Origin of the sequence: Streptomyces sp. NPDC093260, from assembly GCF_040683715.1 — a bacterium.
Classification (GTDB): Bacteria; Actinomycetota; Actinomycetes; order Streptomycetales; family Streptomycetaceae; genus Streptomyces; species Streptomyces sennicomposti.
Genome location: NZ_JBFBEK010000007.1, coordinates 225,417 through 281,100, shown reverse-complemented (window position 1 = coordinate 281,100; position 55,684 = coordinate 225,417). Strand labels below are relative to the sequence as shown.

Sequence of the window (55,684 nt, the reverse complement as noted above, 5' to 3'; positions counted from 1 at the left end):
GGCACTGTCCGGACTGCGGTTCACGAGTCTGCGGCTGCGGCTCGTCGTCGTCTTCGCCCTGGTGGCGCTGACCGCGGCGGTGTCGGCGTCGGGGATCGCGTACTGGCTCAACCGCGAGGCGGTCCTCACCCGCACCCAGGACGCGGTGCTGCGGGACTTCCAGCAGGAGATGCGCAACCGGGCGGGCACGCTGCCGGTGCACCCGACGCAGGACCAGTTGCAGCACATCGCCGGGCAGATGGCCAACAGCAGCCAGCGGTTCAGCGTGCTGCTGGTGGGCGAGGACGCCGGCGGCCGTGCGGTGTACGGCACATCGGGCGGCCTGAGCGGCTTCGCGCTGGAGGACGTGCCCCTGTCGCTGCGCACCGCGGTGAACAAGCAGCAGCCCGTGGACTCGGGCAACAAGTCGCCGTACCACCTGTACTGGCAGCGGGTGACCGAGCACGGCACCCCGTATCTGGTGGCCGGCACCCGGATCATCGGCGGCGGGCCGACCGGTTACATGCTCAAGTCGCTGGAGCCGGAGGCCAAGGACCTCAACTCCCTGGCCTGGTCGCTGGGGGTGGCCACCGCGCTGGCGCTGGTCGGCGCGGCGCTGCTGGCGCAGGCCGCGGCCACCACGGTGCTGAAGCCGGTGCACCGGCTAGGGATCGCCGCGCGCCGGCTCGGCGAGGGCCGGCTCGACACCCGGCTGCGGGTCTCCGGCACGGACGAACTGGCCGATCTGTCGCGGACGTTCAACAAGGCGGCCGAGGCACTGGAGAAACGTGTCGCCGACATGGCCGCCCGGGACGAGGCGTCCCGGCGGTTCGTCGCCGACATGAGCCATGAGCTGCGCACACCGCTGACCGCCATCACCGCCGTGACGGAGGTGCTGGAGGAGGAGCTGGAGTTCGAGGGCGGCGGCTTCGACCCGATGATCGAGCCCGCGGTGCGGCTGGTGGTCAGCGAGACACGGCGGCTGAACGACCTGGTCGAGAATCTCATGGAGGTCACCCGCTTCGACGCGGGCACGGCCCGGCTGGTCCTGGACGACGTGGACATCGCCGACCAGATCACCGCCTGCATCGACGCCCGGGCCTGGCTGGACGCGGTGGAGCTGGACGCCGAGCGCGGCCTCCACGCCCGCCTCGACCCGCGCCGCCTGGACGTCATCCTCGCCAACCTCATCGGCAACGCCCTCAAGCACGGCGGCTCGCCGGTCCGGGTCTCGGTGCGCGAGGAGGGCGGCGCGGGAAGCGGCGACAGCGTCGAGAGCGGTGGGGGCAGCGAGTCGCCGGAGCCGGGGTGGATCGTCATCCAGGTGCGCGACCACGGCCCCGGCATCCCCGAGGACGTGCTGCCGCACGTCTTCGACCGGTTCTACAAGGCGAGCGCGTCCCGGCCGCGCTCCGAGGGCAGCGGTCTGGGTCTGTCCATCGCCCTGAACAACGCGCACATCCACGGCGGCGACATCACCGCCGCCAACTCGCCCGAGGGCGGCGCGGTGTTCACCCTGCGGCTGCCCAGGGACGCCTCGACGCTCACCGAACGGCCCGCCGAGGACGACGGCGACGACAGCACGAGCGGCGGCAGGGCGAAGAGCGGCGGTACGGACCAGGGGCCGAAGGGAGGCGCCCGATGACGGCACGGAACGAGCGCCGGCGCGGACTCCCGTGCGGGCGCGCGCTGCTGGCGCTGCCCGCGCTGGCCCTGCTGCTGGCCGGGTGCGGCATCCGGCCCACCGAGGTGCCCACCGACTTCGGCGGCGCGCCCTCGCGGGTGCCCTGTTCGCTGACCCAGCCCGACCGGGCCACACAGGCCGAGCGCGGGGTGCCCGTACAGGTGTTCCTGCTGTGCGGCTCGTCGCTGGCCACCGTGGACCGCGTGGTGCGGGTGCCGGAGGGCACGGCGGACGCGCGGCGGCGGGTGATCGTGGCGCAGGGGCTGCTGGAGCAGTTGGCCGCGCGGCCCTCGGCGAGCGAGCAGGCCGCCGGGTACACGACGCACGTCCCGCGCGGTCTGTCCGTCGCCGGGCCGCGTCCCAAGGACCCCGAGGACACGCTCCGGCTGGGCGTCGCCCCGGCCGCGCTGTCCGCGTACGCGCTCGCGCAGATCGTGTGCACGCTGTCGGACTCGGCGGCGGCCGAGGGCGACGGCTCGGTGGTCCTCGGCGGCCCCGACGGCGCCGCGCCGCGCCGCTACGCGTGCACGGACGATCTGCGCTCGCGCCCCGGTGCCATGAAGCCGCCGTCCACGGAGGCGACCGCCGGGTAGGCGCGGCGGCGCGGGGCGGCCCGCCCGGGTGGGGTGGGGGCCCGGCACACCCGGAGTCGTGTGCGGCCCGCGCGTGCCGCGGTGGTCGCGCGGTGCGCTCCACGCACGGTGCGGTGTGGGCCGGTGTGGTGTGCGCCTCATCGTCCGGGGCGTGGTCTCGGAACCGGGCGAGCGGATGGCTGCGTCTTGGGTGGCGTGCAGCGTCAAGGCTCCATCGGCGGCAGCGCCGCGACCCGCGTCCGCGTGACAGGAGGTGTCCTCCTCGTCGCCCATCTCGCGTTCGTCGCCTGGCTGATGCTGCGTCCGCTGGACGTCCCCTGGGTGATGCCCGCCAATCTGCGTCCGTTCACCACCATCCGCGCCGATCTGGCGCTGGGCGGCCACCAGGCGGTCCGGCGGATCGGGGAGGGACTGGGGCTGCTGGCGCCGCTCGGCGTGCTGCTGCCGCTGGCGCACGGCCGGCTCGGTGTCTCGGCCTTCGGCTCGCTCGTCCGCACGGTCGCCGCGGGCGCCATGGTCTCGCTGGGCATCGCCCTGTTGCAGACCGGGGTGCCGGGCCGGGTGGTGGACGTCGACACACTGCTGCTGAACACACTCGGGGTCGCCCTGGTCCATCTCGCGGCCGTCCCCGCGCTCCGCTCCCGGCTCCGCCGCAGGGCCGAGCGGCTGGACGGTCCCGCCGTGCGCCAGGAGGACGCGGCTCAGGGTCGGACCCCGACGATTCCCAGGGTCGGCATCGCCCCATGGAGTGACGCTTTGCCCCCTTCGTCTCCGTAGCGTGGATGTCAGACGGGGCGCCGACAGAAAGCCCCGCACCACGACGGTCCACGGAGGCATCACGATGAACGCCCTTGTCCGCCCCACCCACGGCCGCGTCATCGGCGGAGTGTGCGCCGCCCTGGCCCGGCGCTTCGGCACCTCCGCGACGACGATGCGGGTGATCTTCCTGGTCTCGTGCCTGCTGCCGGGACCGCAGTTCCTGGTCTACCTGGCGCTGTGGATCCTGCTGCCCTCGGAGGACAAGGCCGCCCGCACGGCCTGGTAGTCGGCCTCCCGCACGGCCTGACAGACACCGGGCGCGTACGCCGCCGGGGCGCACCCTGAAGCGAAGGGCGCGCCCCGGCGGCGTGTCGGCGCCTACGACGGCTCGGCGCCGGCAGGGGCACCGGCGCCGACGACGGTTCAGCCGAGGGGGAAGCCGTTCACCTGCACGCCGTTGGTGGGCATGCTCTGCACCGGCATGCCGCCGAGCAGCCCGGTGACCGGCTCGACCGGGCCGTGCTGGAGGTTGCGGGCGGCCGGCTGGGCGGCGGAGAGACCCGAGCCGAGCACGGGCTCGGCCTGGTCCAGCGCGCGGCCGGCCCCGGGCAGCTGGGCGACGTTCCCCGTCGGCAGCTCCTTGGCGACGGCGCCCAGCGCCTGACCGGCGTCCGGCACGGCCGGCGCGGCGTTCGCGGCGCCCGCGCCGACGGCGGCGAAAGCGGCGCCGAGAGCGGCGACACCGAGGGTCTTGGCAGCAGACTGCTTCATGAAAACGCGTCCTTGACTGAGACGGGGGACTGAGCGGTTCTCGACCGTAAGCACGGCCGCCCGTCGCCCGCAAACAGCGGAATGCGGACGGACGGTGAAGGCGGCCGGCCGTCCCCGTTTCCCGGTCATCCCCCGAATGGCGAGGAACCGCTGGTGGGCGCGGTCTGCTTAAACAGCCATTCGGATTTCAGCGCCGCGTATCCCGGCTTGATCACATCATTGATCATCGCCAGACGTTCATCGAAAGGAATGAAGGCGGACTTCATTCCGTTGACGGTGAACCATTGCAGGTCGTCGAGTGTGTAGCCGAAGGCCTCGACAAGATGCTCGAATTCCTGACTCATACTCGTGTGGGACATAAGCCGATTGTCCGTATTTACGGTGGCCCGGAAATGCAGTCGGCGCAGCAGCCCGATCGGATGTTCGGCGTACGAGGCCGCCGCGCCGGTCTGGAGGTTGGAGCTGGGGCACAGCTCCAACGGGATGCGCTTGTCGCGGACGTAGGAGGCCAGCCGCCCGAGCTCGACCGTGCCGTCCTCGCCGACGGTGATGTCGTCGATGATGCGCACCCCGTGCCCGAGCCGGTCCGCGCCGCACCACTGGAGCGCCTGCCAGATGGACGGCAGCCCGAAGGCCTCCCCGGCATGGATGGTGAAGTGGTTGTTGGCCCGCTTCAGGAACTCGAAGGCGTCCAGGTGCCGGGTGGGCGGGTAACCGGCCTCGGCGCCCGCGATGTCGAAGCCGACGACGCCCGAGTCCCGGTGGCGGTCGGCGAGTTCGGCGATCTCCAGGGAGCGCGCCGCGTGCCGCATCGCGGTGAGCAGGGCGCCGATCCGGATGCGCCGCCCGTCGGCGAGGGCGGCCCGCTCCCCTTCCCGGAACCCCTCGTTGACGGCCTCCACGACCTCCTCCAGGCTCAGCCCGCCCTCCAGGTGCTGTTCGGGGGCGTAGCGGACCTCGGCGTAGACGACGCCGTCGGCGGCGAGGTCCTCGGCGCACTCGCGGGCGACCCGGACCAGGGCGTCGCGGGTCTGCATCACGGCGACGGTGTGCGAGAAGGTCTCCAGATAGCGCTCCAGGGAACCGGAGTCGGCGGCCTCGCGGAACCACAGGCCGAGTTTGTCCGGTTCGGTGTCGGGGAGTCCGGAGTACCCGCAGTCACGGGCGAGTTCGACGACGGTGCCCGGGCGCAGGCCGCCGTCCAGGTGATCGTGCAGCAGGACTTTGGGCGCCCGGAGGATCTGGTCCCGGCTCGGTGTGTTTCCCGCGGGGGCAGTCTGGCTCGTCATTGGCGCACTCTAACTCCTACGCGCGTAGAAAGCGCCGTGCCCGAGCCGTGCGGAACGCGGTCCGTTCACACCCCGACTTCTCCCGGGCGGAATTGTCGATACGCAACGGTGACCGCCCGGACGGGTGGCGTACACCGGCCTTTCTGACACTGTTCTGTCATGGCACAGCAAGCGACGCCGGTTCGCACGGCCCGGCTGGGGAGGACGCTCGGCCCGGGGCCGACGACGGTGAGCGGGGCGGTGCTGCTGCTCCCCGGCGGACAGGAGGTGTCCGACCGAAGACCGTCCCCGCTGCTGGCGACCGCCTCGGTGCACGCGCTGGGACGCCGGCTGGTGCGGGCCGGCCGCGCGGAGGGCCTGGCCGCCCATGTGGTGCACTACCGCTACCGCGGCTGGAACGGCAGCGAGGAGCATCTCGCCCGCGACGCCGCCTGGGCGGTGGACGAGGTCGTACGGCGCTACGGAGACGTCCCGGTGTGTCTGGCCGGCGTGGACATGGGCGGCCGGGCCGCGCTGCGCGCGGGCGGCCACGAGGCCGTCAGCTCGGTGGTGGCGATCGCCCCCTGGCTGCCCGAGGACGACGTCGCCGCCTCCCCCGAACCGGTGAAGCAGCTCGTCAGGCGCCAGGTGCTCATCGTGCACGGCACCAACGACGCGCGCACCGACCCCGAACTGTCCTTCCGGTTCGCGGCGCGGGCGAAGAAGGCCAACCGTGAGGTGTGCCGGTTCGAGGTGCACGCGGACGGGCACGGGCTGCGCCAGTACCGCGACGAAGTCGCCGCGCTCGCCACCGACTTCATGATGGGGACGCTGTTCGGGCGGGCGCTGTCCCGCCCGGTGCAGGACGCGCTGGCCGCGCCGCCGCCACTGGGCCTCCGGATGCCGCTGGCGGCGGGGTTCGGTAAGTCGCTGAGCTGGTAGGGACGTCCGGGCCGGCCGAGGCGCCCGGCCGGTCGTGCCGGGCCGGCACGACCGGTCGCGGTGGCGGCCCCGCCCCGGCACGACGGTCACGGCAGCAGGCGGCCCCGGCGGGAGAGCAGGAACTTCTTGAAGGCGGCCACCGGGGGCGTGTCCGGGTGGCCCTCCAGCCAGGCCACGCCGATCTCGCGCACCGCGCGCGGGGCGGTGACCGTCAGTTCGGCGACACCCGGGCGGGGCACGGCGGGCGGCGGCAGCAGGGCCACCCCGAGACCGGCCGCCACCAGTCCGCGCAGCGTCTCCGCCTCCTCGCCCTCGAAGGCGATCCGGGGCGTGAACCCGGCCGCGCGGCACAGGTCGTCGGTGATCCGGCGCAGCCCGTAGCCGGGCTCCAGGGTCACGAACACCTCGTCGGCGGCCTCGGCGAGACGGATGCGGCGGCGGGTCGCCAGACGGTGGTCGGCCGGCACGACCAGGCGCAGCTTCTGCTCGTCCAGCCGCCGCGCGACCAGGTCGGGGGCGTCCGGGACGGGCGAGGTGAGGCAGAGGTCCAGCTCGCCGGCGCGCAGCCGCTCCAGCATGGCCTCGCCGTAGTTCTGGACCAGGCTGAAGCGGACGCGGGGATGGTCGGCGCGGAAGGCGTGGATGAGCCCGGGTACGGTCTCGGCGCCCATGGTGTGCAGGAAGCCGAAGGCGACCTTGCCGGTGGCCGGGTCGGCGTCCGCGCGCACCTCCTCGGCGGCGCGTTCGATCTCGGCGAGGGCGCGCTCCACGGAAGCGAGGAAGGTGCGGCCGGCGGGGGTGAGGGCGACGGTGCGGCCCCGGCGGGCGAAGAGGTCGACACCGAGGTCCTGTTCGAGCCGGACCATGGCGCGCGACAGGGTCGACTGCGGGACCCGCATCTCCTGCGCGGCCCGGGTGACGTGCTCGGTGCGGGCGACGCCGGCGAAGTGGGCGAGACGCGGCGCGAGCAGCAGCGCGATCTCCTCGCCGCCGTCTTCGATGACTTCTGTGTCACCGGACGGTGACAGACGAGACCGTGACCTGTGCTGATGCGCCATGGGAACGATTATGACGAGTTCGTGCATTGGACGGATGACGAGCGCCGTCCCTACGGTCGATGCATGTCTCCCGCCGATACCGGGGCGTCCGCCGTCGTGGGCGCCGCACCGCAGCCCCTCGCCGAGCCCCAGTCCCCCGCCGAGTCCCCTGCCGAGCAGCGGACCGCCGACTCCCGGATGACGCCGGGCGGCCCCGGCTACCGCCGGATGAGCCTCGCCCTGTTCCTCGCCGGGGTCGCGACCTTCGCGCTGCTGTACTCCACGCAGGCGCTGCTGCCGCTGATCTCCGCCGAGTACGGGGTGGCGGCGAGCGAGGCGAGCTGGACCGTGGCGGCGGCGACCGGGGGGCTGGCGCTGTTCGTGCTGCCGATGAGCGCCCTGTCGGAACGTTTCGGCCGCCGTACGGTGATGACGGCCTCGCTGGCGGTCGCGGTGGCCGTCGGGCTGCTGGTGCCGTTCGCGCCGTCGCTCGGCGCTCTGGTGGTGCTGCGGGCCTTGCAGGGCGCCGCGCTGGCGGGTGTGCCGGCCTCGGCGCAGGCGTACCTCGCGGAGGAGGTCCGGCCCAAGGCCCTGGTCACGGCGATCGGTCTGTTCGTGGCCGGCAACAGCGTGGGCGGGATGAGCGGCCGGGTCGTCACCGGCTGGGTGGCGCAGGAGTGGGGCTGGCGGCCCGCCGTCGCAGTGGTCGGCGTGGTGGCGGTGCTGTGCGCGGTGGCGTTCAGGATGCTGCTGCCGGCGCCGCGGCACTTCACGCCGGGATCGCTGCGGCCGCGGGTGCTGGCGGGCACGGTCCGCGACCATCTGTCGGACCCGCTGCTGCGGCGGCTGTACGCGATCGGCGCGCTGTTCATGACGGTGTTCGGCGGCGTCTACACGGTGATCGGCTACCGCCTGACCGAGGCGCCCTTCTCGCTGCCGCAGGGCATCGTCGGCTCGATCTTCCTGGTGTACCTGGTGGGCACGGTGTCGGCCTCGGCCGCGGGGCGGCTGGTGAGCCGGCTGGGCCGCCGGGGCGCCCTGTACCTGGCGGGCGCGACGACGGCCGCGGGGCTGCTGCTGTCACTGCCGGACTCGGTGGTGCCGGTGCTGCTCGGCCTGGTGCTGATCACGGCGGGCTTCTTCGCCGGTCACGCGGTGGCCTCCTCGGCGGTCAGCCGGACGGCCGTCCACGGCCGGGCGCAGGCCTCGGCGCTGTACCAGTCGGCGTACTACATCGGCTCCAGCGTGGGCAGCACGGTCGGGGCGACCGCCTTCCACGCCGAGGGCTGGTCGGGGACGGTCGGTGTGGGGCTGCTGGCGGTGCTGGGCGTGGCGGCGATCACCGTCCTCGGCTCGCGGGCGGCCCGGGTCGCGGCGCGCCGCACGCCGGCGTCCGCGTGAGTCGTATCCTCCGCTGACCTGCTGGTTCGTCCGCTCCGGGGGCCGTTGTCAGTGGCCTGCGCTAGCTTTTCGAACTGCCGGGCGCGACGACGTGCCCGGAACGCAACGGCCACAGGGGCGGGTGGACGACGATGGGCGACGGCACGGCGACGGTGACCGACCTCGGGATGGAACTGGAGAAGTACCGGGTCGAGCTGACCGGCTACTGCTACCGCATGCTCGGCTCGTCCTTCGAGGCGGAGGACGCGGTCCAGGACACCCTGGTGCGGGCCTGGCGCAGCCACGACCGGTTCGAGGGCCGGTCGAGTCTGCGGTCCTGGCTGTACCGGATCGCGACCAATGTGTGCCTGGACCTGCTGTCGGCGGGCAACAAGCGGGCACGGCCGATGGACCTGACCGAGTCGACGCCGCTGGCACAGGCCGCGCTGGCGCCCCGCCCGGACAGCACCTGGCTGGAGCCGATGCCGGACGGCCGGGTGCTGCCGTCGGCGGAGGACCCGGCGCAGGCGGCGGTCGCCAAGGAGTCGGTGCGGCTCGCCTTCATGGCCGCGCTCCAGCAGCTGCCGCCCAAGCAGCGGGCGGTGCTGATCCTGCGCGAGGTGCTGGCCTGGAGGGCGAGCGAGGTCGCCGAACTGCTCGGCACGACGGTCGCCTCCGTCAACAGCGCCCTCCAGCGGGCGCGGGCCACACTCGCCGAGCGCGAGGACCAGGGCGTGCGGGCCGAGGTGTCCGATCCGCTGGACGAGGAGCAGCAGCGGCTCCTGGAGCGCTATGTACGGGCTTTCGAGGGGTACGACATGACGGCGCTGACCGCGCTGCTGCACGAGGACGCGGTGATGACGATGCCGCCGTTCGACCTGTGGCTGACCGGCTCCGCCGACATCACCGGCTTCATGTCTACCCTGGGCGCCTCCTGCGCGAACTCCCGGCTGCTGCCGGTGCGGGCCAACGGGCTGCCCGGCTTCGCCCACTACAAGCCGGACCCGGACAAGGGCGGCTTCACGCCGTGGGCGGTGCAGGTGCTGGAGATATCACAGGGGCGGATCACCGGGTTCCACTGCTTCCTGGACACGAGCCGGTGGTTCCCGCTGTTCGGGCTGCCGCTCCACCTCGAAGGGGAGGCCGACCAGGTCGAGCAGGCCCAGTAGCGCGGGGTCGGGGTCACGCAGGCGTATCCCTCCCCCGGCGCGCAGGGCGGCGAGCCGCAGCCGCGCCAGCAGCTCCACGGCGCCGAGACCGGGCGGCCCCAGCCCGCCCACGTCGCACACCACGACCCGGGCGCGGCTCGCGGCCAGCAACCGCCCCACGTCGCCGCACAGCCCCCGCACGTCTTCCCGGGGGACGGGGCCGGCGAGCACGAGCACAGGCGGGGGCACGGGGAGGGCTGCGGGTACGGCGGGTGTCTTGGCGTCCACGGTCTACAGACCGCGCACCGAAGCACAACTCATCGGGCGCGCGGGGAGAGCGACGGGGTGGAGATCACGTTGACCTGCCGCCCGCGCCGACCCGAGGGTGACTGCATGACCCATGGATCAGCACCGCCCCGGATACCCGACGGCATCCGTCCCCTCCGGAAGGGGGCCGAGTGCGGGGGGTGCTGACCGGGTTCGCGGTCATCGCGGTGGTGATCGGCGTCGGCTACGCGATCGGACGGCGCGGCTCCCTCGGCGCGCAGGGCGGGGAGGTGCTGACCAGGCTGGCGTTCCATGTGGCGACCCCGGCGCTGCTGTTCACCACGCTGGCCCGCGCGGACCTCGCGGTGGTCTTCTCCAGTCGGCTGCTGGTGACGGCGCTGAGCACGGCGGCGGCAGCGGGCGTCTTCGTGGCGGTGGGCGTCGCACGGCACTGGGGCGTGGGCCGCACCACGATCGGCGCCCTGTGCTCCAGCTACGTCAACTCGGGCAACCTCGGCATCCCGATCGCCGCGTACGTCCTCGGGGACGCCTCGCTGGTGGCGCCGGTGCTGCTGTTCCAGCAGATCGTGGTGACGCCCGTCGCGCTGACGGTGCTGGACCTGACCGGCGCGGGCGAGAAGGGCGGCCCGCTGTGGCGGCAGCTGCTCATCCCGCTGCGCAACCCGATCGCGGTGGGCGCGCTGAGCGGAGTGCTGGTCTCAGCGACGGGCTGGACGGTGCCCGGACCGGTGCTGGAGCCGCTGACCCTGATCGCGGGCATGTCCGTCCCGGCGGTCCTGCTGGCCTTCGGCATCGCCCTGCACGGCAGCGCGGCCCCCGGCCGGGGCCGGGACCGGCAGCCGGTGCTGCTGTCCGTCGCCCTGAAGTCGGTGGGCCAGCCGCTGGCCGCGTGGGCGCTGGCGGCCGGTGTCTTCGGCCTGCACGGCGCGCCCCTGCTGGACGTGGTGGTCACCTCGGCCCTCCCCGCCGCACAGAACCTCTTCACCTACGCCAGCCGCTACCGGGTCGGCGAGACCCTGGCCCGCGAGTCGATCCTCCTGTCCACCCTGCTCTCGGTCCCGGTCCTGGTGGCGGTCGCGGCGCTGCTGGGGTGAGGGGCGGCGGCCGAAAGCCGGACGGGGCCGGTGGCGGACCACCGGCCCCGTCCGAGGCGGAAGGCGACGCTCCTGGTCAGGCGATGCGTTCCAGGACGACCGGGTTCGCCGTGAAGGGCGTGCCCGTGGGGGCGATGTCGTAGGAGCCTTCCGTGGCCTGGAGGGCGTAGTCGAAGCGGTCCGGGGTGTCGGTGTGGAGGGTCATCAGGGGCTGGCCGGCCGTGACCGTGTCCCCGGGCTTGGCGTGGAGTTCGACGCCCGCGCCCGCCTGCACCGGGTCCTCCTTGCGGGCCCGGCCCGCGCCGAGGCGCCAGGCGGCGACGCCGATGTCGTAGGCGTCCAGGCGGGTCAGGACCCCGGTGGACGGGGCCGTGATCACGTGCTGTTCCCTCGCGGTGGGCAGGACCGCGTCCGGGTCGCCGCCCTGGGCCGCGATCATCCGGCGCCAGACGTCCATGGCCGAGCCGTCGGCCAGGGCCTTGGCCGGGTCGGCGTCCTTGAGACCGGCCGCATCGAGCATCTCGCGGGCCAGGGCCAGGGTCAGTTCGACCACGTCGGCCGGGCCGCCGCCGGCCAGGACCTCGACCGACTCGCGGACCTCCAGGGCGTTGCCCGCCGTCAGGCCCAGCGGGGTGGACATGTCGGTCAGCAGCGCGACCGTCTTCACGCCGTGGTCGGTGCCGAGGCCGACCATCGTGGAGGCCAGCTCCCGGGCGTCCTCGACGGTCTTCATGAAGGCGCCGGAGCCGACCTTGACGTCCAGGACCAGCGAACCGGTGCCCTCCGCGATCTTCTTGGACATGATGGAGGAGGCGATCAGCGGGATCGCCTCGACCGTTCCGGTCACGTCGCGCAGGGCGTAGAGCTTCTTGTCGGCGGGGGCGAGGCCGTCGCCCGCCGCGCAGATCACCGCGCCGACGCCGTCGAGCACCGACAGCATCTCCTCGTTGGACAGCAGGGCGCGCCAGCCGTGGATCGACTCCAGCTTGTCGAGGGTGCCGCCGGTGTGGCCGAGGCCGCGGCCGGACAGCTGCGGGACGGCCGCGCCGCAGGCGGCGACCAGCGGGGCCAGCGGCAGGGTGATCTTGTCCCCGACGCCGCCGGTGGAGTGCTTGTCGGCAGTCGGGCGGGACAGCGCGGAGAAGTCCATGCGCTCGCCGGAGGCGATCATCGCGGCGGTCCAGCGGGCGATCTCCCGGCGGTCCATGCCGTTGAGCAGGATGGCCATGGCGAGCGCGGACATCTGCTCGTCGGCGACCTCCCCGCGGGTGTACGCGTCGATGACCCAGTCGATCTGCTCGTCGCTGAGCGCGCCGCGGTCCCGCTTGGTGCGGATGACGGAGATGGCGTCCATGGCCATGGGTTCGGTTCCTTCCGGTGGTGCGAAGGGGGGAGAGAAGGGTGAGGCCGGGAAACGAGTGCGGCCCCTCCGGCCGGGACGGGCGCGGAGGGGCCGCACGGTCTCACTTGGCGAGGTGGTCCGGGCCGAAGGCCTGCGGCAGCATCGCGGACAGCGGCAGGACGCCCTCGGGGGTCTCCAGCAGCAGGTCCGGCCCGCCGAACTCGTAGAGCAGCTGGCGGCAGCGCCCGCACGGCACCAGGATCTCGCCGCGGCCGTCCACGCAGGTGAAGTGGGTCAGCCGGCCACCGCCGCCGTTCTGCAACTGGGAGACGAGACCGCACTCGGCGCACAGGCCGACCCCGTAGGAGGCGTTCTCGACGTTGCAGCCGGTGACGGTGCGGCCGTCGTCGACGAGGGCGGCGACGCCGACCGGGTAGCCCGAGTAGGGGGCGTAGGCGCGGGACATCGCCGCGCGCGCCTCCTCGCGCAGTGCCGCCCAGTCGACCGTCGTCTCCTGTGTCACTTGCCCTGTCCCTTCCGGTAGCGCAGTCCGTCCGCCTTGGGCATCCGCAGCCGCTGCGCGGACAGCGACAGCACCAGCAGGGTGACGACGTACGGGGTGGCGCCCACGAAGTCGCTGGGGACCTCGTCGGTGAACAGGTACCAGACCAGGACGAGCACGGCCATGACGGCGCTGATGACACCCTGCCACAACGCCTTCCGGTAGAGCTTCCAGCCGGCCAGCGCGGCCAGCAGCACGACCAGCAGAAGCAGCAGCGCGTGCACGGTCTCGCCGCCGTTGCGCAGCTGGAGCGCGTCGGAGAAGCCGAACAGGCCCGCGCCCATCGCCAGGCCGCCCGGACGCCAGTTGCCGAAGATCATCGCCGCGAGGCCGATGTAGCCGCGGCCGCCGGTCTGGCCCTCCAGGTAGGTGTGCGAGGTGACCAGGGCGAGGAAGGCGCCGCCGAGTCCGGCCAGACCGCCGGAGACGGCCACGGCCGCGTACTTGTACGTGTAGACGTTGACGCCGAGGGACTCGGCGGCGACCGGGTTCTCGCCGCAGGAACGCAGCCGCAGTCCGAACGGGGTGCGCCACAGCAGCCACCAGCTGCCGGCGAACAGCACCACGGCGAGGATCGTCACCACGGACAGGTTGGTGACCAGGCCGCCGAGGATGCCGGCGAGGTCGGAGACCAGGAACCAGTGGTGCTTCTCCAGCGACGCGAGGCCGTCGGAGAGGCCGGGCACGGTGACGTGCGGCAGGGTGTCCGCGGGCGGCGACTGCTTGGGGTTGCCACCCGCCTCGGCCGCCTTGCCGTCGGCGAAGAACAGCTTGGCGAGGTACTGGGTGGCGCCGAGGGCGAGCAGGTTGATGGCGACACCGGAGACGATGTGGTCGACGCCGAAGGTGACGGTGGCGACGGCGTGCACGAGGCCGCCGAGGACGCCGAAGCCGATGCCGCACAGCAGACCGAGCCAGGGGCTGGACTGCCAGCCGATCCAGCCGGCGCCGAAGGTGCCGAGGATCATCATGCCTTCGAGGCCGATGTTGACCACGCCGGACCGCTCGGACCACAGGCCGGCGAGGCCGGCGAGGCCGATCGGGACGGCGAGGCCGAGCGCGGCGCTGATCTGGCCGGCCGAGTCGAGCTGGTCGGCGCCGGTGATCACGCGGACGGCGGCGACGAGCAGCAGGGCGCCGGCGACGATCATCAGGATCTGGCCGGACGAGCGCCCCGAACGCTGCTTTCCGGCGCCGGCCGTGGGGGCGGCGGGCGGCGGCGCGTCGGTCATCGTGGCAGTCATCCCGCCACCTCCTGCTTCGTCTGAGGAGCAAGGGCCTGGGCGGCGAGTTCGGCGCCGACCCGCTGCTGCTGGCGCTTGAGGCCGTAGCGGCGCACGACCTCGTAGGCGATCACGACGCACAGGACGATGACGCCCTGGATCACGCCGAGGATCTCCTTGTCGTAGCCCTGGAACTCCAGGTGGTTCGTGGTGCGCTCCAGGAATCCCCACAGCAGGGCGCCGAGCGCGATGCCGATCGGGTGGTTGCGGCCGAGCAGCGCGATGGCGATGCCGGTGAAGCCGATGCCCGCCGGGAAGTCGTTGCTGAACTGGTGGCTGTCGTTGAGCAGGGTCGGCATGCCGATCAGACCGGCGACCGCGCCCGAGATGACCATGCTGGTGGCGATCATCTTCTTCACCGACACACCGCTGGCGGCGGCCGCGCTCTCGGACTGACCCACGGTGCGCAGGTCGAAGCCGAAGCGGGTGCGGCCGAGCAGGAACCAGTAGGCGACGCCGACGATCGCGGCGACCACGATGAAGCCCCACAGCTCACCGGCCGGGCCGGCGTCGATGGTGAAGAAGTACGACGACGTGGGCAGCGGCTTGGTGGAGACCAGCGTGCCGCCCTGCTGGAGCTCGCCGAGCTTCCCGGGCTGGAGCAGGTAGGCGATGATCGCGGTGGCGATCGAGTTCAGCATGATGGTCGCGATGACCTCGCTGACGCCGCGGGTCACCTTCAGGACGCCGGCGACGGCGGCCCACAGGGCGCCGGTGGCCATGGCGCACAGGATGATCAGCGGGACGGCGATCCAGCCGGGTGCGCTGAGCGCCCCGCCGAGGACGGCGGCCACGAACGCGGCGAGCCGGTACTGGCCGTCGACGCCGATGTTGAACAGGTTCATCCGGAAGCCGATGGCGACGGCGACGCCGGCGAGGTAGTACGTCGTCGCCTTGTTCAGGATGTAGACCTGGCTGTCGCTGGCGGAGCCGTAGGTCACCATGTCGCTGAAGGCGTCGAACGGGTTCTTGCCGGTCGCGAGGATCACCAGCGTGGTGACGACGAGCGCGGCCACGACCGCCAGCAGCGGCGCCGCGATCCCGAGGAGCAGCCGCTCCTTGTCGATGCGTGAGGTCAGCTTCTTCATCGCTCGTCGTCCTCTGTCTGCTCCAGGTGGCCGGTCGCGGCGCCCGTCATGGCGGAGCCCAGCGCCTCGGGGGTGACCGTGGCGGGGTCGGCGTCGGCGACCAGACGCCCGCGGTACATCACCCGCAGGGTGTCGGACAGCCCGATCAGCTCGTCCAGGTCCGCGGAGATCAGCAGCACGGCCAGGCCCTCGCGGCGGGCCTCGCGGATGTGGTCCCAGATCGCGGCCTGCGCGCCGACGTCCACACCGCGGGTGGGGTGGGCGGCGATGAGCAGCTTGGGGTGGTGGCTCATCTCGCGGCCGACGATCAGCTTCTGCTGGTTGCCGCCGGACAGCGAGGCCGCGGTGACGTCGATGCCCGGGGTGCGGACGTCGTACGCCTCGACGATCCGCTGGGTGTCGGCGCGGGCTCCCTTGATGTCCAGCAGGGGACCGCGCGAGTTGGGCCGCTCGGCGACGTGGCCGAGGATGCGGTTCTCCCACAGCGGCGCCTCCAGGAGGAGGCCGTGGCGGTGGCGGTCCTCGGGGATGTAGCCGATGCCGGCCTGGCGGCGGTCGCGGGTGGAGACGTGGGCGATGTCGGCGGCGTCCAGCGTGACGGTGCCGGACTCGGGCCGCCGGATGCCCATGATGGCCTCGACCAGTTCGGACTGGCCGTTGCCCTCCACGCCGGCGATGCCGAGGACCTCGCCCTTGCGGATGGTGAAGGAGACGTCGTCCAGGATGATGCGCTCGACGCCGTCCAGGTCGCTCTGGGTCAGGCGCAGGCCGTCCACCGTGAGCATCGGGACGTCCGTGACGGTGGACTCCTCGGTCTCCGGGGTGGGCAGTTCGCTGCCGACCATCAGCTCGGCGAGCTGGCGGGGGGTGGTGCCGCGGGGCTCGACGGTGGCGACGGTGGTGCCGCGCCGTATGACGGTGATGTCGTCGGCGACGGAGAGGACCTCGCCCAGCTTGTGGGAGATGAAGATGACGGTGAGGCCTTCGGCCTTCAGCTCGCGCAGGTTGTCGAAGAGGGCCTCGACCTCCTGCGGCACGAGGACGGCGGTCGGCTCGTCCAGGATGAGCGTCTTGGCGCCGCGGTAGAGGACCTTGAGGATCTCCACGCGCTGGCGGTCGGCGACGCCCAGCTCCTCCACCAGGACGTCCGGTCGGACGTTCAGGCCGTAGGCGTCGGAGATCTCCTTGATCCGGGCGCGGGCCCTGCCGCCGATGCCGTACGCCTTCTCCGCGCCGAGGACGACGTTCTCCAGGACGGTGAGGTTGTCGGCGAGCATGAAGTGCTGGTGGACCATGCCGATGCCGCGGGCGATGGCGTCACCGGGGTTGTTCAGGACGACCTGTTCGCCGTTGACCGTGATGGTGCCCTCGTCCGGCTGCTGCATGCCGTAGAGGATCTTCATCAGGGTGGACTTGCCGGCGCCGTTCTCACCGCACAGCGCGTGGACGGTGCCGGTGCGGACGGTGATGTCGATGTCGCGGTTGGCGACGACGCCGGGGAAACGCTTGGTGATGCCGCGCAGTTCGACGGCAGCGGGAGGGCTGGACGCGTTGATGGCGCACTCTCCTCGGGGAAAAGGGGCTGCGTGGGGAGGGCAGGCGTCGGCGACGCTAGCGCGGCAACTCGATGCTACACGCGTAGAGTTGACACATTGTTATGGCTCGGCGAGGGGGGTGCCTGAGCGGGCGCCCCCCGCGCCGAGCCTGGGTCCGACGACCGTCCGGGACCGTCAGGTCACGGGGTGGTCTTGACCTTGGTCGAGCCGTCGACGATCTTCTTCTTCGCCGCGTCCAGCTTGGGCTGGATGTCGGTGAGGAAGCCGCCGCTGGTGGACAGCGAGACGCCCTCCTTGGCCAGCGAGTACACACTGTTGCCGGTCACCGGCTTGCCGTCGTGCACGGACTTGATGAGGTCGTAGACGCCGACGTCGACGTTCTTGACCACCGAGGTCAGGATCGAGTTCTTGTACTTCGCCAGACCCGGGATGTTGTACTGGTCCGAGTCCACGCCGATGGCCCAGGCGCCCTTGACGCCGCTGACGGCCTCGATCGCGCCGTTGCCGGAGGAGCCGGCCGCCGTGTAGATGACGTCGGCGCCCTTGTCGAGCATGCCCTGCGCGGCTTCCTTGCCCTTGTCGGGGCTGGCGAAGCCGGAGGTGTCCGAGCCGTGGGACAGGTACTGGGTGTCGACCTTGATCTTCGGGTTGGTGTCCTTGACGCCCTGGACGTAACCCGCCTCGAACTTCTTGATCAGCGGGACGTCCACACCGCCGATGAAGCCGACGTGGTCCTTCTTGGTCTTCAGCGCCGCCGCGACACCGGCGAGGTAGGAGCCCTGCTCCTCGGTGAAGGTGATGCTGTCGACGTTCTTGCCGTTCACGACCGAGTCGACGATGCCGAAGGTGGTCTTCGGGTACTTCGCGGCGACCTTGGTCAGCGAGGGGGCGTAGGCGTAACCGATGGCGACGATCGGGTTGTAACCCGCGTCCGCCAGGTCCGACAGCCGCTGCTCGCGGTCGGCCTCGGTGTCGGAGGTCTTCGCGGTCAGCTCCTTGACGGAACCGCCGAACTCCTTCTCGGCCTTGTCGGCGCCGCGCGCGGCGGAGTCGTTGAAGGACCGGTCCCCACGGCCGCCGACGTCGTAGGCGAGACCGATCTTGACACCCTTGCCGCCGTCGGAGGACGACGAGCTCGAGGCATTGTCGGAGGAGGTGCTGCCACAGGCGGTGGCAGTCAGTGCGAGTGCTGCGGAGGCGATACACGCAGCGGAAAGCTTGGCAACCCGGCGCACGGGAAGGCTCCTTCACCTGACCTGAGCGCCGTTTCGGCGCTTGATGTGAGCACCGAAAAAGTGCTCTGACCGAGTCGCCCTGGCGGCGTCGGCCTCGGCATCGTAACGCGCGTAGATGTCAGAAAAAGACCTCTTCCAAAGCCGTTATCGATTCGAGGCAAACGGCGTCTGAACGCGAGGTCCGGCGCTTGTGGGGCACGGGTTCCGCCCCCTGTGCGAAGCGCTCGCACCCGGCCTGCGGGGGCGGTGCGGCTTGGCCGGAAACGGACCGTTTCGGGGGGCGGGCGCGCTGTGGACGCAGGGCGGGTGCGCTCTGGATCCGACACCGCGTGCGCTCCGGGTCAGGGCGGGTGTGCTCCGGGTCCGGGGCGGGTGCGCCCGGGCCCCGCCGGTTCGGGGGGCGGGGCCGGCGCGGGGTGGGCGGGGCCGCCCGGTGCGGCGGGCCGGGGGTGGTGGTCAGCCGCTTCGCGGGCCGGCCCGGCGCAGGGCGCCCCGCTCGATCCGGGGGCGCCCCTGCGGCCGGGGCGGCAGTGGGCCGCGGGGGCGTCCTTCAGTGGGTCGGGTGGAGGAGGGCCGCGGCCGTGAAGAGTTCCACGCCCACCCTGATCGCGGACTCGTCCGCGTCGAAGTCGCCCTGGTGGAGGTCGCGCAGGGTGCGCTCGCCGGGGGTGCGCACGCCGAGGCGGGCCATCGCGCCGGGCACGCGTTCGAGGTACCAGGAGAAGTCCTCGCCGCCGAGGCTCTGCTCGGTGCCCTCGACGGAGGCCGCGCCACGCCGGACCGTCATGGCCGCGCGGAGCAGTTCGGTGGCCTCCGGCTCGTTGACGACCGGCGGCACCCCGCGCACGTAGTTGATCTCGGACTTGGCCTTGTGCAGGTTGGCGACCTCGTCGATGGCGGCGACCACGATGTCCGGCGCGTGCCGCCAGGCGTTGATGTCCAGGCAGCGCACCGTGCCGGCCAGTTCGGCGTGCTGCGGGATGACGTTCGGGGCGTGTCCGGACTCGATCCGGCCCCAGGTGACGGCGAGCCCGGCGCGGGTGTCGACCCGGCGGCCGACCAGGGCGGGCACGTCGGTGACGACGCGGGCGGCGGCGGTGACGAGGTCGGTCGTCAGGTGCGGGCGGGCGCTGTGCCCGCCGGGGCCGTCCAGCGAGACCTCCAGCCGGTCGCAGGCGGAGGTGATCGCGCCCTGCCGCAGCCCGATCATCCCGGCGTCCACCCGCGGGTCGCAGTGCACGGCGAGGATGCGGCCCACGCCCTTCAGCACGCCCGCCTTGATCGCCTCGGCCGCGCCGCCGGGCAGCACCTCCTCGGCCGGCTGGAACACCAGCCGCACCGGCCGGGGCAGCAGGCCCTCGCGGTGCAGGTCGGCCAGGACGAGGCCGGCGCCGAGCACCACGGTGGTGTGCACGTCGTGGCCGCAGGCGTGCGCCCGGTCGGGGACCGTGGAGCGGTACGGGCACTCGGTCTTGCTGTCCGGGATGGGCAGCGCGTCGATGTCGGCGCGCAGGGCGAGGACGCCGAGCGGGGCGGAGGCGTCCACGGCCGTGCCGTCGGCTCCCGCACCGGTCACGGCCGCCACGGCGGACCCGCCGGAGCCGTCCGCGCCGGCCGTCCCGGCGGCGGGACCGGCCGTCTCGTCGATGTCACCGATGTCGCAGACGAGTCCCGTCCCGGACGGAAGCACCCGCGGCGCCAGCCCGGCCTTCTCCAGGCGCGCCTTGATCGCGGCGGTGGTGCGGAACTCCTGGTTGCCGAGTTCCGGATGCATGTGCAGGTCGCGACGGAACGCGACGAGTTCGGCGAACAGCGCCTCCGGCAGCGTGCCGGGAAGGACGGTTTCCGCGGGGAGATCGACCTCGGACTCTGGGGACATCAGTTGCTTCACCCTCTGAAGGGTATGACGCCGGGGCGGTCAACTGACCCTCGATCAAGAAAAGTTCAGCCCGTTAGGGGAAGAAAAACCGGCCGCGGACGCATGGCGGTCTACGGGGCTGGGTACACTCGCCCGCCTTGCGCGGCCGAGCGGATCTCGGGATCCCCGGACCGGCGCACCCGCCTCGTCCCTGGCACCCGCCCCACTGTTCTTTTCTCCACGCATACCACGCTTCGCCACCGCCACGCGCGCCATGTCCGGCAACCGGGCCATCCGCGACCCAGCTCACGCCGGGGTCACCACCGCCAGGCGGTGGACGTCCCGGGCCGTGCCCGTCACCCCGGACAGGAAGCCCTGGGCGCGGGACGAGGCGGTGGCCGTGAGCCAGCTCGGGTCGATGTCGCAGACGGCGACACGCACCGGGGTGCCGGCCAGGGCGCGGGGCAGCGTGTGGACGACCGTGGAGGGGAAGCTGAGGACGGTACGGCCGATCGGGCCACGCCGGGCGATCAGCTCCAGCGGGAGGTCGGGGCGTACCACCTCCAGGCCGGTCTCCACGGCCAGCCGGTGCAGTTTGTCCGCGCTCTCGCGGCGGTGGGCGAAGTACCGGGTCGCGCCGTACGCCCCGGCGAGGGCGCGGACGGCGTCGAGGTAGCGGTCGCCGTCCACCACGCCCGTCTCGACCAGGGAGGTGCCGACCAGGTCGGCGCCGGAGGTGAGGCGGGGCGGGCCGAAGCGGGCGCGGGTCCAGGCGAAGTCGTTGCCGCCGACGAGCACGCCCTCCGGGACCTCGTCGATCGGCATGGCGGTGAACACCTCCACCCGGCGGCCCCGGTCGCTCCCGCTCCCCTGCGGGGTGAGCCGACGGCGGGCGGCGGCCGAGACGGGGGCGAACAGCAGGTCCCGGAGGCCGAGGCGGCGGCCCTTGCGGTGCCAGCGCACCAGGCGCTCGCCGCGGGCGAGCTGGGCGACGAACTCCATCGTGGCCGTGCCGTCGTCCACGACCACCAGGTCGCGGGCACGGGTGATGGTCAGCAGGAGCTGCACGTAGCGGGAGAACGGGTCGCCCATCACCACCCTCTCGGCCCGCCGCAGCAGGCGGCGCAGCCCGCCGACGGTCTTGAACGGCGCGGTGGCCCCGCCGCGCGCCTCCTCCCAGCGGACCTCGTGGCCCTCCTCCCGGGCCAGCTCGGCCATCCGCCGCAGCTGCCCGCGGGTCATCGGATCGGTCGGGGAGAGCACGACGAAGGTGATGCCCGGTACGGGGGCCGCCGCGTCGTCCGGGTCCGCGACGCCCGGCGCCCGGCGTCGCGACTGGGCCGGGATCAGCCCGCCGGGACGCCCCGCCCCACCGCCCGGTGCGGCCGCTCCGACGGGATCGGCGCCGGCATGGCGTGTCCCCCTGAGGCCCCCCGTGTCCCCCGCATCCGGGTCCCGGGCGTCACGTGGCGCGCGGTCGTCGCACGACAGGTCCTGGGTGTGGGCCCACTCCAGGACGTTGAGGAGCTGGACGGGGCTCTCGACGAAGGCGAGGGTGTGGGGGCTCATCGACGCACGACCGTTCCGTCGTAAGGGGATGTGGGGGTGCCGGCCGGGCCGGGCTCAGACCGCGACCGGCTCGCCCGCCGCGGCGGCGATCTCCGCCTCGGCGACGGCCCCGGCCACCCGGCGCAGCTTCTTCATCGGGGCCAGCTCGGAGTCGTAGACCTTCTTCACGCCGTCGCCGAGGGAGGCCTCGATCACCCGGATGTCGCGGACCAGGCGCTCCAGGCCCTGCGGCTCGACGGAGGCGGCCTGGTCGGAGCCCCACATCGCGCGGTCGAGGGTGATGTGCCGCTCGACGAAGACCGCGCCGAGGGCGACGGCGGCCAGCGTGGTCTGCAGGCCGGTCTCGTGGCCGGAGTAGCCGATCGGGACGTTCGGGTACTCCTTCTCCAGCGTGTTGATCACCCGCAGGTTCAGCTCCTCGGCCCTGGCCGGATAGGTGGACGTGGCGTGGCAGAGCAGGATGTTGTCGCTGCCGAGGACCTCCACCGCGTGACGGATCTGCCGCGGGGTGGACATGCCGGTGGAGAGGATGACCGTGCGGCCGGTGGCGCGCAGCGCGCGCAGCAGCTCGTCGTCGGTGAGGGAGGCGGAGGCCACCTTGTGGGCGGGCACGTCGAACTTCTCCAGGAAGGCGACGGCCTCGGTGTCCCACGGCGAGGCGAACCAGGCGATGCCCTTCTCCTTGCAGTGGGCGTCGATCCGGCGGTACTCCTCCTCGCCGAACTCCACGCGGTGGCGGTAGTCGATGTACGTCATCCGGCCCCAGGGAGTGTCGCGCTCGACGTTCCACTGGTCGCGCGGGGTGCAGATCTCGGGGGTGCGCTTCTGGAACTTCACGGCGTCGCAGCCGGCCGCGGCGGCCGCGTCGATCAGCTTGAGGGCGTTGTCGACGTCGCCGTTGTGGTTGATGCCGATCTCGCCGGTGATGTAGACGGGGCGTCCGGGGCCGGCCTCGCGGGCGCCGAGGGTGCGGATGCGGGAGTCGGTGCTCATGGCGGGGTCCTTACTTGCTGGTGAGGGATGCGGCGGTGGGATGGGGTCCGGTGGTGGGGCGGGGTCCGGCCGGGGTCAGCGAGGGGCCGAGGAGCCAGCCGGCGATCTCCCGGACGGCTCCCTCGCCGCCGGGGACGGTGGTGACGGCGCGGGCGGCGCCGCGTACGGCGTCGTGGGCACTGGCGACGGCCACGGGCCAGCCGACGAGGGCGAAGCAGGGCAGGTCGTTGACGTCGTTGCCGACGTAGAGCACGCGTTCGGGCGCGATGCCCTGTTCCTCGCACCACTGCTTGAGCGCGAGGTCCTTGCGGTCGATGCCGTGCAGCACGGGCAGCTTCAGCTTGCGGGCGCGGGCGGCGACGACCGGGTTCTGCTCGGTGGACAGGATCAGCAGCGGCAGGCCGCTTCTGCGCAGGGCGGCGATGCCCAGGCCGTCGCCGCGGTGCACGGAGACGAACTCGCGCCCGTCGGAGTCGATCAGCACCCGGTCGTCGGTCTGGGTGCCGTCGAAGTCGAGGACGACCGCGTCGACGTCGGCGAGCGTCGGCAGGGCGCCCCGCCGGCCGGCGTCGAGGAGGGGGGCGAGGGCGCGGGCGCGGGCCAGGTCGTGCGGATCGTCGATCTCCAGGACGCGGGCCGGGTCGGTGCGCACGAGTTCGGTGCGGCCGAAGAAGCGGTGGCGGTGCGCGCGGAAGCCGTCGGCGGTCATCGCGTAGGCGGCGCCGGTCTCCAGCAGGTCCTGGGGGCGGTCCTGGCGACGGGGGCGGACGGACTTGTCGTGGTTGACGCCGTAGCCGCCGCCGACGGCCGCGGCATCGCCCGCGAGGACATCGTCGGCGTCGCGCCAGACGAAGCCGTGGAAGGGGGCGACGGTGACGGCGGTGTCGGCGCCGTTCCCGACGATCGCGCGGGCGACCCCGTCGATGTCCTCGCGGGCGAGGAACGGGCTGGTGCACTGGACGAGGAGGACGACGTCCACGCGGGCCCCGTGCAGCGCCTCGTGGGCGTCCATGGCGTGCAGTACGGCCGCCTCGGAGGTGGCCGTGTCGCCGGCCATCGCCGCCGGACGCGTCACCACGTCGGCGCCGGCCTCGCGGGCCGCGGCGGCGATGGCGGCGTCGTCGGTGGAGACGACCACGTCCGTCACCAGGCGGGCCGCACGGCACTCGCGCACGGCCCGGGCGACCAGCGGCACGCCGCCCACGGGCGCGAGGTTCTTGGCGGGCACGCCCTTGGAGCCACCACGCGCGGGTATGACGACGAGCACCCGCGGCACGGAGGCCGCCGCCCCGGCCCCCTGGCCGACCGGCTCCGGCCGCGCCGCCGGGTCGGAGGGCACCGCGGCGCGGCGGCTGCCCGCCGGGGCGCCCGCCGCCGGGACACCTGTGGAGGGGGCGCCCGCCGAAGGGGTGTCCGCCTCCCGTCGCGCTGCGGCGGAGGGCGGCTCGGCCGGGGGACCCTCCGCCGGGATGCCCGTCTCCGGGGCGTCCGACGTGGTGCGGGCCGCTGCGGGCCCGGTCGTCGCCGAGCGGTGCGGTTCGGAGTGGGGCATGCGGGCTGCTCCTTGTCGTGGGGCCTGGGTGGCGTGCGCGGTGCGCCGCGGGGCCGGGGAGCCGGTCACAGCTCGCCCATGCGCCGGATGACGGGCGCGACGCGCTGGACGCCGTGCCGGTAGGCGCCGCGGGCGGCCCGGCGCACGATCTGCCGCACCGGGCCGGGCTCCCGCCCGGCCGCCGGGGCGCCCGGCAGCGGGGCGCCGTCGGGGCCGAGGTGGTGGCGGGCGAGGATGCCGGGCAGATAGCCGGGCGCGGTCGCCGCCGTGTAGTACGGGTCGAGGGGCGGCAGCCCGCCGGGGGCCTCGAGCAGCTCCGCGATGCGTTCGCGGGCCGCGTCGAAGGCGGTGGCGTACGCCCCTCCCCCGCCGCCGGAGGCGGCATCGGCGCAAGCACGGCCGCCCACCGCCGCGCCCCCGGCGGAGCCGCCCGCGGCCACCCCCTGTCGGGCCAGCCACTCCTCGTCGGGGACCGGGCGGTGTCCGGCGTCCAGCTGCTCCCAGGAGGCGAGGCAGCCGGAGCCGGTGAAGTGGTGGTTGCCGAGCGCCTCGCGCACCCCGAGGTCGGTGAGTACGGCGGTGGGGACACGGCGGTGCAGCGCCTCCAGCGCGGCCGTGGAGCTGACCGTGACCAGCAGGTCGGTGCGGTCCAGGACGCTGCCCATGTGACCGTAGACGAGGTGGAGGTTGGGGGGCAGGACGGTCTTCTGCGCCAGCTTCTGGTACGGCAGTTCCTCGATGTGGGTGGTGTGCTCGCCGGGCCGGGAGCGCAGCTTGAGCAGCACCTCGCGCTCGGGATGCAGCCGGGCGTGCCGGATCAGCCGCTCCAGCAGGTAGGCGCGGTCCGCGCGGCCGGCCGGGACGGAGGGCTGCGCCGCGAACACCACCGTGTACGGGTCGTTCGGCCCGGCGTAGGGCGCGCCGCCGAGAAACGGCAGCGCCACCTCGGTGACCGCCGAGGCATCCGCGCCCACCCCCTCGTACACGGCCCGGAACCGCTCCGCGTCCTGGCGGGAGTTGGCGAGGACGAGGTCCGCCCCGTGCCGCAGCAGCAGACCGTCGGCGAGCTTCTCGTAGACGACGCCGACGTAGCCGGTGACGACGACGGGCCGCCGCGCGCGCTCCCCCCACACCCGCTTCAGCCCGTGCAGCATCGCCTGCACACCGCCGCCCACCAGGGCGAGCACGAGGACGTCGTACGGCTCCTCGCCGTCGGCGTCGGCCGCCATGGCGTGCAGGAACTCGACGGCGGTCACCTCGCGCAGCGAGTCGGCGCGGACGCCGACCTCCGTCAGCTGGCGGGGGGTGGGGGTGGCTCGGCCCCGCAGGAGGTATCCGTCGAGGCGGAGGTCCGCTTCACCCGGTCCGGACGGTCCGGCCGGGTCCGCCGGGCCCTCCGGCGGGGCGGAAGCGACGCGGGACGCGGTGAGCGCGCCCCATTTCCACCGGGTGTCGGAATCCGCGAGAACGGCGACCCGCGGGGTCTTCTGCGTTCTTGCTGGCACGTCGAGAACCGTAGGAAGGCATTTCTAGGTCCGGCCCAACCCGACGGCAACAAACAGTTAACAGCACACCGCCGGACGGCGAATCAGGTCCGTTCCGGCGGTGCGCGAAACCTGGTTCACGGCATCGTCACATTCCGTTCACCCCTGGTCAAACCGCGGGTCAAGACGCGTGCGGGGACCACGCCCTAACGTCCCTCACGTGGTGAAACTCTCCGTCGTCGTGCCCTGCTACAACGTGCAGCAATATGCGCCCGACACTTTGCGCAGCCTGCGGGCGAACGCGCGCGACGATTTCGAATTCATTCTCGTCGACGACTGCTCGCGTGACGAGACACCGGACATTCTCGCGCGCGCGGCACGCGAACTGCCGGGCGCGGTGTACGTCCGCCACGAACGGAACGGAGGGCTGGCGACCGCGCGCAACACCGGGATCGACCGGGCGCGCGGCGAGTACCTGACCTTCCTGGACGGCGACGACTGGCTCGCCCCGGGCTACTACGCCCGTCTCCTCGCCGCGATCGAGGGACTGGGCTGCGACTTCGTGCGCAGCGACCACGTGCAGTGCACCGGCCGGACGCGCACGGTGCACCGGGTGCCGCACGGCCGGCGCTCGGTGGTGCTGGACCCGCGCTCGGCGATCCTGCCCGCCGACCGCTCCACCTCCGTCGACTACCCCTACGCCTGGGCCGGGATCTACCACCGCCGTCTGGTCGACCGGGGCCTGCTGCACTTCACGGACGGCCTGCGCACGGCCGAGGACCGGCCGTGGATCTGGCGGCTGCACCGGCGGGCGGAGTCCTTCGCCGTGGTGGGACTGCTCGGCGTGCACTACCGGCGCGGTGTCGCCTCCTCGCTCACGCAGATCGGCGACGTGCGCCAGCTGGACTTCCTGCGCGCCTTCGACCAGGTCGTCCGGGAGACCGCCGAGGACGCGGACGCGGACCAGCTGCTGCCCAAGGCGGTGCGCACGTACTGCGCGATCATCTCCCATCACCTGGGCACCATCGAGAGGTTCGAACCGGCAGTGGCACGGAAACTGAAGTCGCTGAGCGCGGCCGCCCTGCGGCGCATGCCGCAGGACGTCCTGGACGCGGCGCTGGACTCCATGGACGTGCAGCGCGCGACCCGGCTGCGCCGACTGCGCCGCCGCCCGGTCGCGACGGGGGCCGCCGCGTGAGGACGCAGATCTTCCTTGCCTCGACGCTGTACGGCGCCGCCACGCTCGCCGCCGCCCTCGACTCCGACCGCTTCGCGGCGGCCGGCCGGCGGATCCTGCTCGTCTGCAACAACGCGGCGACGCCCGAGACCACGGCCCCGCTGGACGAACTGCCCGGCTTCGAGCGGCTGCGGGACCGGTTCGACGAGGTGCTGTCGTGGAACGAGACCATCTCGCCCTTCCACCCCTCCGGCTGGGCGCCCCGCCCGGACGACGTACCGCTGTGGGAGCGGTATCTGCGGCTGCTGTGGGGTCTCGGCGACGACCAGGTCGAGCTGGCCGTCGAGTCGATCCAGGTCAACCCGGCCCTCGCCGTCTGCCAGATCTTCACCGGCGCCCCCGTCACCGTCTACGCCGACGGCCTGATGAGCTACGGCCCCACCCGCAACAAGATCGACCCGCTGGTCGGCACCCGGATCGACCGTCTGCTGCACCTGGACCTGGTGCCGGGACTCACGCCGGTGCTGCTCGCCGAGTTCGGCGTCGAGCCCGAACTCGTCCCCACCGACGCCTTCTCGAAGGTGCTGGCAGAACTCGGCGACACCGCACCCGGGTTGCCGGCCCTGCCGGAGGAACCGGCGCTGCTGCTCGGGCAGTACCTGGCCGCGCTCGACATCCTGACCGCCGAGGAGGAAGAGGCCCTGCACGTGCGGATGCTGCGGGGCGTGGTCGGGCTCGGGCACACCCGGGTGGTGTTCAAGCCGCACCCGTCCGCACCGGCCCGCTGGTCGCGGGCGCTGGAGCGGGAGGCCGAGCGGCTCGGCGCCGAACTGACGGTGCTCGACGCCCCGGTCCTGGCCGAGGTGCTGTACCAGCGCCTCCGTCCGGCGCTGGTCGCCGGCTGCTTCTCCACCGGGCTGTTCACCGCCGCCGCGCTGTACGGGCTGCCGGTCGCCCGTACCGGCACCGGCGCGCTGCTGGAGCGGCTGACACCGTACGAGAACAGCAACCGCGTCCCGGTGACGATCGTGGACGCGCTGCTGCCCGACCTGGACGACGGCGAGGCGGTGACCGGGCAGCGGCGGGGCATGACCGCCGGGGAGCTGACGGAGCTGGTGGAAGCGGTGTCGTTCGCGATGCAGCCGAAGATCCGCCCGGATCTGCGCCCGGCCGCCGAACGGTACCTGGCCGCACACCTCGACGGGCACACCCGCCGCTACTTCAAGCGCCGCCGCCTCACCTCGCTGGCGCTGCCCGGCGGGGTCCCGGCGCAACTGGCCTTCATACCGCGCAACGCGACGGTACGGCGGATGGCGCGGCGCGCCCGCGCACTGGGGCGCGCGGTGGGACGCTGACGGCGGCGGCGCCGGACGCGAGAGCCCCCGGGGCCGGCGCGCGGGAGGCGCGGGCCGGCCCGCGCCGCTGTCCGTTACGCGCTGGCCAGCGACAGCTTGACCGCGAACCCGAGGAACAGCGCGCCGGCCGCCGAGGTCGCCCACGCCGACAGGCGCTTGCGGCGGCGGAAGGCGGCGGCGAGCTTGGTGCCGCCGAAGATCAGGGCGCTGAGGTTCGACTCACAGCTGGGTTGTTCGCGAGCATGAATCGGTAGGCGTTAATTCAGACTTTTCTCAATGGCCTCGAAGATGCCTGAGTCCGTCTCCCTCTGCCAGTCCGGCAGATCAGGCCAATCGGCCACGTACCCCGGCTTCGGGTCCTCGAAGTGCTTGAACATCTGCGCCGTCCAACACGTCGCGACGAATCGTCCCTTCTGCTCGCGCGACAGGCGGGAGGCATGCCCGGCGCTCAGTTCGAGGAACTGACGCACCTGCTCATACACGGCGCCCGCAGCCTCACGCTCCCATTCAGGCGTCTCTTCCCACGGAGTTACGTAGCTTGGCTTCGGCTCACCAGGGAAATGCTTCCGCACTCCAGCGATCCACGCCTCGCGAAAGACTCGCGCGCCCTCGGTCGTCATGCCATCCCCTCTCGTCATGCCGTCAGGGTGCCGATCTCGGCCTTCAACTCGGCGATGTGCCGGTCGCACCCCAAGGTGCCCAGCTCGGCAGTCAGCGTCTGGAGTCTACGGGCGACGTAGCCGGACCCGGAGGCTCGCGCCAGGCGCAGGGCTTCGAATCCGTACTGCATGACCTGCTCCGAATCCTTTCGCTTGGCGCCGATGGCGGCCAGGTCGACGAGCACCGCGCCCCGCCGCCGGAAGGAATGGCCAGCGGCCAAGGGAGCGAGCTTCAGCGCGTCCTTCAGGGCGGTCTCGGCCAAGCCGAGCCGGTTGAGCTGCAAGTACCGGGCGCCCCGCTCCTCCGCCAAGCGCGAGCCATCGAAGCGCAGCCATCCGCCGTTCGCTACCTGGCCGCTCAGGCTGGCCACCTTCTCGGCCTCGTCCAAAGCCTCCTCGCAGGCGTCGAAGTCGCCGAGCCAGGCGAACGCCTCAGCCTGCACGGCTGCGGCCCAGTGCTTGGTCGCCAGGCTGCTGTCTCCGCGCAGCGCGACGCGCCGCGCGGCCCCGAGAGCGTCCGCGGCCTGCCGGTAACGGCGCTCGGAGAGGTCTACGTATGCGCTGCGGATCAGGGCGCACGCCCACAGGTCGTAGGCGCGGGCCTCCTTGCTCGCGCTGGCCGCGAGCGCGTACGAGGCGGCGGCATCGTGGTACCGGTTGGCGTCGAAGGCCAGCTCGCCCGCCAACTGGAACAGGTCGCCGGCCGCGATGCAGAGCGAGCCCGTCTGCGCCCGCCCATCGCGCAGGGCATCGTTCAAGGCGGTGAGCTGGGACTGCACCACGGGGTACACCGAGTGCTTGGCGCGGGCGAGCTGGTAGACCTGCCACAGGTGGCCATTCATGCGCCCGAAGTCGTCGGCGCCATCCGCCAGGGCCTCCACTTCGCCCGCAGGTATGGCAGCGACCGCACCGGACACCGTCAAGAGGCGCAGAAACTCGCGTCGGATCATCTCGTCTGGGTCCCCTGGGCCGTGGTGGACACCCGACGCTAACTGCGCGGGCTTCGGCAGCACCTCGGCCGGGGCGAGCAAGGCGTCGAGTTCGTCGAGGTCCATCTGTAGCACCTCGGCGACCTTGGGCCGCTGGGGAGGCTGGGGCCTGGATTTGCCCGTCTCCCACCGGCCTACTGTGCGCCGGTCGACGCCTACCGCTTCGGCGAACCCCTCTTGGGTGAGGCCCAGAGCCCTACGCCTGTTGGCGATGCTCATGCAGGCCCCCTTCCCCGGGACTTGCAGCTCTCAATCATGGCGCCTGTCCCATGTCCCAGAGATGTCCCAACACTGACCCATGAACGCCGTGGTCCGCACGCCTTTCGCGCGGAACGCTGGTCTCCGTCCGGTGAAACCGCCGTCAGCCAGCGAGGGACACGCCGTGAAGACCGAGACGAGCAGATTCGAAGTGACGAGGGCGACCGAAGACGGCGTACCGATCGACGTCGAGCTGATCACGGACAGCACCGACGCGGCCCTCGCCATGAGGCTAGGCACCTCGACCCGCGAGGACATCAACGCCAGGACACCGGCCCTGATCGGGCACCTGCAACTCCTCCTCGGCGAGGAGCTGGGCGCCGACGAGGACGAGCTGGTGATGGCCCAGTTTCGCAAGGCGTACAAGGTGCTCGACCTGAAGAACCGCCCCAGTGCGGAGGCACCGGTCTTCACGGCCTACGTCTTCATGCGCGAGGTCGCCGACCTGACGCGCCGACTGCTGTGTATCTACACCCATAGGAGCGGGACCGGTGCAGCGTGAGCTCCAAGGTGCAGCAGGTCATGTACGTGATCGCCCTGCTCGGACTCATGGCCGCTCTGGCGGCCGGGATCTTCACCGATCGCAAGGTAGGCACAGGCGCCCGCTCGGCTGGCGTCAGCGGATCTTCCAGGGGCTCATGATCCTCGCCTCTGTATCGGTCATGGCCGGCTACTGGCGACTGACCACCTGAACATCCGTCCCCGAGGTGACTCCCCGGTCGTTCCCCCACGGCCACACCCCTCCGGAGCGGAGCCAAGCGCCCACCCCAGCCAGGAACTGGAAGGCCGGGCCGGGGTGGGTCGGCAAGTGCACCACGGCGCGGAGACCGCATCTCCGCATCGCAGCACCAGAGAGGACTACCCGATGGACAGCAACCTCTACACCCTCCCGGCGGACGGCATCGAGACGACGAACTTCTGCGGAGGCCCCTGCACCGAGGGCTGCGTCGACTTCGCCGCGATCCCCGGCGCCGCCGACTCCTTCATGGTCCGCGACTCCAAGCCCGAGGGCGCCGGCAAGGAACTGCGGTTCACCGCAGCCGAGCTCGACGACTTCGCCCTCGGCTGGGTGAAGAACCGCGGCCTCACCGCCTGACCCTGCTAAACCTCTCATCCCTGGCGGGTCGTCCTACGCGCATCAGGGCGGCCCGCCCTCCCCTCTCGGAAGGCGCGCATGAGCTGGACAGGACACTTCCACGGCTACGGCCCGTGGATCGGATCGCCCGACAGCTACCACCGGGAAGGTGACCGGCGGCCTCCGCATCCTGACCCCCCTGCTCCTCCCGCCTCGGACGAGGACAAGGTGGCCATCCGCATCCTTCAGCGGTACCGCGAAGTGATGGCCGAGTTCCCGACCTCGAACCTGCCGCCCATGATGTCCGGGCACTGGCTGATGAAGCGGAACCAGGCGGCCCATGAGCGCACCTGGACGGATGCCACAGCGGCTCTCGACTGGATGGTCAAGCACTTTCTTGACAACCCCCCGATGCAGCGCGAGGACGGGCGTCAGGCGTACGCGAGCCTGGACACGAGACGCGAATACGTGCTGGATGTCCTGCCGGTCGGCGTGGACGTGAGCTGGGTGTACTACAACCGGCCGGGCAACATCGTCTCGCTCAACCTGGTGTGCTGCCCGAACCGTCACCACCCCGACCCTACGTGCCCGCTCGCGTAACGGCCGTCCACCCGACGAGTATGGAACTGACCCGAGTGCTCGTCCAAGCACAAGCGAAGTAACGAGCGGCTGACCAAGTTGGCCAAGCGGGCCGGTGTCACCCTCTGAGCACCGTCACGGTGATCGGCTGCCGCTTCCGCCTACTCGGCCTACCGCCCAGAGCCGCGAACGGGGTGACGGCAGGCTCCTTGGGCTCCTTCTGGAGCCTCTCGGACATGCCCAGGGCCTAGTGCCCGCTGCTGATCCTGGGGGCTCATGCGGGCGAACACGGCCGCAACATCGTCAAGGTGAGACATACCAGCCCCCTACGCGCTGGCCAGCGACAGCTTGACCGCGAACCCGAGGAACAGCGCGCCGGCCGCCGAGGTCGCCCACGCCGACAGGCGCTTGCGGCGGCGGAAGGCGGCGGCGAGCTTGGTGCCACCGAAGATCAGGGCGCTGAGGTAGAGGAAGCTGGCGAGCTGCGCGAAGGCGCCGAGGACGACGAAGGACACGGCCGGGTAGGCGTAGCCCGGGTCCACGAACTGGACGAAGAAGGCCACGAAGAACAAGATCGCCTTGGGGTTGAACAGGCTGACCACGAAGGCGCGGCGGTAGGGCCGCTCGTCGGTGGCCGCGGGGGCGGTGACCGCCTCCGCCACGGACCGCTCGCGCCGCGTCCGCCACATCGACCAGGCGGCCCGCAGCATCCCGACGGCGAGCCAGGTGAGATAGCCGGCGCCGGCGTACTTCACGATCCCGAACAGCACGTCGTTCGCCTGGAGCAGGGAGGCGACCCCGGCGGCCGAGAGGGTCATCAGCACGGTGTCCCCGCACCAGACGCCGGCAGCGGCGGTGTAGCCGGCCCGTACGCCGCGCCGCGCGGCCACGGAGAGCACGTACAGCGAGTTGGGGCCGGGGAGCAGGACGATGAGGACGAGGCCCGCCAGATAGGTGGGGAGATCGATGACGCCGAACATGGCAGGGAGTGTCGCACGCGAGTGCGACACCGCGGGAGGGGGTTTCGCGAGGCGAGACGCGGCGCGGGGCGGCGGGTCAGCCGTCGCCGCCGAGGAGGGAGTCGGGCCTCGCCCAGGGGCGGCTCCTGCTGCGGTACGGCCATGGCGTCCTCCTTTCGGGGCACACTCTCGACGAGAGCAACCGGCGGCGGGCGATCTCCGCCCCCGCTCCCTCATGCGAGGGATGACCGCGGCTCAGAAGGCATCCGCGGGAACGTAACTCCCCCACACCTCCCGCAGCGCCCCGCACACCTCGCCCACGGTGGCGCGGGCGCGCAGGGCCTCCTTCATGGGGTAGAGGACGTTGTCCTCGCCCCCGGCGGCCTTCTTCAGGGCGGCGAGGGCGGCCTCGACCGCCGGGCCGTCGCGTCCGGCGCGCAGGACGGCCAGGCGTTCGGCCTGCCGTGCCTCGATCGCCGGATCGACGCGCAGCGGCTCGTACGGCTCCTCCTCGTCCAGCCGGAAGCGGTTGACGCCGACGACGACCCGCTCGCCGGAGTCGGTCTCCTGCGCGACGCGGTAGGCGCTGCGCTCGATCTCGCCCTTCTGGAAGCCCCGCTCGATCGCGGCGACCGCGCCCCCGAGGTCCTCGACCCTGCCCATCAGCTCCAGCGCGGCGGCCTCGACCCGGTCGGTCAGCGTCTCGACGGCGTAGGAGCCGGCGAACGGGTCGACGGTGGCCGTCACGTCCGTCTCGTGGGCGAGGACCTGCTGGGTGCGCAGGGCGAGGCGGGCGCTCTTGTCGGTGGGCAGCGCGATCGCCTCGTCGAAGGAGTTGGTGTGCAGCGACTGGGTGCCGCCGAGGACGGCCGCCAGCGCCTGGACGGCGACGCGGACCAGGTTCACCTCGGGTTGCTGCGCGGTCAGCTGCACGCCCGCCGTCTGGGTGTGGAAGCGCAGCGTCCACGACTTGGGGTCGCGCGCGCCGAACTCCTCCTTCATGACGCGGGCCCAGATGCGGCGGGCGGCCCGGAACTTGGCGACCTCCTCCAGCAGCGTGGTGCGGGCGACGAAGAAGAAGGACAGCCGGGGCGCGAAGTCGTCCACGTCCATGCCGGCCGCGACCGCCGTGCGGACGTACTCGATGCCGTCGGCGAGGGTGAACGCGATCTCCTGCACGGGCGAGGCGCCCGCCTCCGCCATGTGGTAGCCGGAGATCGAGATGGTGTTCCACTTGGGCAGCTCGGCCCGGCAGTACCGGAAGACGTCCGCGGTCAGCCGCAGCGACGGCTTGGGCGGGAAGATGTACGTGCCGCGCGCGATGTACTCCTTGAGCACGTCGTTCTGGACGGTGCCCGTGAGCCGGTCGGCCGGGACGCCCTGCTCCTCGGCGACCAGCTGGTACAGCAGGAGCAGCAGCGCGGCGGGCGCGTTGATCGTCATGGACGTGGAGACCCGGTCCAGCGGGATGCCGTCGAACAGCACCCGCATGTCGTCGATCGAGTCGATCGCCACGCCGACCTTGCCGACCTCGCCGTGCGCGAGGGGCGCGTCGGAGTCGTGGCCCATCTGGGTGGGCAGGTCGAAGGCGACGGACAGGCCCGTGGTGCCGTGCGCGATGAGCTGCCGGTAGCGGGCGTTGGACTCGGCGGCCGTGCCGAAGCCCGCGTACTGGCGCATGGTCCAGGGACGGCCGGTGTACATCGTCGGGTACACCCCGCGGGTGAACGGGTACGCGCCGGGCTCGCCCAGCTTCCCGGCCGGGTCCCAGCCGGCGAGCGCGTCCGGGCCGTAGACCGGCTCGATGGGCAGTCCCGACTCCGACTCGCGCGCCATGGCGTGCCTCCGCGTCCTGGGGTCGGGGGGACGCACCCACCGGCCGGTTCCCGTCTCTCTCCGATTCCCCCCTTTCCCCGTGGTTCACCGCCGCTCACTCATGGGGAGGAATCCGGTGGACGACCGAAGCGGCGGCGGTCGCGGCGCGCGGGCGCCGGACGCCGGGGAGACTGCGGGGGCGGTATGCGGATCGTTGGGGGCGTGGGGAGGGCGGGCGCCGCGGCGGCCGCGGTGCTGGCGCTGCTGGCGGTGGCCGGCTGCGAGGTGCGGGACACGGGGGCGGGGGTGGGCACGGGCGCCGGTTCCGACGGCCGGCACCGCTCACCGGCGGGCACGCGGAGTTGGCCCGGCGGCGACGACCGGCCGGGGAAGGGGAACGGCGGCGGGAGCGCCAAGGGCGCGGCGGCGGGCCGGACCACCGCGCCTGACGCGCCGCCCGCGCGCGTGCTGTGGTCGCGCGGCGACAGCGGCCGGTCCGTCCGCGCACTCCAGGCCCGGCTGCGGCAGATCGCCTGGCTGTCCGAGGCGCCGACCGGGACGTACGGCCCGCTGACGGAGCGGGCCGTGCGGGGCTTCCAGAGCAGGCGCGGGCTGCCCGCGACGGGCCGGACGGACACGGTGACCTGGCGGCGGCTTGTGGCCATGACGCACGCGCCCGGCACCTGGGAGATGTATCCGATGGGCGGTCAGCCGGCCGGCGCGCCGGACGCGCGCTGTCTGACCGGGCGGGTGCTGTGCATCGACAAGACCAGCCGGACGCTGCGCTGGATGATCGACGGACGGACGCTGTCCACGATGGCGGTGCGGTTCGGCACGCAGTACACGCCCACCCGGGAGGGCGAGTTCCAGGTCTACTGGAAGTCCCGCCACCATGTGTCGACGATCTACCACACGGCGATGCCGTACGCGATGTTCTTCAGCGGCGGGCAGGCCGTGCACTACTCCTCCGACTTCGCGGCCCGGGGCTACACGGGCGGCTCGCACGGCTGCGTCAACGTCCGGGACGAGGCGGCGATCGCACGGACGTTCGCCCAGGTGAGGGTGGGCGACAAGGTCGTCGTGCACCGGTGAGGGGCGGCGCGGCGGCCGGGCGCCCCGCGCGGGGACGGATTCGGGGCGCGGGCGGGACCGGGGGAACGTGTCCCGCCCGCGCCAGGTGCACGAGCCGTGGGTACGGGGGGAACCCCGGCTCTGTGCGAGGGCCGATGACCAGTCGGCTCACTCATTACTGCGCCGCGCCGCGCGAAAACGTCACACCTCGTGCGAAGAATTTTTGACGGTCGAGAAAACCGCAGGTCACAGCGGTGGGGCGAGGTGAGCCTGACACGCCGCGGGGGTGATCACCCGGAGCCGTCGGAGGGACGGGGCGCCGAGGCCGCAGGCGTGGCCGCCGTCCGTCCGGGGAGTCTGGGGAGCAGCCGGCTCAGGGGCGGGGCCGTGACGTCCCGCGTCCGGGGCGTTCCGATCCCCGGGTGATCGTCACGGGGATGTCCCTCGTCGTCGCCCTGGCCGTCGTCACCGCCCCGGCCGTCGCCGCCGTGGTGGCCGCGGCCGCTCCCCCGGTCCTCGCCGCCGCCCTGTCCGGAACCGCCGCCGTCCTCGTCCGTGCCCCGGCCGAGGACACCGCCACGGCCCGAGGCACGGTCGTGGAGCGCCTTGAGGATGCCGTCGCAGTACGTGTACACGCGCGAGGGTCCGCCGGCCGCCCCGTCCAGGGCGCGCTTGCGGACGGTGTTCAGGCCCTTGCCGTCGCGCAGGTCGCGGCAGGCCAGGGCCAGCGAGTCGCGGCGCGCGCCGGACCCGTCACCCCGTCCGCCGGTCGCGCCGGGGACGGCGTCGTGGCCGGGGGGCTCGGCGCCGCCACGGGCCGTGTCGTCGTGTCCGCCGCCGGACGAGCCCGCCGTGGCCGGGCCGGTGGCCGGTGTGTCCGGGGTGCCGTCCGCGGAGGGGGTGGCGGCCGGGCGGCCGGGCGTGGGGCCGGTGGAGACGGACGCCGCGGGGGCCGGGTCGCCGCCGAACGGGGTCGGCAGCACGCCCGTCGTGGCCGCCGCGGCGACGCCGCCCACGGCGCCGACGGCCAGCGCTGCGGACAGGGCGAGCCGGACGGGACGCCACCGGCGGGTGCGGCGGGGCGCGCCGGGCCGCGGCTGCGGACGGGTCCGCCCGCGCGGCCGGGACCACGCGCCGATCCGGACGAGCCCGGCGTCGGCCCCGCGCGCCGGGTCCTGTCCGGCCGCGGCGCGGGCGTCGGCGCGCTCCGCCGCCGCCTTGCGGAAGGCGGCCAGGGCGGCGGCCTCGCCGGGGAGTTCGGCGGTGGGCGAGTGGTCGGCGTACGGCTCGGCGGCCAGGGCGTCCAGCGCGCGGGCGAGTCGTTCGGCCCGCTCGCGGGCGGTCACGTCGACGGTGTCCAGGGACTCCCCGCGCAGCAGTCGCTCCGCCGTCTCGGGGTCCAGCCACCTGTCCTGCTCGTCGGCCATCACATGTCCTTCTGCGTCCGGGCGCGCGTATGCGTCACACCGGCGGACGTCACCGCACGGCCCCTCGGTTGCCTCGGCGGCGGCATCGCGCCGAGCGCGTCGACGGATTCCGGATCGTCGCCGAGCAGTTCCGCGAGCCGTTTCAGGCCCCGGTGCGCCGCCGTGCGGACGGCGCCCGGCCGCTTGCCCAGCGTCTCGGCGGCGGTCTTCGCGTCCAGGCCCACCACCACGCGCAACACCACGGCCTCGGCCTGGTCCTGGGGCAGGCTGGCGATCAGCGAGAGGGTGCGGCCGGTGGCCAGGGACTCGAACGCCTCGCCCGCGGTGTCGCTGTCGGCGGCCTTGCCGGCGAGTTCCGTTTCGTCGCCGCCGACGGCCGGGCGACGGCCGCGCATCCGGATGTGGTCGAGGGCGCGGTTGCGGGCTATCCGGGCGGCCCAGCCGCGGAACCGGTCCGCGTCGCCGCTGAAGCGCGGCAGGTCGCGGGCTATCTGGAGCCATGCCTCGGACGCGACGTCCTCGGCGTCCGGCTCCCCGACCAGCGTGCGTACGTATCCGAGCAGTCGCGGGTGCACGGCACGGTACACAGTCCGGAACGCGGTCTCGTCCCCGTCCTGTGCCGCGAGCACCGCGGCGGTCAGCTCCGCGTCGTCCCCCAGCACCCCGTGGTGCCCTTCCTTGCGCCTGGACCGGCGCCGCTCGCGCGGACCGGGTTCTCGCCGTCGTGGTTCCTCAATGGACGGTCGCGGTGTTCGAGGCCGCAGTCGCCGCAGTCGCCGCAGGTGATCGCGGGGAACAGTGCCCGCCGCGCCTCGGCGCGCCACCGCACGTTACGACCTGGAACCGTCTTACGTCCATGACCGTACAACGTGCAACTAACCGTTTCCGGGGTGAGGTGTGACGCAAAACGCACACCCGGCGCTGTAGGAAGTACGGGCCGCCGCGCGGCCCGTGCCGCGCGACGGCCGGGGCCTCTCCTGTGGGGGGTGGCGGCCCCGGCCGTTGCCACGGTCGGCTACGCGTCCTCTTCGCGGCCCTCGCCCGCGCCCTCCGCCGCGTCGGCGGCGAGGTGTTCGGCCAGCCGTCGCAGGCCCCGGTGGGCGGCGGTGCGGACCGCGCCCGGCCGTTTGCCGAGGACGCGGGCGGCGGACGGGCCGTCCAGGCCCACGACGACCCGCAGCAGCACGGCCTCCGCCTGGTCGCGGGGCAGCCGGCGGACCAGGGCGAGGGCGCGTGCGGTGGTGATGGCCTCCATGGCCTGGTCGTGGGTGCTGTCCGGGCCGGGCAGCTCCAGCTCCTCCGGTTCCAGCGCCGCGCTGCGCGGCCGGGAGCGCCGGCGGCGCAGATGGTCCAGCGCCCGGTGCCGGGCGATGGTCGCCGTCCAGCCGCGGAAGCCCGCCCCGTCGCCCTGGAAGCGCCCCAGGTCGCGTGCCGTCTCCAGCCAGGCGTCGGCGGCCACGTCCTCGGCGTCGTCGCCGACGAGCGTGCGCAGGTAGGCCAGGAGGCCGGGGTGGACGAGCCGGTAGGCCACCGCGAAGGCGGCCTCGTCGCCGTCCTTGGCCCGCGCGACGGCCGCGCCGAGTTCGGCGTCGTACGCCTGCGCGCGGCGGGCGTCCCCTCCCTGGCCCAAGAACCGTCCTCGTCCGTAGCGAGTCCTCGCGTGGGCGCGCCCGGATGCCCGGCGTGCGCACGCCCCCCCAAGGCGATCAGCGCCGCGGCCGGCGGAAGTGTCACAGCCCGCGAGGCCGCCGCGGCCGGTCAGCCGCTGCCCGGGCCCAGCGCCTCCCGGCACAGCAGCCGCAGCGAACCGTGGCCGCCGAAGCAGCGCCGGGCCTCGTCGATGGGGTCCCAGAACCGTCCGTCCGCGGTGCGCACCCAGTGCTCGCCGCCGGTCGCCCACCACGCGGCGCCGCCCTCCCGGACGATCACCTCGCCGGCGTACGCGCCGAAGCCGCGCAGCGCGCTCTCCACGGCGGCGTACGGCGTGCGTTCGCGGCGTATCTCCTCGATCACCCGGTCCACCCGCCACAGACTGCGCACCGAGTAGTCCAGGCGCAGCCGGGCGCCCTCCCGCATCGCCGCCACGGTGTCCGCCGCCCAGCGCGCCGGGCGGGCGGCGGCGTGCGGCCTGGTCTGCTGCCGGTTCGTCACTTGCTGCGCTGTCACATAGGGGTGAGCGCTGTACAGGCCCGTAGCGTCACGCGATTCCGGCCGCTTTCGGCGACCCGCCCAGGACCCGCCCACCATGACCGCAGGACGCACACAGGATCGTCGCGGTACGGGGGCGCGGGCACGCCGCGGTATCACCGGCCGCCCGCCGCCCGCACCCGCCGCGCTCACCGCCGGTGGGGCGCGCCGCGCGGGCCGCGCCTCACACCCGGCCCCGTGCCCGGCGGGAGACCACCGCGCGCAGGACGCGGCGGCCCTCGGTGGAGACGGCCAGGGCCCGGCTCAGGCCGGCGCCCGCGGGGCCGGGGGCGGCGAGGAGTTCCAGGACGGCGGTCTGACGGCGCAGCTCCGCCGCCGCCAGCGGGGGCATGCCGTCCGTGCGGCCCTCGCGCCGGGAGTCGACCGGGGCGGGGTCCTCGGCCGGGTCGAGGAGCCGGTGGATGCACAGGGAGGCGACCGAGCAGACGTCGGCCCACTCCCGCACCCCGGCGGCGGACGGGGCGGGCGGGGCCGCACCGAGCATCCGGCGGGCCAGCAGCGCGGCCTCGTCCTCGACGGCCATGTCCGGACCGGCCGCCGCGAGCACGGCGCGCACCCGCTCCAGACGGTCGGCCCAGCCGTCACCAAAGACGTTGCCGGACCCGCCGCCGCGGGCCCCGTCCGCCAGGGCGCCCCACAGCGGGCGCAGCACCTCGTCGTCGCCGCCGAGCAGCGGAACGCACCGATCCAAACAAGCCAGCCCGCTCGCGGCCAGGCTCCGCTCGTCGGCCCGCGCGATCAGTTCCACCAGGCTCATGCACGCCTCCCCGCCAGGACCCCGGCCGCTGCGAAGGCCGCGGTCACCAGTGCCGCACGCGCGGCCGCCCCGTAGTGTCACACGCCGATCACACCCAGTCGAGGGTGCGGCGGGAGAAAGATTCCGGCCAAGTGCGTGCCGCACCGGCGCCGTGGCCGCGCACAGCACGGCGCGCGGGCCGGGTGGCCCGCGCGCCGGGGAGCGGTCGCCGCGTTCGCGGCCGGAGGTCAGCCCAGGCGGTCCGCCAGGGCCTCGAAGTCCGGCCAGGACAGGGCCGGCTTGCGGGAGTCCCACAGCTTCTGCGCCGTCGCCCGCAGCGGCATCCGGATGCCCGCGGCCACCTGGTCCTGGGTCTGCGCGTTCGCCAGGTCGCACCAGACCGCGAAGGAGCCGCCGAGGATCTGCGCGTCGTAGCGGGCGGGGACCGCCGCCGGGCCGCGCAGCACCCGCGGGGTCCACTGCTCGTAGATGCGCTGCCCGGTCGGGTAGACGAAGGTCTGCGGCTCGCCGAGGACGTAGTACAGGAACTCGTCGTTGTAGTTGATCACCTCGCGGCCCGCGCTCAGATAGGCGTCCGGCTGCCGGGCGCCGATCTCCTTGCCCGTCCAGTACGCGACCTCGATGTCCCGCCCCGGCTGGACGGAGGTGTTCCGGAAGAAGCCGTCGTTCCAGGCGCGAGGGGCGCGGTCGTGCTTCCGGACCGTGGCGGAGCGGTCGTTCAGCCAGCCGGTGGTGAGGTCGGCGACGGTGCCTCCGGAGCCGTAGGCCCTGCGCGCGGCGGCGGCCAGCTGCGGGTAGGACGCCTGCGGGTCGCGCACGGTCAGCGCCTGGTACTCGTCGCCGCCGAGGTTCCAGTAGCCGCCGGGGAAGACGTCCGCGAACTCGTTGAGCAGGTCGTCCACGATCTCGGCCGCGCCCGGCTCGGAGATGTCCACGGCGCCCCTGGTGGCCACGCCCTGGGCGTTGCGCAGCTGGAGACCGGGGTGCGCGGCGATGACCGCGCCCAGGTGGCCGGGCGAGTCGATCTCCGGCACGACGGTGATGTGCCGGGCGGCGGCGAGGTCCACGATCCGCTTGACCTGCGCCTTGGTGAGGTGGTTCGCGGAGACGATCTCGGGGTGGGTGTCGGACTGGATGCGGAAGGACTGGTCGTCGGAGAAGTGCAGCCCCAGCTCGTTGTACTTCAGGTCGCCCAGTTCCCGTATTCGGTCCTCGATCCACTCGGCCGTGAACGGCTTGCGGGCGATGTCCAGCATGAGGCCGCGGCGCGGTTTGGCCGGCGCGTCCTCCACCACGCCCTCGGGCGCGGTCCCGCCGCCGTGCACCTCCTGCTTGAGGGTGCGGGTGCCGTAGAAGACGCCCGCGTCCGTGGGGCCGCTGATGGTGACGCCGCCGCCGCGCACGGTCATGGTGTACGACTCGGGGCCGCCCGCGCCGCCGCCCAGGGCCAGCCGTACGTCGCCGGGGCGGGTGTCCTTCTGCTCACCCGCGTAGGTCAGGCCCAGCTCGCCCGCCGTCAGCCGGCCCTCGTCGGCCAGGGACGGGTCGGCCACCACGACCCGCTCGCCGCGGGCGGGCCGCCAGCCGGGGCCGCGGGCGGCGGTGTGGGCCCGCACGGCCGGGATCGTGCGCGGCGCCCGGGAGAGGGGGTAGGTCCGGGTCGGACTCGCCGAGGCCGGGGACGAGGGGGCCTCGGGGGCGCTGCGCGCCGGTCCCGCCGGCGACCCGTCGCCGCCGAAGGCCCACATCCCGAGGCCGGCGCCGAGCCCGGCCGTGACCACTAACGCCCCGGCCAGGACGCGCCCGCGCCGCGGCTTTCGCGCCGCAGACCGGCGCCGCCTGTGCTGACTCACCCCGCCAACCTAAGGCCTATGCGGAGGGGCCGCGTCCACCGGACGTTCCCAAACTCGGCCGTCCGGGTGAAATCCAGGAATGCGGCGGACACGTCATGATCATTCCCGATAACGTAACCGCACAGCTCTCCCCCGCACCCCCGCCGCCACCCACGGAACGCCCCTCCCGGGCGCGCCCATCCCAGCCGAGGACCCACGCTGCCCGCGCAGACCCTGGAGCACTTCAACACCGCCCCGCCCGACGAGGCCCGCCGCACCCTCCTGACCTGCCTGCACAGCACCCGCTGGGCCCACCGCCTCACCGCCCACCGCCCCTACCCCGACCTGCCCGCCCTGCTGGCGGCAGCGGACGAGGCGGCCTACGACCTGGGCCCGGCCGACCTGACGGAGGCGCTGGCGGCGGAGCGTCTGCCCGTCCTGCCCGCACAGACCTACGCGGCCGCCACCATGGCCCTGAGCGCGGCCGCCGCGGCCTACGAGGCCCGATTCGGACACACGTTCGTCATCTGCGTCGACGGCGTGGCCCCCGCCGAGACCCTCGACCGGGTGCTGGCGGCGATCCGGTCACGATTGGCGAACGATCCGGAGGACGAACGGGTGGCGACGGCGGACGAACTCCGCCGCCTGGCCAGGCAACGGCTGGGCGAGCTGCTCAGGGGCGCGGCGCCGAACCCGTCGGCGGCCCCGCCGCGGGGCGCGGTCGACCCCCGCGGACCCGCACCCGGCGCACGGCAGAAGGCCCCTTCCCGGCAGCCGCCCGCCGCTGATCCGTCCGTGCACGTTTGAGTGCCAGTTTGATCACACCGGCAGGCCCCCTGCAAAGCTCGCGGCAACGCCTCGCTACGATGCTGGGGGCCGGTGGACCGTACCCGGCCGGGCCCGACCGACAGTGAAGCCGGCGCGGCCCTAGTCCCCGCTCCCGGAGGGTTCTTCCGTGCCGGCTGGAACGCTGTACCGCGGACGGGAAGGAATGTGGTCCTGGGTGGCTCACCGAGTCACCGGCGTCCTCATCTTCTTCTTCCTGTTCGTCCACGTGCTGGACACCGCACTCGTCCGCGTGTCTCCCGAGGACTACGACAAGGTCGTGTCCACGTACAAGACCCCGATCGTCGCGTGCCTGGAGTACGGCCTCGTCGCCGCCATCCTCTTCCACGCGCTCAACGGCCTTCGTGTCATCGCCGTCGACTTCTGGGCCAAGGGCGCCCGCTACCAGAAGCAGATGCTCTGGACCGTCGTAGGCGTCTGGGTCGTGCTCATGATCGGGGCGATCTACCCCGTCCTCGGCCACGCCGCTCGAGTCGTCTTCGGGAGCTGACGCGCATGTCCACCACTGAATCCCCCGCTTCCGGCATCGGCCCGGTCGAGGGCGCCTCCGTCTACACCGTGGACAACCCGGCGCCGTTCATCGAGGCCCCCCGCAAGCGCACCAAGAAGACCCCGAAGTCGACCCGGGGCAACTTCGAGATGTACGGCTGGCTGTTCATGCGGCTGTCCGGCGTCGTACTGGTCGTCCTCGTCATCGGCCACCTGCTGATCCAGCTCGTGCTGGACGGCGGTGTCTCCAAGGTCGGCTTCGCCTTCGTCGCCGGCCGCTGGGCCTCCCCCTGGTGGCAGGTCTGGGACCTGCTGATGCTGTGGCTGGCCATGCTGCACGGCTGCAACGGCCTGCGTACCGTCATCAACGACTACGCGGAACGCGCGAACACGCGGCTGTGGCTGAAGGGCCTGCTCTACACCGCCACGGTGTGGACCATCCTGCTGGGCACGCTGGTGATCTTCACCTTCGACCCGAACATCCGATAGGCACGGGGCTGAGGCATCCACTGATGAAGATCCACAAGTACGACACCGTCATCGTCGGCGCCGGCGGCGCCGGTATGCGCGCCGCCATCGAGTCGACCAAGCGCAGCCGCACCGCCGTGCTGACCAAGCTCTACCCCACCCGCTCCCACACGGGCGCCGCGCAGGGCGGCATGGCCGCCGCGCTGGCCAACGTGGAGGAGGACAACTGGGAGTGGCACACCTTCGACACGGTCAAGGGCGGTGACTACCTGGTCGACCAGGACGCCGCCGAGATCCTGGCGAAGGAGGCCATCGACTCCGTCCTCGACCTGGAGAAGATGGGCCTGCCGTTCAACCGCACCCCGAACGGCACCATCGACCAGCGCCGCTTCGGCGGTCACTCGCGCAACCACGGCGAGGCCCCGGTCCGCCGCTCCTGCTACGCGGCCGACCGCACCGGCCACATGATCCTCCAGACGCTGTACCAGAACTGCGTCAAGGAGGGCGTGGAGTTCTTCAACGAGTTCTACGTCCTGGACCAGTTGATCACCGAGATCGACGGCGTCAAGAAGTCCGCCGGCGTGGTGGCCTACGAGCTGGCGACCGGCGAGATCCACGTCTTCCAGGCGAAGTCCGTGATCTACGCCTCCGGTGGCTGCGGCAAGTTCTTCAAGGTGACCTCCAACGCGCACACCCTGACCGGTGACGGCCAGGCCGCCGTGTACCGGCGCGGGCTGCCGCTGGAGGACATGGAGTTCTTCCAGTTCCACCCGACCGGCATCTGGCGCATGGGCATCCTGCTCACCGAGGGCGCCCGCGGCGAAGGCGGCATCCTGCGCAACAAGGACGGCGAGCGCTTCATGGAGAAGTACGCTCCCGTCATGAAGGACCTGGCGTCCCGTGACGTCGTGTCCCGCTCGATCTACACGGAGATCCGCGAGGGCCGCGGCTGCGGTCCCGAGGGCGACCACGTGTACCTCGACCTGACGCACCTGCCGCCGGAGCAGCTGGACGCCAAGCTGCCCGACATCACCGAGTTCGCGCGGACCTACCTCGGCATCGAGCCCTACACGGACCCGATCCCGATCCAGCCCACCGCGCACTACGCCATGGGCGGCATCCCGACCAACGTCGAGGGTGAGGTCCTGGCGGACAACACCACCGTCGTCCCGGGTCTGTACGCGGCCGGCGAGGTCGCCTGCGTGTCGGTGCACGGCGCCAACCGCCTGGGCACCAACTCGCTGCTGGACATCAACGTCTTCGGCAAGCGGGCCGGCATCGCCGCCGCCGAGTACGCGCAGCGCGCCGACTTCGTCGAGCTGCCCGAGGACCCGGCCTCCCTGGTCGTCGAGCAGATCGAGCGGCTGCGGTCCTCCACGGGCACCGAGCGGGTGGCGGAGCTGCGCCGCGAGCTGCAGGAGACCATGGACGCCAACGTCATGGTGTTCCGCACCGAGCAGACGATCAAGACGGCGGTCGAGAAGATCGCCGAGCTGCGCGAGCGCTACAAGAACGTGGCGATCCAGGACAAGGGCAAGCGGTTCAACACCGACCTCCTGGAGGCCATCGAGCTGGGCAACCTGCTGGACCTGGCCGAGGTCATGGCGGTCTCCGCCCTGGCCCGCAAGGAGTCCCGCGGCGGTCACTACCGCGAGGACTACCCGAACCGCGACGACGTCAACTTCATGCGCCACACCATGGCGTACCGCGAGGTCGGCGCCGACGGGTCCGAATCCATCCGTCTCGACTACAAGCCGGTCGTCCAGACCCGCTACCAGCCGATGGAGCGTAAGTACTGATGGCAACCCCTGTTCTGGACAAGGCGGACGCGGCCGGGCAGCCCGAGCCGGGATTCGCCGACTCCCCCTACATCACCGTCACCTTCCGCATCCGCCGGTTCAACCCGGAGGTCTCGGCGGACGCGGTCTGGGAAGACTTCCAGCTGGAGATCGACCCCAGGGAGCGCGTCCTCGACGGTCTGCACAAGATCAAGTGGGACCTGGACGGCACGCTGACCTTCCGCCGCTCCTGCGCGCACGGCATCTGCGGCTCGGACGCCATGCGGATCAACGGCAAGAACCGCCTCGCCTGCAAGACGCTGATCAAGGACATCAACCCCGAGAAGCCGATCACGGTCGAGCCCATCAAGGGCCTGACGGTCCTGAAGGACCTGGTCGTCGACATGGAGCCGTTCTTCCAGGCGTACCGGGACGTGATGCCCTTCCTGATCACGAAGGACACCAACGAGCCCACCCGTGAGCGGCTCCAGTCCGCCGAGGACCGCGAGCGGTTCGACGACACGACGAAGTGCATCCTGTGCGCGGCCTGCACCTCGTCCTGCCCGGTGTTCTGGAACGACGGCCAGTACTTCGGTCCGGCCGCCATCGTCAACGCCCACCGCTTCATCTTCGACAGCCGTGACGAGGCCGGTGAGCAGCGGCTGGAGATCCTGAACGACAAGGACGGCGTCTGGCGCTGCCGCACCACCTTCAACTGCACCGACGCCTGCCCGCGCGGCATCGAGGTGACGAAGGCGATCGCGGAGGTGAAGCGGGCGCTGATCACGCGCCGCTTCTGACGCCGGCGACACTTCCGGTACGTCCTCGAAGGGCCCCGCTCCTGCCGGAGCGGGGCCCTTCGGGCGTCCCCGGGGGCGCAGGACGGGTGCGCCGGGCGGGTGACGCCGGGGGCGGTCGTGCGGGGTGTGTGCCGGGCCGGGGGCCCGGGCCGTACCTAATCTGATCGCATGTCAGATGACGAGTCGTACGAGCTGCTCGGGTTCGACAACGTGCTGCTGCCCGTCGGGGATCTCGACGAGGCCGTCCGCTTCTACGGGCGGGCCGGGTTCGAGGTGGCGTTCCGGCTGGACGAGGCCCGGATCGCGCTGCTGAAGGTCGGCGGCGAGACGCCGGGCATCCTGCTGCGGACGGAGGAGGCGCTCGGCCACCGCACGCCGCCGTGGCCGTCGCCGAGGATCTGGCTGGAGGTGCCGGACGCGCGGGCGGCGGCGCGGGAGCTGACCCGGGCCGGCATCGCGCTGCTGGACGAGCCGTCGGCGGTGGCCACCGGCTGGACGGTGGAGATCGCCGACCCGTGGGGCAACGTCCTCGGCTTCACCGACTACACCAAGCGCCCGGAGCTGGGCCGCCGGCCGTGACCGCGCAAAGGAACTGACCAGGGTCTTCCGTTTGGATCAGGCCGGATCAGTGCCGTGAGTCGCGAGGCGGAGGAGGGCGTCACGGCGGAGCCATGACGCCCGACGACACAACGCGGCGTGAGGGTCCCTCCTGCGCGACGAGCTTGGGGGAACGGTGCCGGCCCCCGCGAGCCCGGCGTGATCCGAACGAGAGGCCCTAGGCTCTCCCCGTGCCCGAGAAGAACATCAGCAAGTCCGAGCAGACGCGTGCCCTGATCCTGGAGACGGCCATGCGGCTGTTCCAGGAGCGCGGTTACGACAAGACGACCATGCGGGCCATCGCCAAGGAGGCCGGGGTCTCGGTCGGCAACGCGTACTACTACTTCGAGGGCAAGGAACATCTGATCCAGGGGTTCTACGACCGGATCGCCGCCGAGCACCAGGCGGCGGTGCGCGAGGTCCTGGACCGGGAGACCGATCTGGAGGCGCGGCTCGCCGGGGTGCTGAAGACCTGGCTGGACATCGCCACGCCGTACCACGAGTTCGCCGTGCAGTTCTTCAAGAACGCCGCCGACCCCGACAGCCCTCTCAGCCCCTTCTCCCCCGAGTCCGAGCACGCCCGCGAGGAGGCCGTCAGCGTCCACCGGGAGGTGCTGCACGGGGCGCGGACCAAGGTGGCGCCGGAACTGCGCGAGGTGCTGCCGGAGTTGATGTGGCTGGCCCAGATGGGACTCGTCCTGTACTGGGTGTTCGACCGCACCGAGGGCCGTGAGCGCAGCTACCGGCTGGCCGAGCGCGGCGCCCGCCTCACCGCGCGGGGCGTCTCGCTGGCCCGTTTCCGGGTGCTCAGGCCGCTCGTCCTGGAGGTCCACGAGTTGTTCACGGACTTCCTGCCGGGGATGACGAAGGCGCTGCCGGACCCGGCGGCCAAGCGGCGGCCGCCGGGCGGGACGTCGGTCAGATCCAGGTGAGCTTCCACAGCCGGAAGACGCCCGTGCCGTCCGACAGGTACTGGCCGCCGCCCACGTCCTCGGTGGTGACGACGTACTCCTTCTGCTGCCACAACGGGATCAGCGGCACGTTGTCGGCGACGTCCGCCTGGAGGCTGCGGAAGTCGGCGGCGACCCGGCTGCGGTCGGCGTAGCGGCGGCTGTCGGTGATGAGGCTGTCGACGTCCTTGTCGCTGTAGCCGGTGTTCATGCTGGAGCCGGTGCCGACGAGGGGGGCGCCGAAGGTGTCCGGGTCGGGGTAGTCGGCGACCCAGCCGACCGCCCAGGCGTCCAGCTTGCCGCCCGTGTACCGCTTCTGGAAGTCGGTCCACTCGTAGCCCTTGACGTCGACCTTGAACAGGCCGCTCGCCTCCAGCTGCTTCTTGATCAGCGCGGCTTCCTCGGCGCCCGCGCCGCGGCCGGCGCCGTAGCCGTAGGTGAAGTGCACCGGGACGGACACGCCGGCCTGCTGGAGCAGGTCGCGGGCCTTCTTGGCGTTCTGCGCGGGGTAGGCGTCGAAGAACGAGGTGGTGTGGCCGGTGAGTCCGGCCGGGATCAGCGAGTACAGCGGGTCGACGGTCCCGTCGTACACGTCGGAGGCCAGTTCCTCGCGGTTGAGCAGCCAGGCGATGGCGCGGCGGACGCGCACGTCGTGCAGCGGCGAGGAGTCGCGGGTGTTGAGGTAGAGGTTGCGGGTCTCGGAGCTGTCGCTCTCCGAGACGCGCTGGTCGGGGTCGCTGGGGTTGAGCCCGGCGAGGACCTTGGGCGTCAGGGTGCGGGTGGCGACGTCGACGGTCTTGTCCTGCCAGGCTCTGTCGAGCGCGGCGCCGTCGTTCACGTAACGCAGTTCGACGGGCTTTCCGGTGTCGCCCACCGCGCCGTCGTAGGAGCCGTTGGGCTTCAGGGTGGCGGACTTGCCCTTGGTGTACCGGGTGAGCCGGTAGGGGCCGGTGCCGTCCACGTCGGTGCCGGAGCGCAGCGCGTCCCCGGGGTAGCGGGTGTGGTCGACGATGGAGCCGGCGCCGGTGGCCACCTTGAACGGGAAGGTGGCGTCCGGCGTGGTCAGGTGGAACGTCACGGTCATGCCGTCGGCGTCCACCGAGCCGAGGGTCTCGAAGAGGGACGCCGGGCCGACGTCGGAGTTGATCTTCTTGACCCGGTCGAAGGAGAACTTCACGTCCTCGGCGGTCATCGTCCGCCCGCTCGGGAACTTCAGGCCCTCGCGCAACTGGCAGCGGTAGGTGCGCAGTCCGGTGTCCGTGAAGGTGCAGCTCTTGGCCGCGTCCGGGACGGGCGTGGTGCCGCTGGACTCGAAGGTCAGCAGCGACTGGAAGACGTTGCTGTACAGGGCCCAGGAACCGGCGTCGTAGGCGCCGGCCGGGTCGAGCGAGGTGACCGCGTCCGTGGTGCCGACGGTGATCGCCTTGTCGTTCTCGCCGTCGGAGGGGAGCAGTCGCCAGGCGCCCACACCCACGATCACCAGTACGAGCAGCGCCAACAGAATCCGTATGCGAACCGACCGCATCGGTGATGTCCTCCCCGGGCCCGTCCCGGGCCGTCCGTGCACATGCCACACACGCGAGTGGCGCGGCCACCTAATCACACGTGTTTCGCCCGGGGGAAGAGGATTCTGGAGAGGATGAGAAGACGTTATGAAGAAGCGTAACCAGTTCGTTTCACAGGAAGTCCCCAGGAACCCCTGAAGGCTTGACGAAATGCGGGGGACATCGCTTTTGTCAGCCTTCTCGCTCCTCGGCTTCTGCGCGCTTCCGCTCGCGCCCGGAGGGGAGTCGGCGCTCCGGTGGCTATGACGTCCGGCGCAGTGCGCGCAGTCCGCGCAACCCGAGGACTCCGATGACCGTCCCCCATACGAAGGAGACGACGGCCAGCGCGAGATGCACCCAGAAGTACGCCGTGGGGTGCCCGTCGTCGAACGCGAGCCCGCTGCCGTCCTTGACGAGATTCTTGACGAAAGTGATCCAGATGATCCAGCTCCACACCCCGAAGGCGAGCAGGAACCAGGAGACCGGGCGGCTGAGCTTCATGCCTTCAGTATCGCTGCCGGGGGCCCGGGGCCGGACCGGGGGTGGAACCGGGGACTCGGGCGCGGCCCCCGCGGGCGCGGCAGGTACGTTTCCGAGCGTGCCCGCACCCCACAAGACCGCCAGGCGCGTCCTGCTGGTCGCCTCCGCCGCCCTGCTGTCCGTGTCGCTGACCGGACCCGCCGCCCTCGCCGCGCCGAGCCCGAAGACGAGCAAGCCGGCCGCTCCCCCGGCCCGCATGTCCACCGTGGGCGGCGCCCGCCTCGGCCAGGCCGGCACCCAGGTGAACCTGGCGGCCGGGGTGCCGGTGCTGCCCAAGGACCTCACCGCGCGCTCCTGGATCGTCGCCGACGCCGAGTCCGGGCAGGTGCTCGCCGCGCACAACGCGCACTGGCGGCTGCCCCCGGCCAGCACACTGAAGATGCTGTTCGCCGACACCGTCCTGCCCAAGTTCCCCGCCACCCAGCAGCACAAGGTGGTGCCGAGCGACCTGGCCGGGATGGGCGAGGGCTCCAGCCTGGTCGGCATAAAGGAGAACGAGAGCTACTCCGTGCGCGATCTGTGGCTCGGCGTCTTCCTGCGCTCGGGGAACGACGCCGTGCACGTGCTGTCCGCGATGAACGGCGGCGTCGCCCGGACCGTGGCGGACATGAACGCGCACGCCCAGGACCTTCAGGCCCTCGACACCCAGGTGGTCAGCCCCGACGGCTACGACGCGCCGAACCAGGTCTCCTCCGCCTACGACCTGACCCTGTTCGCCCGCTCCGGGCTCCAGAAGAAGGACTTCCGCGAGTACTGCTCGACCGTGCGGGCCGAGTTCCCCGGTGAGACGAAGAAGGACAAGAAGGGGAAGTCCACCCGCACGTCCTTCGAGATCCAGAACACCGACCGGCTGCTCAGCGGCGACTACGACATCTCCGTGTACCCGGGCATCGCGGGCGTGAAGAACGGCAACACCACCAATGCCGGCGCCACCTTCACGGGCGTCGCCGAACGCGGCGGCCGGGTGCTGCTCGTGACCGTGATGAACCCGGAGAAGAAGGACCACAACGAGGTCTACCGGGAGACCGCCAAGCTCTTCGACTGGGGCTTCACGGCGGCCGGCAAGGTGCAGCCGGTGGGCGAACTGGTGCCGCCCAGGGGCGCCGGACCGGCCGGCGCCACGCCGGGCACGGGCGCCGCGGCCGGTCAGGCGGGCGGCGGCCAGGACGGTTCGCCGGCCCGGCCGGTGGCGAGCGCCACCACGGACGACGGCTCCCGCGGCATGGGCATCGCCCTCGGCATCGCCGGCGGGGCGGTCGTGCTGCTCGCGGCCGCCGCCTTCCTGGTCAACCGGCGCTGGCCGCTGCCGGACCTGGTGCGCCGCCGCTCCCGTCCCTGAGCGCCCCCGCCCCGCCCGGGTCCGCCTTGCTGCCGGTCGCCGTCCAGGCCGCGCAGTACAGCACCAGCTTGCAGGTGAAGTTGATCCACAGCAGCAGGGCGACCGGGACGCCGAACGCGCCGTACATGTTCTTCGCCGCCACACCCTGGATGTAGCCGCTCAGCAGGAGCTTGAGGAGTTCGAAGCCGACCGCGCCGAGCAGTGCGGCGACCAGCAGCCGGCGGCGGGGCGGCTCGACGCCGGGCAGCAGCGTCAGCGCGTACAACAGCACCAGGAAGTCGGCCAGGACGGCGACGACGAACGCGGCGACGCGCAACACCACGCTGCCCCAGCCGTGTTCGTCCAGGCCGAGCTGGCGCGACGCCCAGCCCACGGCGGCCGAGGCGACGGCGGAGGCGGCGAAGGTGACCAGCACCGCGCCGCCGAGGCCAATGAGGATGCCCGCGTCCTTCAGCCGGGCCAGGATCAGGTTCTCGTCCGGGTCGGCCAGCTCCCACACCGCGCGCAGGCAGTCGCGCACCTGGCCCACCCAGTTGACGCCGGTCAGCAGCAACACGGCGCCGGCGATGATCCCGACCGTGCCGGCGTTCTGCGCCAGGGAGGCGATGTCGAGTTCGTTGCCGAGGCCCGGGAACTGCTGGGCGATCTTGCCCTCCAAGGTGCGCTGCTGGGCCCCGCTGAGGGTCGCCGCGCCGACCGCGGCGGCCACCGTCAGCAGCGGGAAGAGCGCGACGAAGCTGACGAACGTCATGGCGGCGGCCAGCCGCGTCCACTTCACCCGGTCCAGGCGCTCGTACGAGCGCCATGCGTGCGTGAGCATCAGCCGCGCCAGCCAGGGGCCGACGACCGGGAGCCTCTTCAGCCAGTCCATGAACCGACCGTTCCCCCTCAACGCACGCGTCAACACCGCGTTTCTGCGACAAAGCGCGCATAACCGGACGATACAGTCGGCTGCCGTGAAGAACGCCTCCGGTCTCGCCCGTCTCCCCCGGTCCCTGCTCGTCCTCGGCGGCACGTCCGGGATCGCGCTGGCCACCGCCCGCCGGCTCATCGCACGCCGCACCCGCACCATCTGGCTGGCCGGCCGCCCCTCGCCCGAACTGGCGGCGGCCGCCACGCACTTGCGCAGCCTCGGCGCAGAGGTGCGCACCGTCGACTTCGACGCGCTGGACACCGGCGGCCACGAGACCGCGCTCGGCAAGGTGTTCGCCGAGGGCGGCATCGACATGGTCCTGCTGGCCTTCGGCATCCACGGCGACCAGGCCTACGACGAACGCGACCCGCCGGCCGCGGTGCGCGTCGCGCAGACCAACTACACGGGGGCGGTCTCCGCGGGGCTCATCGCCGGGCGGCTGCTGCAACAGCAGGGCCACGGCTCGCTGGTCGTGCTGTCGGCCGCCGCCGCCGAGCGGGCCCGCCGCTCCGACTTCCTCTACGGCTCCAGCAAGGCCGGCCTGGACGTCTTCGCACAGGGCCTCGGCGACGCCCTGTACGGCACCGGCGTGCACGTCATGGTCGTCCGCCCCGACATCGTGCGCCCGGGCTCCGCCCGGCGGACGCCGCTGTCGGCCTGCACTCCGGAGGAGGTCGCCACGGCCGTGGAACTGGGGCTGCGGCGGCGCTCGGAGAACGTATGGGTGCCGGGGGCGCTGCGCGTGGTGACGGCGGCGCTGCGGCACCTGCCGCGGGCGTTGTACCGGCGGCTGCCGCTGTAGCACCGGCAGCCGCTGTACGGGCGGCCGCCGGTGTCCGGGGGGCCGCCACCGCGAGGGCGCGCGGGCGGTGGCCGCTTCCCTCCGCGGGGGCGCCCCCGGCGGGCGGAAAGGCTGCGGGGGCTCAGCGGGCCGGTAGCGTGCCGTGGTCGGCGGGGGACACCTGGGGCGGGACCGTGCCGTGGCCGCCGAAGGCGAACTCGCGCAGCTTGTGCCACACCCCGGCCGCGTCCTGCCGGTGGAGGGCGAAGCCGGTGCAGGGCCACTCGGCCCGGTAGCCGGCCAGCTCCTTCTGGGCGCGGTCCATCGCCGCCTCGTCGATGCCGTGCGCCACCGTGACATGCGGGTGGTAGGGGAACTGGAGTTCGCGCGCCAACGGCCCGGAGGCAGCCCGGACCCTCTGCTGGAGCCGGGTGCACTCCTCGGCGCCCGCGACGACCCGGACGTACACCACCGGCGACAGCGGCCGGAAGGTGTCGGTGCCCGACAGCCGCATCGTGAAGGGGCGTCCGGCGGTGGCCACCTCGGTCAGATGGGCCTCGACGGCAGGCAGCTCGGCGGCCTCCACCTCGGTCGGCGGCAGCAGCGTGACATGCGTGGGAATGCTGTGAGCCGCGGCGTCACCGAAGCCCGCGCGCCGCTCCTGGAGCAGGCTGCCGTGAGGCTCCGGGACCGCGATCGACACGCCGATCGTTACGGTCCCCACGTCGTCTCCTGTCGTCGTACCGATGGTCTGTCGTCGTACCGGGCGCCGTCTCCCGCCGCGCACCCGGCCGTTTCACCCCGACCGTTCGGGTCCCGGCCGTTTCGTCGCGGCCGTCCGGCTTTCGACTGTACGACCACGGGCGGGCCGGCGGCAGGCGCGACGACAGTGATGTGCAGCGCTCCGCGCGGGCCGCCGGGCGAGCGGTGGTGCGCCCGGGCGTCCGGCGGTCCGGCGCCGGTGTGGCGGCGCCGGGCGGGCCGGGGCCCGGTGGATCGGTGCCGGCGGCCGTGCGCCGGCGGATCAGGCTTGGCCGATCAGTGCTTGGCGGGCAGGAAGCCCACCTTCGCGTACGCCTGGGCGAGGGTCTCCGCGGCGACCGAACGCGCCTTCTCCGCACCCTTGGCCAGGATCGAGTCCAGCGTCTCCGGGTCGTCCAGGTACTGCTGGGTCTGCTCCCTGAACGGCGTCACGAACTCGACCATGATCTCGGCGAGGTCCGTCTTGAGCGCACCGTAGCCCTTGCCGACGTACTTCTCCTCCAGTTCGCCGATACCCGTGCCCGTGAGGGTGGAGTAGATGGTGAGGAGGTTGCTGACGCCGGCCTTGGTCTCCGGGTCGTAGCGGATCACGGTGTCCGTGTCGGTGACCGCGCTTCTGACCTTCTTCGCGGTGGCCTTGGGGTCGTCCAGCAGGTTGATGAGGCCCTTCGGCGTGGACGCCGACTTGCTCATCTTGGCGGTCGGCTCCTGGAGGTCGTAGATCTTCGCCGTCTCCTTGAGGATGTACGCCTTCGGGACGGTGAAGGTGTCGCCGTAGCGGCCGTTGAAGCGCTCGGCCAGGTCGCGGGTCAGCTCGATGTGCTGGCGCTGGTCCTCGCCCACCGGCACCTCGTGCGCCTGGTAGAGCAGGATGTCGGCGACTTGGAGGATCGGGTACGTGAACAGGCCGACGGACGTGCGGTCGGCGCCCTGCTTGGCGGACTTGTCCTTGAACTGGGTCATCCGGCCGGCCTCGCCGAAGCCGGTGAGGCAGTTCATCACCCAGGCGAGCTGGGCGTGCTCCGGCACATGGCTCTGGACGAACAGCGTGCAGCGGTCCGGGTCGAGTCCGGCGGCCAGCAGCTGGGCGGCGGCCACCCGGGTGTTGGCGCGCAGCTCGGCCGGGTCCTGCGTGACCGTGATCGCGTGCAGGTCGGCGAGCATGTAGAACGCGTCGTGGCTCTCCTGGAGGGACACCCACTGGCGTACGGCGCCGAGGTAGTTGCCGAGGTGGAACGAGCCTGCGGTGGGCTGGATTCCGGAGAGCACGCGAGGTCGATCAGTGGCCATGCTCACCATTCTCTCATTGACCGCCGCCCCCGCCGGGCCGGGTTTCCGCCCGCGAAGGGGGCTCGTACGGAACGGGGCCGCCCGTCGGCGGTGCGGCCGGGCGATGCGGTCGGGCGATGCGACCGCACGCGCCGCGCGGTCCGGACCGTGCGGCCGGACGCACCGCGCGGCGGCCCGCCGGGAAGGCGGACCGCCGCGCGCGGAGGCCGGGGGGCTCGGCCCCGGGCCCGCTCTCCGGGGCTTCGGGGACTCGGCCCCGGTCGATCGCCGAGGAGGCCGGGGGCTCAGCCGAGGTCGATCTCCGGGTAGAGCGGGAACGCGGCGACCAGGTCCGTGGCCCGCTGGGAGATCTCGTCCGCGATCTTCGGGTCGAGGACGTGCTGCGCCTTGGACGGCGCGCCCTTGCTGGTGGTGCCGGGCTCGGTGGTGGTCAGGACGCGGTCGATGAGGCCGGCCACCTCGTCCATCTCGGCGGTGCCGAGGCCGCGCGTGGTCAGGGCCGGGGTGCCGACGCGGATGCCGGAGGTGTACCAGGCGCCGTTCGGGTCGGCCGGGATGGCGTTGCGGTTGGTGACGATGCCGGAGTCCAGCAGCGCGGCCTCGGCCTGGCGGCCGGTGAGGCCGTAGGAGGAGGCCACGTCGATCAGGTTGAGGTGGTTGTCCGTGCCGCCCGTGACCAGGGTGGCGCCACGGCGCATCAGTCCCTCGGCGAGCGCGCGGGAGTTGTCCACGATCCGCTGGGCGTAGTCCTGGAAGGCGGGCTGCCGGGCCTCGGCCAGGGCGACGGCCTTGGCGGCCATGACGTGCGGCAGCGGGCCGCCGAGCACCATCGGGCAGCCCCGGTCGACCTGGTCCTTGAGCGAGTCGTCGCACAGCACCATGCCGCCGCGCGGGCCGCGCAGCGACTTGTGGGTGGTGGTGGTGACGATCTGCGCGTGCGGCACCGGGTCGAAGTCGCCGG

The 55,684-nt window shown here is 72.7% G+C and carries 54 protein-coding genes and 1 pseudogene (2 of these 55 only partly in view); 23 read left to right on the top strand and 32 right to left on the bottom strand.

The window, feature by feature from the left end; translation table 11 throughout:
• From AB0N63_RS12170 to AB0N63_RS12155, 4 genes are all read left to right on the top strand, one after another.
• Positions 1-1,624 carry the 3' portion of a HAMP domain-containing sensor histidine kinase gene (locus tag AB0N63_RS12170; protein WP_365527565.1) on the top strand. Its footprint begins 50 nt before the window's first position, so the window shows 1,624 of its 1,674 coding nt (coding positions 51-1,674); its start codon lies off the left edge, out of view; the stop codon is at positions 1,622-1,624.
• A complete protein-coding gene (locus AB0N63_RS12165; RefSeq protein ID WP_365527562.1) occupies positions 1,621-2,256 on the top strand; it encodes a hypothetical protein in 636 nt (211 codons plus the stop codon). Before AB0N63_RS12170 ends, AB0N63_RS12165 begins: the two co-directional genes overlap by 4 nt.
• A gap of 195 nt (positions 2,257-2,451) precedes the next feature.
• Entirely contained in the window at positions 2,452-3,033 is a 582-nt protein-coding gene (locus AB0N63_RS12160) for a VanZ family protein (protein WP_365527560.1), read from the top strand.
• Between the two features lie 64 nt (positions 3,034-3,097).
• Positions 3,098-3,301 (top strand): PspC domain-containing protein, encoded by a 204-nt coding sequence (locus AB0N63_RS12155; RefSeq protein ID WP_365527558.1) that lies wholly within the window; start codon positions 3,098-3,100, stop codon positions 3,299-3,301.
• A gap of 137 nt (positions 3,302-3,438) precedes the next feature.
• Here the strand turns inward: AB0N63_RS12155 and AB0N63_RS12150 are convergent, their stop codons facing one another.
• Both AB0N63_RS12150 and AB0N63_RS12145 read right to left on the bottom strand, forming a co-directional pair.
• A complete protein-coding gene (locus tag AB0N63_RS12150) occupies positions 3,439-3,786 on the bottom strand; it encodes an ATP-binding protein (protein ID WP_365527555.1) in 348 nt (115 codons plus the stop codon).
• 125 nt (positions 3,787-3,911) lie between these two features.
• Positions 3,912-5,075: an adenosine deaminase gene (locus tag AB0N63_RS12145; protein ID WP_365527552.1), complete on the bottom strand. Its 1,164-nt coding sequence runs from the start codon at positions 5,073-5,075 to the stop codon at positions 3,912-3,914.
• 159 nt (positions 5,076-5,234) lie between these two features.
• Between AB0N63_RS12145 and AB0N63_RS12140 the strand changes: the two genes are divergently transcribed.
• Entirely contained in the window at positions 5,235-5,996 is a 762-nt protein-coding gene (locus AB0N63_RS12140; protein WP_365527550.1) for an alpha/beta hydrolase, read from the top strand.
• Positions 5,997-6,082: 86 nt separating this feature from the next.
• On the opposite strand, the gene AB0N63_RS12135 is transcribed toward AB0N63_RS12140, so the two are convergent.
• Complete coding sequence (locus AB0N63_RS12135; protein WP_365527548.1) at positions 6,083-7,054, bottom strand: LysR substrate-binding domain-containing protein; 972 nt, start codon at positions 7,052-7,054, stop codon at positions 6,083-6,085.
• A 63-nt stretch (positions 7,055-7,117) separates the two neighbouring features.
• Here AB0N63_RS12135 and AB0N63_RS12130 point away from each other — a divergent pair, with 63 nt between their 5' ends.
• Both AB0N63_RS12130 and AB0N63_RS12125 read left to right on the top strand, forming a co-directional pair.
• Positions 7,118-8,434, top strand: a complete 1,317-nt coding sequence (locus AB0N63_RS12130; RefSeq protein ID WP_365527546.1) for an MFS transporter — start codon at positions 7,118-7,120, stop codon at positions 8,432-8,434.
• 131 nt (positions 8,435-8,565) lie between these two features.
• Positions 8,566-9,582, top strand: a complete 1,017-nt coding sequence (locus AB0N63_RS12125; RefSeq protein WP_365527544.1) for a sigma-70 family RNA polymerase sigma factor — start codon at positions 8,566-8,568, stop codon at positions 9,580-9,582.
• On the opposite strand, the gene AB0N63_RS12120 is transcribed toward AB0N63_RS12125, so the two are convergent.
• On the bottom strand, positions 9,466-9,741 hold the full coding sequence (locus tag AB0N63_RS12120; protein WP_365527634.1) for an STAS domain-containing protein: 276 nt from the start codon (positions 9,739-9,741) through the stop codon (positions 9,466-9,468). The two genes, AB0N63_RS12125 and AB0N63_RS12120, sit on opposite strands and share 117 nt — an antisense overlap.
• Positions 9,742-10,019: 278 nt before the next feature.
• Between AB0N63_RS12120 and AB0N63_RS12115 the strand changes: the two genes are divergently transcribed.
• Positions 10,020-10,943 carry an AEC family transporter gene (locus AB0N63_RS12115; RefSeq protein ID WP_365527541.1) on the top strand — a complete coding sequence of 308 codons (924 nt, stop codon included), beginning with the start codon at positions 10,020-10,022 and terminating at the stop codon, positions 10,941-10,943.
• 76 nt (positions 10,944-11,019) lie between these two features.
• Here AB0N63_RS12115 and AB0N63_RS12110 read toward each other — a convergent pair whose 3' ends face one another.
• From AB0N63_RS12110 to AB0N63_RS12060, 11 genes are all read right to left on the bottom strand, one after another.
• Positions 11,020-12,297 carry a thymidine phosphorylase gene (locus tag AB0N63_RS12110; protein ID WP_365527632.1) on the bottom strand — a complete coding sequence of 426 codons (1,278 nt, stop codon included), beginning with the start codon at positions 12,295-12,297 and terminating at the stop codon, positions 11,020-11,022.
• A 109-nt stretch (positions 12,298-12,406) separates the two neighbouring features.
• Positions 12,407-12,808, bottom strand: coding sequence for a cytidine deaminase (locus AB0N63_RS12105; RefSeq protein WP_365527539.1), 402 nt, complete (start codon positions 12,806-12,808; stop codon positions 12,407-12,409).
• Positions 12,805-14,091 (bottom strand): ABC transporter permease, encoded by a 1,287-nt coding sequence (locus AB0N63_RS12100; protein WP_365527537.1) that lies wholly within the window; start codon positions 14,089-14,091, stop codon positions 12,805-12,807. The genes AB0N63_RS12105 and AB0N63_RS12100 overlap by 4 nt, the downstream gene beginning before the upstream one ends.
• The gene (locus tag AB0N63_RS12095) at positions 14,088-15,218 is read right to left on the bottom strand and encodes an ABC transporter permease (protein WP_365527534.1); all 1,131 of its coding nucleotides are present in this window, start codon (positions 15,216-15,218) and stop codon (positions 14,088-14,090) included. The genes AB0N63_RS12100 and AB0N63_RS12095 overlap by 4 nt, the downstream gene beginning before the upstream one ends.
• Positions 15,215-16,741 (bottom strand): ABC transporter ATP-binding protein, encoded by a 1,527-nt coding sequence (locus AB0N63_RS12090; RefSeq protein WP_365527629.1) that lies wholly within the window; start codon positions 16,739-16,741, stop codon positions 15,215-15,217. Before AB0N63_RS12090 ends, AB0N63_RS12095 begins: the two co-directional genes overlap by 4 nt.
• Before the next feature lie 212 nt (positions 16,742-16,953).
• The gene (locus AB0N63_RS12085) at positions 16,954-18,009 is read right to left on the bottom strand and encodes a BMP family ABC transporter substrate-binding protein (RefSeq protein WP_365527531.1); all 1,056 of its coding nucleotides are present in this window, start codon (positions 18,007-18,009) and stop codon (positions 16,954-16,956) included.
• A gap of 550 nt (positions 18,010-18,559) precedes the next feature.
• Positions 18,560-19,888 carry an amidohydrolase gene (locus tag AB0N63_RS12080; protein WP_365527627.1) on the bottom strand — a complete coding sequence of 443 codons (1,329 nt, stop codon included), beginning with the start codon at positions 19,886-19,888 and terminating at the stop codon, positions 18,560-18,562.
• 285 nt (positions 19,889-20,173) lie between these two features.
• On the bottom strand, positions 20,174-21,436 hold the full coding sequence (locus tag AB0N63_RS12075) for a hypothetical protein (RefSeq protein WP_365527528.1): 1,263 nt from the start codon (positions 21,434-21,436) through the stop codon (positions 20,174-20,176).
• Positions 21,437-21,490: 54 nt separating this feature from the next.
• Positions 21,491-22,429, bottom strand: coding sequence for an N-acetylneuraminate synthase family protein (locus AB0N63_RS12070; protein WP_365527527.1), 939 nt, complete (start codon positions 22,427-22,429; stop codon positions 21,491-21,493).
• Between the two features lie 10 nt (positions 22,430-22,439).
• Positions 22,440-23,981, bottom strand: coding sequence for an NTP transferase domain-containing protein (locus tag AB0N63_RS12065; RefSeq protein WP_365527524.1), 1,542 nt, complete (start codon positions 23,979-23,981; stop codon positions 22,440-22,442).
• A 65-nt stretch (positions 23,982-24,046) separates the two neighbouring features.
• On the bottom strand, positions 24,047-25,486 hold the full coding sequence (locus tag AB0N63_RS12060) for a DUF6716 putative glycosyltransferase (protein ID WP_365527522.1): 1,440 nt from the start codon (positions 25,484-25,486) through the stop codon (positions 24,047-24,049).
• A gap of 199 nt (positions 25,487-25,685) precedes the next feature.
• Between AB0N63_RS12060 and AB0N63_RS12055 the strand changes: the two genes are divergently transcribed.
• Positions 25,686-26,663: a glycosyltransferase family 2 protein gene (locus AB0N63_RS12055; protein WP_365527519.1), complete on the top strand. Its 978-nt coding sequence runs from the start codon at positions 25,686-25,688 to the stop codon at positions 26,661-26,663.
• The gene (locus tag AB0N63_RS12050) at positions 26,660-27,997 is read left to right on the top strand and encodes an alpha-2,8-polysialyltransferase family protein (RefSeq protein ID WP_365527517.1); all 1,338 of its coding nucleotides are present in this window, start codon (positions 26,660-26,662) and stop codon (positions 27,995-27,997) included. The genes AB0N63_RS12055 and AB0N63_RS12050 overlap by 4 nt, the downstream gene beginning before the upstream one ends.
• Before the next feature lie 74 nt (positions 27,998-28,071).
• Here the strand turns inward: AB0N63_RS12050 and AB0N63_RS12045 are convergent.
• From AB0N63_RS12045 to AB0N63_RS12035, 3 genes and pseudogenes are all read right to left on the bottom strand, one after another.
• A pseudogene (locus AB0N63_RS12045) lies at positions 28,072-28,209 on the bottom strand (leucine efflux protein LeuE); the annotation flags it as partial.
• A gap of 45 nt (positions 28,210-28,254) precedes the next feature.
• Positions 28,255-28,617: a hypothetical protein gene (locus tag AB0N63_RS12040; RefSeq protein ID WP_365527514.1), complete on the bottom strand. Its 363-nt coding sequence runs from the start codon at positions 28,615-28,617 to the stop codon at positions 28,255-28,257.
• Positions 28,618-28,631: 14 nt separating this feature from the next.
• A complete protein-coding gene (locus tag AB0N63_RS12035; RefSeq protein ID WP_365527511.1) occupies positions 28,632-29,864 on the bottom strand; it encodes a helix-turn-helix domain-containing protein in 1,233 nt (410 codons plus the stop codon).
• 163 nt (positions 29,865-30,027) lie between these two features.
• Between AB0N63_RS12035 and AB0N63_RS12030 the strand changes: the two genes are divergently transcribed.
• From AB0N63_RS12030 to AB0N63_RS12020, 3 genes are all read left to right on the top strand, one after another.
• Positions 30,028-30,405, top strand: a complete 378-nt coding sequence (locus AB0N63_RS12030; protein WP_365527510.1) for a hypothetical protein — start codon at positions 30,028-30,030, stop codon at positions 30,403-30,405.
• A 363-nt stretch (positions 30,406-30,768) separates the two neighbouring features.
• A complete protein-coding gene (locus AB0N63_RS12025; RefSeq protein ID WP_365527507.1) occupies positions 30,769-30,999 on the top strand; it encodes a DUF397 domain-containing protein in 231 nt (76 codons plus the stop codon).
• A gap of 78 nt (positions 31,000-31,077) precedes the next feature.
• A complete protein-coding gene (locus AB0N63_RS12020; RefSeq protein WP_365527504.1) occupies positions 31,078-31,578 on the top strand; it encodes a hypothetical protein in 501 nt (166 codons plus the stop codon).
• Between the two features lie 305 nt (positions 31,579-31,883).
• On the opposite strand, the gene leuE is transcribed toward AB0N63_RS12020, so the two are convergent.
• Entirely contained in the window at positions 31,884-32,537 is a 654-nt protein-coding gene (gene leuE, locus AB0N63_RS12015; RefSeq protein ID WP_365527501.1) for a leucine efflux protein LeuE, read from the bottom strand.
• A gap of 234 nt (positions 32,538-32,771) precedes the next feature.
• The gene (locus AB0N63_RS12010) at positions 32,772-34,352 is read right to left on the bottom strand and encodes a methylmalonyl-CoA mutase family protein (RefSeq protein WP_365527499.1); all 1,581 of its coding nucleotides are present in this window, start codon (positions 34,350-34,352) and stop codon (positions 32,772-32,774) included.
• 183 nt (positions 34,353-34,535) lie between these two features.
• On the opposite strand from AB0N63_RS12010, the gene AB0N63_RS12005 reads away from it, so the two are divergent.
• Positions 34,536-35,423 carry a L,D-transpeptidase family protein gene (locus tag AB0N63_RS12005; RefSeq protein ID WP_365527497.1) on the top strand — a complete coding sequence of 296 codons (888 nt, stop codon included), beginning with the start codon at positions 34,536-34,538 and terminating at the stop codon, positions 35,421-35,423.
• A gap of 269 nt (positions 35,424-35,692) precedes the next feature.
• Here the strand turns inward: AB0N63_RS12005 and AB0N63_RS12000 are convergent, their stop codons facing one another.
• The 6 genes from AB0N63_RS12000 to AB0N63_RS11975 all read right to left on the bottom strand — a co-directional run bounded on the left by AB0N63_RS12000 (position 35,693) and on the right by AB0N63_RS11975 (position 41,542).
• Positions 35,693-36,829 (bottom strand): extensin, encoded by a 1,137-nt coding sequence (locus AB0N63_RS12000; RefSeq protein WP_365527494.1) that lies wholly within the window; start codon positions 36,827-36,829, stop codon positions 35,693-35,695.
• Positions 36,829-37,491: an RNA polymerase sigma factor gene (locus AB0N63_RS11995; protein ID WP_365527492.1), complete on the bottom strand. Its 663-nt coding sequence runs from the start codon at positions 37,489-37,491 to the stop codon at positions 36,829-36,831. Before AB0N63_RS11995 ends, AB0N63_RS12000 begins: the two co-directional genes overlap by 1 nt.
• Positions 37,492-37,844: 353 nt before the next feature.
• The gene (locus tag AB0N63_RS11990) at positions 37,845-38,459 is read right to left on the bottom strand and encodes a sigma-70 family RNA polymerase sigma factor (RefSeq protein WP_365527490.1); all 615 of its coding nucleotides are present in this window, start codon (positions 38,457-38,459) and stop codon (positions 37,845-37,847) included.
• 128 nt (positions 38,460-38,587) lie between these two features.
• Positions 38,588-38,980 carry a hypothetical protein gene (locus tag AB0N63_RS11985; protein ID WP_365527487.1) on the bottom strand — a complete coding sequence of 131 codons (393 nt, stop codon included), beginning with the start codon at positions 38,978-38,980 and terminating at the stop codon, positions 38,588-38,590.
• A 220-nt stretch (positions 38,981-39,200) separates the two neighbouring features.
• Complete coding sequence (locus tag AB0N63_RS11980) at positions 39,201-39,794, bottom strand: hypothetical protein (protein WP_365527486.1); 594 nt, start codon at positions 39,792-39,794, stop codon at positions 39,201-39,203.
• Between the two features lie 227 nt (positions 39,795-40,021).
• Entirely contained in the window at positions 40,022-41,542 is a 1,521-nt protein-coding gene (locus tag AB0N63_RS11975; RefSeq protein WP_365527625.1) for a glycoside hydrolase family 20 protein, read from the bottom strand.
• Between the two features lie 318 nt (positions 41,543-41,860).
• On the opposite strand from AB0N63_RS11975, the gene AB0N63_RS11970 reads away from it, so the two are divergent.
• The 7 genes from AB0N63_RS11970 (at position 41,861) to AB0N63_RS11940 (ending at position 47,536) form a co-directional block, all read left to right on the top strand.
• Positions 41,861-42,433 carry a 2-oxo-4-hydroxy-4-carboxy-5-ureidoimidazoline decarboxylase gene (locus tag AB0N63_RS11970; protein WP_365527622.1) on the top strand — a complete coding sequence of 191 codons (573 nt, stop codon included), beginning with the start codon at positions 41,861-41,863 and terminating at the stop codon, positions 42,431-42,433.
• 148 nt (positions 42,434-42,581) lie between these two features.
• Positions 42,582-42,962 (top strand): succinate dehydrogenase, cytochrome b556 subunit, encoded by a 381-nt coding sequence (gene sdhC, locus AB0N63_RS11965; protein WP_009190275.1) that lies wholly within the window; start codon positions 42,582-42,584, stop codon positions 42,960-42,962.
• 5 nt (positions 42,963-42,967) lie between these two features.
• On the top strand, positions 42,968-43,450 hold the full coding sequence (locus AB0N63_RS11960) for a succinate dehydrogenase hydrophobic membrane anchor subunit (protein WP_009190274.1): 483 nt from the start codon (positions 42,968-42,970) through the stop codon (positions 43,448-43,450).
• A gap of 23 nt (positions 43,451-43,473) precedes the next feature.
• On the top strand, positions 43,474-45,228 hold the full coding sequence (gene sdhA / locus AB0N63_RS11955) for a succinate dehydrogenase flavoprotein subunit (RefSeq protein WP_365527482.1): 1,755 nt from the start codon (positions 43,474-43,476) through the stop codon (positions 45,226-45,228).
• Positions 45,228-46,007, top strand: coding sequence for a succinate dehydrogenase iron-sulfur subunit (locus AB0N63_RS11950; RefSeq protein WP_365527479.1), 780 nt, complete (start codon positions 45,228-45,230; stop codon positions 46,005-46,007). The genes sdhA and AB0N63_RS11950 overlap by 1 nt, the downstream gene beginning before the upstream one ends.
• A 168-nt stretch (positions 46,008-46,175) precedes the next feature.
• Positions 46,176-46,586, top strand: coding sequence for a VOC family protein (locus AB0N63_RS11945; protein ID WP_009190269.1), 411 nt, complete (start codon positions 46,176-46,178; stop codon positions 46,584-46,586).
• Between the two features lie 209 nt (positions 46,587-46,795).
• A complete protein-coding gene (locus AB0N63_RS11940) occupies positions 46,796-47,536 on the top strand; it encodes a TetR family transcriptional regulator (protein ID WP_365527476.1) in 741 nt (246 codons plus the stop codon).
• Here AB0N63_RS11940 and AB0N63_RS11935 read toward each other — a convergent pair.
• Both AB0N63_RS11935 and AB0N63_RS11930 read right to left on the bottom strand, forming a co-directional pair.
• Positions 47,523-49,079 carry an ABC transporter substrate-binding protein gene (locus tag AB0N63_RS11935; protein ID WP_365527474.1) on the bottom strand — a complete coding sequence of 519 codons (1,557 nt, stop codon included), beginning with the start codon at positions 49,077-49,079 and terminating at the stop codon, positions 47,523-47,525. The genes AB0N63_RS11940 and AB0N63_RS11935 overlap by 14 nt on opposite strands.
• Before the next feature lie 280 nt (positions 49,080-49,359).
• The gene (locus AB0N63_RS11930) at positions 49,360-49,599 is read right to left on the bottom strand and encodes an SCO4848 family membrane protein (RefSeq protein ID WP_019981627.1); all 240 of its coding nucleotides are present in this window, start codon (positions 49,597-49,599) and stop codon (positions 49,360-49,362) included.
• 97 nt (positions 49,600-49,696) lie between these two features.
• Here AB0N63_RS11930 and AB0N63_RS11925 point away from each other — a divergent pair, with 97 nt between their 5' ends.
• The gene (locus AB0N63_RS11925) at positions 49,697-50,977 is read left to right on the top strand and encodes a D-alanyl-D-alanine carboxypeptidase (RefSeq protein WP_365527471.1); all 1,281 of its coding nucleotides are present in this window, start codon (positions 49,697-49,699) and stop codon (positions 50,975-50,977) included.
• Here AB0N63_RS11925 and AB0N63_RS11920 read toward each other — a convergent pair.
• Positions 50,925-51,848 (bottom strand): YihY/virulence factor BrkB family protein, encoded by a 924-nt coding sequence (locus tag AB0N63_RS11920; RefSeq protein WP_365527469.1) that lies wholly within the window; start codon positions 51,846-51,848, stop codon positions 50,925-50,927. The genes AB0N63_RS11925 and AB0N63_RS11920 overlap by 53 nt on opposite strands.
• 85 nt (positions 51,849-51,933) lie before the next feature.
• On the opposite strand from AB0N63_RS11920, the gene AB0N63_RS11915 reads away from it, so the two are divergent.
• The gene (locus tag AB0N63_RS11915; RefSeq protein WP_365527466.1) at positions 51,934-52,692 is read left to right on the top strand and encodes an SDR family NAD(P)-dependent oxidoreductase; all 759 of its coding nucleotides are present in this window, start codon (positions 51,934-51,936) and stop codon (positions 52,690-52,692) included.
• A 121-nt stretch (positions 52,693-52,813) separates the two neighbouring features.
• On the opposite strand, the gene AB0N63_RS11910 is transcribed toward AB0N63_RS11915, so the two are convergent.
• The 3 genes from AB0N63_RS11910 to AB0N63_RS11900 all read right to left on the bottom strand — a co-directional run.
• A complete protein-coding gene (locus AB0N63_RS11910) occupies positions 52,814-53,395 on the bottom strand; it encodes a 2'-5' RNA ligase family protein (RefSeq protein ID WP_365527463.1) in 582 nt (193 codons plus the stop codon).
• A gap of 314 nt (positions 53,396-53,709) precedes the next feature.
• Positions 53,710-54,723 carry a tryptophan--tRNA ligase gene (trpS, locus tag AB0N63_RS11905; RefSeq protein ID WP_365527461.1) on the bottom strand — a complete coding sequence of 338 codons (1,014 nt, stop codon included), beginning with the start codon at positions 54,721-54,723 and terminating at the stop codon, positions 53,710-53,712.
• 284 nt (positions 54,724-55,007) lie between these two features.
• Positions 55,008-55,684, bottom strand: the 3' end of a protein-coding gene (locus AB0N63_RS11900; protein WP_365527458.1) for a glycine hydroxymethyltransferase. The gene runs 769 nt beyond the window's last position; only the last 677 of its 1,446 coding nucleotides appear in the window; its start codon lies beyond the right edge, outside the window — the gene reads right to left on this strand; it ends in the stop codon at positions 55,008-55,010.

Excerpts from the sequence above, each read along its gene's own strand:
- AB0N63_RS12145 (WP_365527552.1), bottom strand. The coding sequence starts at position 5,075 with ATGACGAGCCAGACTGCCCCCGCGGGAAACACACCGAGCCGGGACCAG.
- AB0N63_RS12130 (WP_365527546.1), top strand. The coding sequence starts at position 7,118 with ATGTCTCCCGCCGATACCGGGGCGTCCGCCGTCGTGGGCGCCGCACCG.
- sdhA (WP_365527482.1), top strand. The coding sequence starts at position 43,474 with ATGAAGATCCACAAGTACGACACCGTCATCGTCGGCGCCGGCGGCGCC.
- AB0N63_RS12035 (WP_365527511.1), bottom strand. The coding sequence starts at position 29,864 with ATGAGCATCGCCAACAGGCGTAGGGCTCTGGGCCTCACCCAAGAGGGG.
- AB0N63_RS12080 (WP_365527627.1), bottom strand. The coding sequence starts at position 19,888 with ATGTCCCCAGAGTCCGAGGTCGATCTCCCCGCGGAAACCGTCCTTCCC.
- AB0N63_RS12065 (WP_365527524.1), bottom strand. The coding sequence starts at position 23,981 with ATGCCCCACTCCGAACCGCACCGCTCGGCGACGACCGGGCCCGCAGCG.
- AB0N63_RS11930 (WP_019981627.1), bottom strand. The coding sequence starts at position 49,599 with ATGAAGCTCAGCCGCCCGGTCTCCTGGTTCCTGCTCGCCTTCGGGGTG.
- AB0N63_RS12010 (WP_365527499.1), bottom strand. The coding sequence starts at position 34,352 with ATGGCGCGCGAGTCGGAGTCGGGACTGCCCATCGAGCCGGTCTACGGC.
- AB0N63_RS11960 (WP_009190274.1), top strand. The coding sequence starts at position 42,968 with ATGTCCACCACTGAATCCCCCGCTTCCGGCATCGGCCCGGTCGAGGGC.
- leuE (WP_365527501.1), bottom strand. The coding sequence starts at position 32,537 with ATGTTCGGCGTCATCGATCTCCCCACCTATCTGGCGGGCCTCGTCCTC.
- AB0N63_RS12000 (WP_365527494.1), bottom strand. The coding sequence starts at position 36,829 with ATGGCCGACGAGCAGGACAGGTGGCTGGACCCCGAGACGGCGGAGCGA.
- AB0N63_RS11975 (WP_365527625.1), bottom strand. The coding sequence starts at position 41,542 with ATGTGGGCCTTCGGCGGCGACGGGTCGCCGGCGGGACCGGCGCGCAGC.
- AB0N63_RS12020 (WP_365527504.1), top strand. The coding sequence starts at position 31,078 with ATGAGCTGGACAGGACACTTCCACGGCTACGGCCCGTGGATCGGATCG.
- AB0N63_RS12155 (WP_365527558.1), top strand. The coding sequence starts at position 3,098 with ATGAACGCCCTTGTCCGCCCCACCCACGGCCGCGTCATCGGCGGAGTG.
- AB0N63_RS12070 (WP_365527527.1), bottom strand. The coding sequence starts at position 22,429 with ATGAGCACCGACTCCCGCATCCGCACCCTCGGCGCCCGCGAGGCCGGC.
- AB0N63_RS11980 (WP_365527486.1), bottom strand. The coding sequence starts at position 39,794 with ATGAGCCTGGTGGAACTGATCGCGCGGGCCGACGAGCGGAGCCTGGCC.
- trpS (WP_365527461.1), bottom strand. The coding sequence starts at position 54,723 with ATGGCCACTGATCGACCTCGCGTGCTCTCCGGAATCCAGCCCACCGCA.
- AB0N63_RS12135 (WP_365527548.1), bottom strand. The coding sequence starts at position 7,054 with ATGGCGCATCAGCACAGGTCACGGTCTCGTCTGTCACCGTCCGGTGAC.
- AB0N63_RS12005 (WP_365527497.1), top strand. The coding sequence starts at position 34,536 with ATGCGGATCGTTGGGGGCGTGGGGAGGGCGGGCGCCGCGGCGGCCGCG.
- AB0N63_RS11950 (WP_365527479.1), top strand. The coding sequence starts at position 45,228 with ATGGCAACCCCTGTTCTGGACAAGGCGGACGCGGCCGGGCAGCCCGAG.
- AB0N63_RS12040 (WP_365527514.1), bottom strand. The coding sequence starts at position 28,617 with ATGACGACCGAGGGCGCGCGAGTCTTTCGCGAGGCGTGGATCGCTGGA.
- AB0N63_RS11920 (WP_365527469.1), bottom strand. The coding sequence starts at position 51,848 with ATGGACTGGCTGAAGAGGCTCCCGGTCGTCGGCCCCTGGCTGGCGCGG.
- AB0N63_RS12165 (WP_365527562.1), top strand. The coding sequence starts at position 1,621 with ATGACGGCACGGAACGAGCGCCGGCGCGGACTCCCGTGCGGGCGCGCG.
- AB0N63_RS12075 (WP_365527528.1), bottom strand. The coding sequence starts at position 21,436 with ATGAGCCCCCACACCCTCGCCTTCGTCGAGAGCCCCGTCCAGCTCCTC.
- AB0N63_RS11945 (WP_009190269.1), top strand. The coding sequence starts at position 46,176 with ATGTCAGATGACGAGTCGTACGAGCTGCTCGGGTTCGACAACGTGCTG.
- AB0N63_RS12125 (WP_365527544.1), top strand. The coding sequence starts at position 8,566 with ATGGGCGACGGCACGGCGACGGTGACCGACCTCGGGATGGAACTGGAG.
- AB0N63_RS11935 (WP_365527474.1), bottom strand. The coding sequence starts at position 49,079 with ATGCGGTCGGTTCGCATACGGATTCTGTTGGCGCTGCTCGTACTGGTG.
- AB0N63_RS12150 (WP_365527555.1), bottom strand. The coding sequence starts at position 3,786 with ATGAAGCAGTCTGCTGCCAAGACCCTCGGTGTCGCCGCTCTCGGCGCC.
- AB0N63_RS12095 (WP_365527534.1), bottom strand. The coding sequence starts at position 15,218 with ATGAAGAAGCTGACCTCACGCATCGACAAGGAGCGGCTGCTCCTCGGG.
- AB0N63_RS12110 (WP_365527632.1), bottom strand. The coding sequence starts at position 12,297 with ATGGACGCCATCTCCGTCATCCGCACCAAGCGGGACCGCGGCGCGCTC.
- AB0N63_RS12100 (WP_365527537.1), bottom strand. The coding sequence starts at position 14,091 with ATGACTGCCACGATGACCGACGCGCCGCCGCCCGCCGCCCCCACGGCC.
- AB0N63_RS12025 (WP_365527507.1), top strand. The coding sequence starts at position 30,769 with ATGGACAGCAACCTCTACACCCTCCCGGCGGACGGCATCGAGACGACG.
- AB0N63_RS12140 (WP_365527550.1), top strand. The coding sequence starts at position 5,235 with ATGGCACAGCAAGCGACGCCGGTTCGCACGGCCCGGCTGGGGAGGACG.